At 63.8% G+C, this 57671-nt stretch carries 55 protein-coding genes and 3 tRNA genes (1 of these 58 running past the window's edge); 18 read left to right on the forward strand and 40 right to left on the reverse strand.

Translation table 11 applies throughout. The features are described 5' to 3' along the window. Positions 1–118: 118 nt before the first annotated feature. The 8 genes from J3481_RS08485 to dnaX form a co-directional block, all read right to left on the reverse strand. A complete protein-coding gene (locus J3481_RS08485) occupies positions 119–1009 on the reverse strand; it encodes an ABC transporter permease (RefSeq protein WP_206831677.1) in 891 nt (296 codons plus the stop codon). Beyond that, positions 1006–1962: an ABC transporter permease gene (locus J3481_RS08490; protein WP_206831676.1), complete on the reverse strand. Its 957-nt coding sequence runs from the start codon at positions 1960–1962 to the stop codon at positions 1006–1008. Before J3481_RS08490 ends, J3481_RS08485 begins: the two co-directional genes overlap by 4 nt. 63 nt (positions 1963–2025) lie before the next feature. Next, positions 2026–3579, reverse strand: a complete 1554-nt coding sequence (locus J3481_RS08495) for an ABC transporter substrate-binding protein (protein WP_206831675.1) — start codon at positions 3577–3579, stop codon at positions 2026–2028. 15 nt (positions 3580–3594) lie between these two features. Continuing rightward, positions 3595–4290 (reverse strand): GntR family transcriptional regulator, encoded by a 696-nt coding sequence (locus tag J3481_RS08500; RefSeq protein ID WP_206831674.1) that lies wholly within the window; start codon positions 4288–4290, stop codon positions 3595–3597. Positions 4291–4463: 173 nt separating this feature from the next. Continuing rightward, on the reverse strand, positions 4464–4922 hold the full coding sequence (mscL, locus tag J3481_RS08505) for a large conductance mechanosensitive channel protein MscL (protein ID WP_206831673.1): 459 nt from the start codon (positions 4920–4922) through the stop codon (positions 4464–4466). A 58-nt stretch (positions 4923–4980) separates the two neighbouring features. Continuing rightward, entirely contained in the window at positions 4981–5580 is a 600-nt protein-coding gene (gene recR, locus J3481_RS08510) for a recombination mediator RecR (protein ID WP_206831672.1), read from the reverse strand. A 2-nt stretch (positions 5581–5582) separates the two neighbouring features. After that, complete coding sequence (locus J3481_RS08515; RefSeq protein WP_206831671.1) at positions 5583–5894, reverse strand: YbaB/EbfC family nucleoid-associated protein; 312 nt, start codon at positions 5892–5894, stop codon at positions 5583–5585. Further along, on the reverse strand, positions 5891–7633 hold the full coding sequence (gene dnaX, locus J3481_RS08520; protein WP_206831670.1) for a DNA polymerase III subunit gamma/tau: 1743 nt from the start codon (positions 7631–7633) through the stop codon (positions 5891–5893). The genes J3481_RS08515 and dnaX overlap by 4 nt, the downstream gene beginning before the upstream one ends. Positions 7634–7814: 181 nt before the next feature. Between dnaX and J3481_RS08525 the strand changes: the two genes are divergently transcribed. Further along, entirely contained in the window at positions 7815–8150 is a 336-nt protein-coding gene (locus tag J3481_RS08525; protein ID WP_236011437.1) for a hypothetical protein, read from the forward strand. 78 nt (positions 8151–8228) lie between these two features. Here the strand turns inward: J3481_RS08525 and J3481_RS08530 are convergent, their stop codons facing one another. The 4 genes from J3481_RS08530 to J3481_RS08545 form a co-directional block, all read right to left on the reverse strand. Then, positions 8229–9326 (reverse strand): two-component system sensor histidine kinase NtrB, encoded by a 1098-nt coding sequence (locus J3481_RS08530; protein WP_328702082.1) that lies wholly within the window; start codon positions 9324–9326, stop codon positions 8229–8231. 335 nt (positions 9327–9661) lie between these two features. Further along, positions 9662–9751 (reverse strand) — tRNA-Ser (locus J3481_RS08535). A gap of 9 nt (positions 9752–9760) precedes the next feature. Beyond that, on the reverse strand, positions 9761–10249 hold the full coding sequence (tadA, locus tag J3481_RS08540; protein WP_206831669.1) for a tRNA adenosine(34) deaminase TadA: 489 nt from the start codon (positions 10247–10249) through the stop codon (positions 9761–9763). Then, on the reverse strand, positions 10246–10623 hold the full coding sequence (locus J3481_RS08545) for a late competence development ComFB family protein (protein ID WP_236011438.1): 378 nt from the start codon (positions 10621–10623) through the stop codon (positions 10246–10248). Before J3481_RS08545 ends, tadA begins: the two co-directional genes overlap by 4 nt. Before the next feature lie 109 nt (positions 10624–10732). Here J3481_RS08545 and asnB point away from each other — a divergent pair, with 109 nt between their 5' ends. Further along, positions 10733–12580, forward strand: coding sequence for an asparagine synthase (glutamine-hydrolyzing) (gene asnB, locus J3481_RS08550; RefSeq protein WP_206831668.1), 1848 nt, complete (start codon positions 10733–10735; stop codon positions 12578–12580). 281 nt (positions 12581–12861) lie between these two features. Here the strand turns inward: asnB and J3481_RS08555 are convergent, their stop codons facing one another. The 5 genes from J3481_RS08555 to J3481_RS08575 all read right to left on the reverse strand — a co-directional run bounded on the left by J3481_RS08555 (position 12862) and on the right by J3481_RS08575 (position 17394). Beyond that, positions 12862–13812, reverse strand: a complete 951-nt coding sequence (locus J3481_RS08555; protein ID WP_206831667.1) for a hypothetical protein — start codon at positions 13810–13812, stop codon at positions 12862–12864. An 839-nt stretch (positions 13813–14651) separates the two neighbouring features. Then, positions 14652–14828 carry a hypothetical protein gene (locus J3481_RS08560; protein WP_206831666.1) on the reverse strand — a complete coding sequence of 59 codons (177 nt, stop codon included), beginning with the start codon at positions 14826–14828 and terminating at the stop codon, positions 14652–14654. A 49-nt stretch (positions 14829–14877) separates the two neighbouring features. Then, positions 14878–15504, reverse strand: a complete 627-nt coding sequence (gene mtnB, locus J3481_RS08565; RefSeq protein WP_206831665.1) for a methylthioribulose 1-phosphate dehydratase — start codon at positions 15502–15504, stop codon at positions 14878–14880. Then, complete coding sequence (locus J3481_RS08570; protein WP_206831664.1) at positions 15488–16162, reverse strand: MtnX-like HAD-IB family phosphatase; 675 nt, start codon at positions 16160–16162, stop codon at positions 15488–15490. Before J3481_RS08570 ends, mtnB begins: the two co-directional genes overlap by 17 nt. Beyond that, positions 16159–17394 carry a 2,3-diketo-5-methylthiopentyl-1-phosphate enolase gene (locus J3481_RS08575; RefSeq protein WP_206831663.1) on the reverse strand — a complete coding sequence of 412 codons (1236 nt, stop codon included), beginning with the start codon at positions 17392–17394 and terminating at the stop codon, positions 16159–16161. The genes J3481_RS08570 and J3481_RS08575 overlap by 4 nt, the downstream gene beginning before the upstream one ends. A 283-nt stretch (positions 17395–17677) precedes the next feature. On the opposite strand from J3481_RS08575, the gene J3481_RS08580 reads away from it, so the two are divergent. Continuing rightward, entirely contained in the window at positions 17678–18730 is a 1053-nt protein-coding gene (locus J3481_RS08580) for a YjgB family protein (protein WP_206831662.1), read from the forward strand. 111 nt (positions 18731–18841) lie between these two features. Further along, complete coding sequence (locus tag J3481_RS08585) at positions 18842–19384, forward strand: 1,2-dihydroxy-3-keto-5-methylthiopentene dioxygenase (RefSeq protein WP_206831661.1); 543 nt, start codon at positions 18842–18844, stop codon at positions 19382–19384. A 365-nt stretch (positions 19385–19749) separates the two neighbouring features. Here J3481_RS08585 and J3481_RS08590 read toward each other — a convergent pair whose 3' ends face one another. From J3481_RS08590 to J3481_RS08615, 6 genes are all read right to left on the reverse strand, one after another. Beyond that, complete coding sequence (locus tag J3481_RS08590; protein ID WP_206831660.1) at positions 19750–20373, reverse strand: TetR/AcrR family transcriptional regulator; 624 nt, start codon at positions 20371–20373, stop codon at positions 19750–19752. Between the two features lie 117 nt (positions 20374–20490). Beyond that, a tRNA-Asp gene (locus tag J3481_RS08595) sits at positions 20491–20567 on the reverse strand. Between the two features lie 3 nt (positions 20568–20570). Further along, positions 20571–20646 (reverse strand) — tRNA-Met (locus J3481_RS08600). Between the two features lie 64 nt (positions 20647–20710). Beyond that, positions 20711–20932, reverse strand: coding sequence for a hypothetical protein (locus tag J3481_RS08605; protein WP_328702081.1), 222 nt, complete (start codon positions 20930–20932; stop codon positions 20711–20713). A 63-nt stretch (positions 20933–20995) separates the two neighbouring features. Further along, positions 20996–21310 (reverse strand): hypothetical protein, encoded by a 315-nt coding sequence (locus J3481_RS08610; RefSeq protein WP_206831659.1) that lies wholly within the window; start codon positions 21308–21310, stop codon positions 20996–20998. A 134-nt stretch (positions 21311–21444) separates the two neighbouring features. Next, positions 21445–21774, reverse strand: coding sequence for a hypothetical protein (locus tag J3481_RS08615; protein ID WP_206831658.1), 330 nt, complete (start codon positions 21772–21774; stop codon positions 21445–21447). 96 nt (positions 21775–21870) lie between these two features. Here J3481_RS08615 and J3481_RS08620 point away from each other — a divergent pair, with 96 nt between their 5' ends. Further along, positions 21871–22110 (forward strand): YkuS family protein, encoded by a 240-nt coding sequence (locus J3481_RS08620; RefSeq protein ID WP_206831657.1) that lies wholly within the window; start codon positions 21871–21873, stop codon positions 22108–22110. A 42-nt stretch (positions 22111–22152) separates the two neighbouring features. On the opposite strand, the gene J3481_RS08625 is transcribed toward J3481_RS08620, so the two are convergent. The 6 genes from J3481_RS08625 to J3481_RS08650 form a co-directional block, all read right to left on the reverse strand. After that, complete coding sequence (locus J3481_RS08625) at positions 22153–23094, reverse strand: ROK family protein (RefSeq protein ID WP_206831656.1); 942 nt, start codon at positions 23092–23094, stop codon at positions 22153–22155. A gap of 23 nt (positions 23095–23117) precedes the next feature. Beyond that, positions 23118–24392: a glucose-6-phosphate isomerase gene (locus tag J3481_RS08630; protein ID WP_206831655.1), complete on the reverse strand. Its 1275-nt coding sequence runs from the start codon at positions 24390–24392 to the stop codon at positions 23118–23120. Positions 24393–24466: 74 nt separating this feature from the next. After that, positions 24467–25090: a histidine phosphatase family protein gene (locus J3481_RS08635; protein ID WP_206831654.1), complete on the reverse strand. Its 624-nt coding sequence runs from the start codon at positions 25088–25090 to the stop codon at positions 24467–24469. Then, positions 25087–27444: an RNA polymerase recycling motor HelD gene (gene helD, locus J3481_RS08640; RefSeq protein ID WP_206831653.1), complete on the reverse strand. Its 2358-nt coding sequence runs from the start codon at positions 27442–27444 to the stop codon at positions 25087–25089. The genes J3481_RS08635 and helD overlap by 4 nt, the downstream gene beginning before the upstream one ends. A 140-nt stretch (positions 27445–27584) precedes the next feature. After that, positions 27585–29942: a YhgE/Pip domain-containing protein gene (locus J3481_RS08645; RefSeq protein WP_206831652.1), complete on the reverse strand. Its 2358-nt coding sequence runs from the start codon at positions 29940–29942 to the stop codon at positions 27585–27587. A 5-nt stretch (positions 29943–29947) separates the two neighbouring features. Continuing rightward, the gene (locus J3481_RS08650) at positions 29948–30556 is read right to left on the reverse strand and encodes a TetR/AcrR family transcriptional regulator (protein ID WP_236011439.1); all 609 of its coding nucleotides are present in this window, start codon (positions 30554–30556) and stop codon (positions 29948–29950) included. A 164-nt stretch (positions 30557–30720) separates the two neighbouring features. Here J3481_RS08650 and pcp point away from each other — a divergent pair, with 164 nt between their 5' ends. Beyond that, on the forward strand, positions 30721–31359 hold the full coding sequence (gene pcp, locus J3481_RS08655; protein WP_206831650.1) for a pyroglutamyl-peptidase I: 639 nt from the start codon (positions 30721–30723) through the stop codon (positions 31357–31359). Between the two features lie 46 nt (positions 31360–31405). On the opposite strand, the gene J3481_RS08660 is transcribed toward pcp, so the two are convergent. Together J3481_RS08660 and J3481_RS08665 are read right to left on the reverse strand one after the other, a co-directional pair. Next, the gene (locus J3481_RS08660; RefSeq protein WP_206831649.1) at positions 31406–33022 is read right to left on the reverse strand and encodes a gamma-glutamyltransferase family protein; all 1617 of its coding nucleotides are present in this window, start codon (positions 33020–33022) and stop codon (positions 31406–31408) included. Positions 33023–33055: 33 nt separating this feature from the next. Further along, positions 33056–34297 (reverse strand): aminopeptidase, encoded by a 1242-nt coding sequence (locus tag J3481_RS08665; RefSeq protein ID WP_206831648.1) that lies wholly within the window; start codon positions 34295–34297, stop codon positions 33056–33058. Between the two features lie 192 nt (positions 34298–34489). On the opposite strand from J3481_RS08665, the gene J3481_RS08670 reads away from it, so the two are divergent. From J3481_RS08670 to J3481_RS08690, 5 genes are read left to right on the forward strand one after another with little or no spacing between them, the layout of a single operon-like run. Then, positions 34490–35425: a carbohydrate ABC transporter permease gene (locus J3481_RS08670; RefSeq protein WP_206831647.1), complete on the forward strand. Its 936-nt coding sequence runs from the start codon at positions 34490–34492 to the stop codon at positions 35423–35425. Further along, the gene (locus J3481_RS08675) at positions 35422–36249 is read left to right on the forward strand and encodes a carbohydrate ABC transporter permease (protein ID WP_206831646.1); all 828 of its coding nucleotides are present in this window, start codon (positions 35422–35424) and stop codon (positions 36247–36249) included. Before J3481_RS08670 ends, J3481_RS08675 begins: the two co-directional genes overlap by 4 nt. Positions 36250–36292: 43 nt before the next feature. Continuing rightward, the gene (locus J3481_RS08680; RefSeq protein WP_236011441.1) at positions 36293–37624 is read left to right on the forward strand and encodes an ABC transporter substrate-binding protein; all 1332 of its coding nucleotides are present in this window, start codon (positions 36293–36295) and stop codon (positions 37622–37624) included. 31 nt (positions 37625–37655) lie between these two features. Beyond that, positions 37656–38429, forward strand: a complete 774-nt coding sequence (locus tag J3481_RS08685; protein WP_206831645.1) for a glycerophosphodiester phosphodiesterase — start codon at positions 37656–37658, stop codon at positions 38427–38429. Positions 38430–38489: 60 nt separating this feature from the next. Continuing rightward, positions 38490–39755 carry a phospholipase D-like domain-containing protein gene (locus J3481_RS08690; protein WP_236011442.1) on the forward strand — a complete coding sequence of 422 codons (1266 nt, stop codon included), beginning with the start codon at positions 38490–38492 and terminating at the stop codon, positions 39753–39755. Between the two features lie 87 nt (positions 39756–39842). On the opposite strand, the gene J3481_RS08695 is transcribed toward J3481_RS08690, so the two are convergent. Continuing rightward, a complete protein-coding gene (locus J3481_RS08695; protein ID WP_206831643.1) occupies positions 39843–41270 on the reverse strand; it encodes an NAD(P)/FAD-dependent oxidoreductase in 1428 nt (475 codons plus the stop codon). Between the two features lie 178 nt (positions 41271–41448). Between J3481_RS08695 and J3481_RS08700 the strand changes: the two genes are divergently transcribed. Continuing rightward, entirely contained in the window at positions 41449–41802 is a 354-nt protein-coding gene (locus J3481_RS08700; RefSeq protein ID WP_206831642.1) for a DUF4406 domain-containing protein, read from the forward strand. A 35-nt stretch (positions 41803–41837) separates the two neighbouring features. Here the strand turns inward: J3481_RS08700 and J3481_RS08705 are convergent, their stop codons facing one another. Beyond that, complete coding sequence (locus J3481_RS08705) at positions 41838–42434, reverse strand: thymidine kinase (protein WP_206831641.1); 597 nt, start codon at positions 42432–42434, stop codon at positions 41838–41840. A gap of 46 nt (positions 42435–42480) precedes the next feature. Beyond that, a complete protein-coding gene (locus tag J3481_RS08710; RefSeq protein WP_206831640.1) occupies positions 42481–43413 on the reverse strand; it encodes an oxidoreductase in 933 nt (310 codons plus the stop codon). Between the two features lie 86 nt (positions 43414–43499). Here J3481_RS08710 and J3481_RS08715 point away from each other — a divergent pair, with 86 nt between their 5' ends. Continuing rightward, positions 43500–44621, forward strand: a complete 1122-nt coding sequence (locus tag J3481_RS08715; RefSeq protein ID WP_206831639.1) for a transglutaminase domain-containing protein — start codon at positions 43500–43502, stop codon at positions 44619–44621. Here J3481_RS08715 and J3481_RS08720 read toward each other — a convergent pair. Both J3481_RS08720 and gmk read right to left on the reverse strand, forming a co-directional pair. Beyond that, positions 44606–46561, reverse strand: a complete 1956-nt coding sequence (locus tag J3481_RS08720) for a sensor histidine kinase (RefSeq protein ID WP_206831638.1) — start codon at positions 46559–46561, stop codon at positions 44606–44608. The two genes, J3481_RS08715 and J3481_RS08720, sit on opposite strands and share 16 nt — an antisense overlap. A gap of 12 nt (positions 46562–46573) precedes the next feature. Then, entirely contained in the window at positions 46574–47368 is a 795-nt protein-coding gene (gene gmk / locus J3481_RS08725; protein WP_236011444.1) for a guanylate kinase, read from the reverse strand. Between the two features lie 117 nt (positions 47369–47485). Here gmk and J3481_RS08730 point away from each other — a divergent pair, with 117 nt between their 5' ends. The 5 genes from J3481_RS08730 to mctP all read left to right on the forward strand — a co-directional run bounded on the left by J3481_RS08730 (position 47486) and on the right by mctP (position 53812). Continuing rightward, complete coding sequence (locus J3481_RS08730; protein WP_206831636.1) at positions 47486–48676, forward strand: glycosyltransferase; 1191 nt, start codon at positions 47486–47488, stop codon at positions 48674–48676. A gap of 181 nt (positions 48677–48857) precedes the next feature. Beyond that, a complete protein-coding gene (locus tag J3481_RS08735) occupies positions 48858–49958 on the forward strand; it encodes an FUSC family protein (protein ID WP_206831635.1) in 1101 nt (366 codons plus the stop codon). 249 nt (positions 49959–50207) lie between these two features. Then, positions 50208–51902 (forward strand): ATP-binding protein, encoded by a 1695-nt coding sequence (locus J3481_RS08740; RefSeq protein ID WP_206831634.1) that lies wholly within the window; start codon positions 50208–50210, stop codon positions 51900–51902. A gap of 167 nt (positions 51903–52069) precedes the next feature. After that, positions 52070–52282, forward strand: coding sequence for a DUF3311 domain-containing protein (locus J3481_RS08745; protein WP_206831633.1), 213 nt, complete (start codon positions 52070–52072; stop codon positions 52280–52282). Between the two features lie 18 nt (positions 52283–52300). Next, positions 52301–53812: a monocarboxylate uptake permease MctP gene (gene mctP, locus J3481_RS08750; RefSeq protein ID WP_206831632.1), complete on the forward strand. Its 1512-nt coding sequence runs from the start codon at positions 52301–52303 to the stop codon at positions 53810–53812. 88 nt (positions 53813–53900) lie between these two features. On the opposite strand, the gene J3481_RS08755 is transcribed toward mctP, so the two are convergent. From J3481_RS08755 to J3481_RS08770, 4 genes are all read right to left on the reverse strand, one after another. Continuing rightward, entirely contained in the window at positions 53901–54563 is a 663-nt protein-coding gene (locus tag J3481_RS08755) for a DUF2306 domain-containing protein (protein WP_206831631.1), read from the reverse strand. 65 nt (positions 54564–54628) lie between these two features. Then, entirely contained in the window at positions 54629–56704 is a 2076-nt protein-coding gene (locus J3481_RS08760; protein ID WP_206831630.1) for an alpha-glucuronidase, read from the reverse strand. Positions 56705–56715: 11 nt separating this feature from the next. Next, positions 56716–57483, reverse strand: coding sequence for an SDR family NAD(P)-dependent oxidoreductase (locus J3481_RS08765; protein ID WP_206831629.1), 768 nt, complete (start codon positions 57481–57483; stop codon positions 56716–56718). Positions 57484–57510: 27 nt separating this feature from the next. Then, positions 57511–57671: the final stretch of a GntR family transcriptional regulator gene (locus tag J3481_RS08770; protein WP_206831628.1), read on the reverse strand. 544 nt of this gene lie beyond the right edge of the window; only the last 161 of its 705 coding nucleotides appear in the window; its start codon lies beyond the right edge, outside the window; the stop codon is at positions 57511–57513.

Genomic DNA, 57671 nt, shown 5'->3' on the forward strand with positions numbered 1-57671 from the left:
TGGTGGATACCATTTTCTTTCTCTCAAGTTGGGGTGAAGTCCTTCTTTGTGCTCGAAAAACCCTTGCCGCACAAGGGCTCTTGATTCTGCAAAAGGCTCGCCATGAAAAGTGGATGGATCAGGAGATCTTTCGATTGAGCCACCGCTGGACGCCATCTCCGAGGAGATTGAAGGACACGACGCTGAAAACAAGCGCAAGGCCAGGAAACAGTACGAGCCACGGCGCCAATTGGAGATAACCTTGGGCTGACTGCAACATCGAGCCCCAGCTCGCGGTAGGAGGTTGTACTCCAAGGCCCAAATATTCCAAGCTCGCCTCGGCCACAATGCTCGATGCCATAGCGAGCGTGGCCTGCACAATGATCGGGGTTAAAGCATTTGGGAGAATGTGGCGAAAAATAATCCGCACATGCGTACATCCAACAACCTTAGCGGCATCAATGTAGTCCTTGACCAGCTCTTGAAGCATTTGCGCTCGTGCCGTCCGGGCGAAAGTAGGTATGAGGCCAATTCCGATTGCGATCATGGCATTCCGAGAACCTGGGCCGAGCATGGCAGCGAGCACAAGAGCAAGAATGAGAAAGGGAAAAGCCTGAATCGCGTCGATAATCCGCATGATCAACCACGTGTCAAGGATTCCCCGATAATACCCCGCAATCAGGCCGACAGGAACTCCTATTCCCACTCCAACAACGAGCGCTCCGAGACTTACTTCCATAGATGTCCGTGTGCCAAACAAAATCCTGGACAATTGATCTCGTCCCAGTTGATCTGTACCAAACCAATGATGTGCCGATGGCCCCTGCAGCACCGCGTTGTAGTCGACTTGATTAGGTCCATATGGCGCAATGTAAGGAGCGAATACTGCGACCACCAGAATCAAGAAAACCAAGATGGAACCAGCTAAGAGCGACGGATTGGCAGTACGAGCCCACCTTGAGAACCGAAAGCGTCCCATCGTGGACGACTGTTCCATGGGAAGGAAGTTGGGATCCGGCGCAAGACTCATCCGTCCATCCCCCCGTCTGTGCGGATGCGCGGGTCAATCCAGCTATACGTCATGTCAATGAGGAGATTTACAAGAATTACAATCAGTGCAGCAACTAACGCCGTTCCCTGCACGGTTGTGTAGTCCCGGCTAAAGACGCTCTGAACGAGAAGTTGACCAAATCCCGGCAAAGAGAACACCTGTTCCGTGATCACAAGTCCGCCCAACAACCCGGCTATCTGAAGTCCACCGGCCGTGAGGACTGGTACAAGCGCGTTCGGCAGCGCGTGCCTTAAGGTGACACCTGCACCCTTGAGACCTTTGGCCCAGGCTGTTCGCACAAAATCTTCTCCAAGCGCGTCTACTAGGCTTGAGCGCAACATGCGCAAGAGAACCGCCGCCTCTCTTACACCTGTTGCAAGACAGGGAAGTAACATGCACTCCAAATTTCTCAATGGATCTTGCCAGATTGGAACGTAGAGTGAGTTCGATACGATATGGAATTTTACGGTGAACAACAACAAGAACAGAATACCCAGCCAGAAAGGCGGCACCGAGATGCCCACTGTCGCTGCGAACATTGCGACGAAATCTGCCATGCGCCCTTTCTTGACAGCAGCCACAATCCCGAGGGGAAACGCGATGAGAATCGCGACAATCATGGTGCCAAGCGCGAGTTCCACGGTAACGGGAAGCCGCTGCAAAATAAGTTGTGATACGGATTCGTGGTCGACTAATGAAGTTCCAAGGTTCCCTCGCAAAACGTTTAACAGCCATGTGACGTACTGGATGAATATAGGTTTGTCGAGGCCCATCTGCGCATCCAATGCACGGATTGCTTGTGGAGTGGCATCTTGGCCCAGCAGAATCTCTGCTGGGTTGCCCGGGATGAGATGGATGAAGCTAAAAACCATGATGCTGAGAAAAAACAGGACTGGTATCGTTGTGATCAGTCGTTCGACCACATAGCGCACACGACTCACCTTCTAACTGGGCCTCTGTACCGAAGCACAGAGGCCCTTTACGATAATGACGGCTTACGAAAGCCACATGGAGTAAAGGCGGAAGACTCCGTCTGGATACGACTGAAACCCGTGCAGTTGCCTTGCATAAGCGTAGGTGTTATTAGGAAAGTACAGGAAGATATACGGATCTTGACGGTGCAGTTCTTGAACAAACGCATCGTAATAAGCTTTTCTCTGCGGCATCGACAACGTCTGGCGAGCTTCGTCGAGCAACTTATCTGCTGTCGGATCGCTAAAGTTTGATCCATTTTGCGCTCCGCCCGTATGCCAGAACTGATACGCGTTATTGTCTGGGTCGATGCGCCCTGACCATCCTAGAGCTGACGCCTGAAAATCGTGATTGGTGTTGTTTGCAAGCAGCGTACCAAATTCAAGTTGCTGAATGTTCATTTGAATGTGATACGGTTGGAGCATGCTCTGCACGATCTGAGCAATTTCAGTTGAAACAGGATTGTTAGCAGTTTGGAGTGTAAAGGTGAATCCGTTTGGATCTCCGGCTTCCCTCAAGTATTTCACTACAAGTTGTGAGTTGGGCGCAGGAGGTAGATCCAAGGAACGATTAAAGACGGGTGATTCAGGACTGAAGGGCCCCCACGCAGGAGTCGCTTCGCCCTTCAGCGCGACGTTCACCAACAATGAACGATTGATCGCAGCGTCCACGGCCAGTCTCAGGTATTTGTTATTAAAGGGAGGTTGAGTCACATTCAAATAAATCCCTTGATACCCGAGGCCGGGTTGATTCGACACAACAAAATTTTTATCTTTTTCTAATAATGAAAGTTGTTGAGCAGGAACCTGATCAGCCAACTGAATGCTTCCGTTCTCCAGGTTGGTAATTTCCACGTTTGGGTCTGTAAAAATCTTGAATGTTACCTCATTCAGTTTCGGCTTACCTTTCCAATAGTGCGGGTTGGCAACAAGTGTAATATGATCGCCTTTTACACGGCTAGAAAACGCGAATGGTCCCGTTCCGACTGGATGCTCGGGATAATTGGCGCCTTCCTTTTTGACCGCTGTCGGGGAAACCATCATGCCGGCGCGATCCGTAAGAACAGCGAGAAGCGGACTGTAGGGGTGGGATAACCGAATGACAACCGTGTACGGCCCCGGGGTCTCGATACTCTCGATAGACGAAAGCTCGCTCTTCCTCGCCGATGTTGGGGCCATATCACGTGTCAGGTTGAACTTAACAGCTTCTGCGTTGAACGGTGTGCCATCTTGAAACTTGATGCCCCTGCGCAGCTGGAACGTGTAAACAAGTCCATCCTTTGATATCGAGTACGATTGAACGAGGTTGGGAACGATTTTCCCACTCGGCGTGAGCGCGAAGAGCGTGTCGTAGATATTGGCCATCACCTGCCGGTCGACAAGCGCACTCGAGAGCGCTGGGTCGAGTGTGGCCGGATCCGCTTGTAGACCCACTGTAAGAGTCGTCACGCGAGTATCGGCTGCGGCAGGAGTAGGTTGTTTCATTGAGCCTGGCGAAGCATGTACGTCGCCACACCCAGCCACAACCCCTATTAACGAGATTGCGGTCAATGCACCGAACCATCGATTGCGTGCCATGTCGAATGAACCCCCTTAGGCTTTCTTATCGGACGCTAACGTGTCTAGAAATGTGTCGTCTGCATCCTTGAAGCGAGCCGATATGACCCGAAGATCTTTGGCAACGTGGTGCTTCATCGCTGAATGCGCACCGGCGCTATCCCCCCTTTCAATGCACTGCACAATCTCCTGATGGTCACTTACGATCTGAATGTCTAGATTAGGAACAAAAAGAACTGCCCTCCAATAGAATTGGATTAAATCGGTGATTTCTTGCATCGCTCTTATAATTCTTCGATTTCCAGACATCTGCCATATCTGCTCGTGGAATTCTTTGTTGAGCACTACAATGGCGTCCCAATCTTCCGCCACGAGTGCCTGTTCTGTATTGACAACATTCTCATGCAGCACAGCAATCGAACGCGGATCGACCTTTTCAGCAGCACGCGCAGCTGCAGTCGGTTCAAGCGCAAGCCTCATCTCGTACAATTCCGCAAAGTCACGATACGTGGGCTGAAATACTCGAACTCCGTCTACATCCTCTACGAGCAATTCTCTTTGAATGAGAAGTCTTATCGCCTCACGAACAGGGCTTCGGCTGACGTGGAGTTTCTCTGCAATGTGCGTTTCCACTACCTTATCGTTGGGATGAAATTCACCCGACAAGATGGCGTGATATAAGTACCTGTACACCTGCTTAACCAACGGCTCGCTCCGTTGAATGGCCGCCACGAATCGCCTCTCCATCCCGTCGACTGTCGACCGTCGACCAATTGTCTATTGTGAACTTCATTATAAGCGCAACATATCAACGAAATCAATTCATTCTGAAATCATACCCGCTACATATCTACGATTCTACGAAGGGAGCCCGGCTTCCAGGCTCCCATAGCTTTGCGACGACCTTAAGTCCCAAGTTCGCCTTCCACGAACGACGTGCAATACGCGCAGCGCACGGCCTCAAGCGGAATCTCGGATCGGCAAAAGCGACAGGTTTTCGTGGTGGGTGCCTTTGCGGGCTCTGCCTTCTTGAAACGGCTGAGTTGCCGAATGGCGATAAAAATCACAAGCGAAATGATGAGAAAATTCACGACCGTATTGAGGAACGAGCCGTACTGGATGATGGGGGCACCTGCGGCCTTGGCCGCGGCCAGCGAGGCATAATGCTTGCCAGACAAGTTGATATACAGGTTGCTGAAGTCGACTTTGCCGAGCAGCAAACCGATCGGCGGCATGATCACGTCGTTGACGAGCGCCGTGATCATCTGCCCAAACGCTCCGCCGATGATGACCGCGACAGCCAGGTCCATCACGTTGCCGCGGCGAATGAACGCTCGAAAATCCTTGAAAAACTCTCGAAACACTCCCGTACCTCCTGCACTTGATCAGAACCGCACCGAGCGGGCCCGGTTGCGCAGCCCTTTACAGCGCCCGCCTGCCCTCGAGCGCTTTGGCGAGCGTGACCTCGTCTGCGTACTCGAGATCCCCACCCACCGGCAGCCCGTGCGCGATGCGCGTCAGCTTGATCTGAAACGGCTTCAGCAGTCGCGAGATGTACATCGCCGTCGCCTCGCCCTCGACGTTGGGGTTCGTCGCGAGAATCACCTCGTCGATCTCGTTCTCCCCCACGCGCGTCACCAATTCCCGAATGCGGATGTCCTGCGGCCCCACGCCTTCCATCGGGGAGATGGCGCCGTGAAGCACGTGGTACAACCCTTGATACTCCCGCGTACGCTCCATCGCGATCACGTCCCTCGGCTCCTGCACGACGCAGATGACGCGGCGATCCCGGCGAGGATCGCGGCAGATGGCGCAGGGAGACGCCTCGGTGATGTTGCAGCAGACGGCGCATTCCGTCAGCCCGGTCTTGAGATCGATCAGCGCCTTGGCAAAGGCCCGAACGTCTTCCTCGGTCATCTCCAGGACGTGAAACGCCAGGCGCGCGGCCGTCTTCGGTCCCACGCCAGGCAGCTTCATAAAGTGTTCGATGGCCCGCGCCACCGGCTCCGGATAGCCGTACATCGTCAGAACATCCCCGGCAGGTTGAGGCCGCGGGTGTACTTGCCCATGACCTCTTCCGCGAGATGGTTCGCCTTTTCAGCGGCGTCCTGAATCGCCACCAGGATCAAATCCTGCAGCATGTCCACATCATCCGGCGACACGACGCTTTTGTCGATCTCGACCGCGACCACGTCCTTGTGTCCGTTCATCCGCACCTTGACAGCGCCGCCACCCGCCGTGCCTTCCACCACCTGCTCTCCGAGCGACGCCTGCGCCTTCAGGATTTCCTCCTGCATCTTCTTCGCCTGACGCATCAACTGGTTCATATTTTTCATCGGTCGTCTCCCTCGTCTTCCACCGTCACTTTGTCGGATCCGAACAAATCGATGGCCAACTGCACCACATCCGGCGCTTGAGCTTCATCTTCCTCGCGCGATCCGGCCTCCTCCGCGAGGGCCGGAGCCAACGAGGCGGCAAACTCCTCCCAGTCGGCCTGCAAGATGGCAAACAACTGCACCTGCCGGCCAAGCACCCCGGCCAAAGCAGCCTCAATGGCCGCGCGATCCGCCTGTTTCATGACGGCCTCGCGGTGAATGCGGCTCTTGAACGAAAGCACCACGGCATGCGGCGTGACGAGCGCCACCTCGCCGTGCAAAAGCCACGCGTGCGTCTGCACGCGTTGCGATTTGACCGACGCGAGCACGTCCTGCCAGCCGTCGCGAAGCTTGCGCTCGAGCGCCTCGTCGCGATCGCGATACAGCCGCGCGAGGGTCTCCCGCTTTCGGTGCGCGGAGGTGCGGGCCGGCGCGGCGCGGGCACTGGGCTTAGGCGCGTCAGAAGCCGATCGGGCGGCATCGGCCGACACAGGGGTCTCCACAACAGGCGCTTCCACGGCTTCCACAGCGGTCCGCGCCAGCGGCGCGGGGCGGCCTCCTTCGCCGCGGTGGGCGTCACCCTCGGGGACAGGCTGAGCCGGTTCAAGCGTTCTTCTTTCGGCCGCAAGTCCCATCAGCACCGCTTCCAGCGCGAGCCGGGGTTCCTCGACGTACCGCAGCTGCGTGTACAGCTCGCCCAGCCGCCGCATCGCGGCGAGCAGCCAATCAACGGTGACGTCGTCCCGAGATGCGACCGGAAGATACGGATTGAGCGGCTTGCCACTCAGCGCGTCCGGTTTGCGCGACAGCTTGACGATAAACAAATCGCGCACCACTTGCAACAAGTCGTGCACGATGCGGCTCGCGTCCTTGCCGGATGCGTACCACTGCCCGAGCCGTTCCATGACCGTAAGAAACGAACGTCCGGCGAGATCGCCGACGAGCGCGACCAGCGATCCGATGTCGACACTGCCGACGACATCCGCGACGGTGGCGTCGTCGATCCGCCCGTTCCCGAAAGCGGCCGCCTGCTCGAAGAGCGCGAGCGCGTCGCGCAACCCGCCGTCGGCGGCTTCGGCCAGGCGCCAGAGCGCGGAGTCCGCGGCTTCGATTCCTTGACGCTGCGCCACGAGCCGGAGCCTGTCCACGATGGCCTCCGGCGCGATACGGCGAAAGTCGAAGCGCTGACAGCGCGAGATGATGGTGGCAGGGAGGCGGTGGGGCTCGGTGGTGGCAAGCACGAACAAGACATGAGCCGGCGGCTCCTCCAATGTCTTGAGGAGCGCGTTGAACGCCTCCTGAGTCAGCATGTGGACCTCGTCCACAATGTAGACCTTTTTCTTGGCCATCGTGGGGAGGTAGTGGACGTGATCGCGCAGATCACGGATCTCGTCGACGCCGCGGTTGGACGCCGCGTCGATCTCCTGAACATCCACGTTCGATCCGCGCTGGATGCTCGTGCAGGCCTCGCAGGCGTTACAGGGCTCGACGCCGTCTATCGGATCGAGGCAGTTGACCGCCTTGGCCAACAGCTTCGCCGTGCTCGTCTTTCCCGTACCGCGCGGCCCGCAAAAGAGGTATGCATGCGCCAACTGCCCGCTCTTCAGCGCGTTGGTCAGCGTCTGACGCACGTGCGGCTGTCCGACCAAGTCCTCGAACGTCTGCGGGCGGTATGCGCGGTAGAGTGCCTGGTACGCCATGCTGGGCCTCCTTCCACCGATACTCTACCACAGGGAGGGGGCCCGTTTCACGGCGAGGCAGACGTGGAACGCCCGCCCAGAACGGAGGCAGGTGCGGTCCGAGAGGAGATTGTCCGCCATCATCGAATCTTCCCGTTGATCCAATCAACATCCCGCTGGACACTTGCAGGGAGGCGATTTTGTGGCGCCTGTCTTCGTCCTCCTCGCGCCTATCTTGGGCGCGCTGCTTTCGAACCTTGTCCCCGCGACAGCCGCGCCGCTCGCCGCCACTTGGTGGGGCCCCGTGCGATGGCGGGACCTCCTGCTGACGAGTGCAGGCGCACGCCGATCCTTCGCGCTAGGCATCATCTACAGCCTCGTCTACCTGCTGCTCCTTGTCGCCGCCCGCACCCATCGTGGCCTGGACTTGTACTTGGCGGTGCTTGGTTCGGCGCACTTCATTCGGCCGTCCAGGTGTTGGCCTACCACGTGCCCTGGGCCCGCGCGTGGCCCGATCTGGCAATTGGCGTCTTGTTGATCATCACCCAGTCCATCACCAAGTTCTCCCGCAATGCGTGGGGCGCCGCCCTGTTTTGGACCGTGAGCAACTTCTAAATCACGACGACCGACGCTCGTGAATCACCTGCGGCGACGACGATCTCGTCTTCGGCAGCGACACCGTGAACGTCGTGCCGAACCCTTTCGAACTCACGCGAATTTGGCCGCCGTGATCGGCCACAATGCGCTGACAGATGGCGAGCCCGAGGCCGGTGCCCTTTTCCTTGGTGGTATAGAACACGTCGAAAATGCGGTCGAACAAATAATACGGGATGCCAGGCCCCGTGTCGGAGAAGTCGATCTCCACGCGCCCTTCTTCCGCGCGAGCGCGAATCGTGAGCCGTCCGCCTTTCTCCATCGCCTCAATGGCGTTTCTCGCGAGATGGGCGAACAGTTGTTCCATCATGCCGCGATCCGCCTGCAGTTCGAGCTCCGCCGGAACCTCGTACACCGTCTCGACGCCCCGCTTGTGAGCCTCCTCGTCGAGCCAAGCGCGCAAATGGCCGAGCACCTCAGATACAGACACCATGGTCCACGTCATATCCTGCGGCTTCGACAGCAGCAAAAGTTCCGTCACGAGTGCGTTGACCCGCTCAATTTCCTGCATCATCACGCGGATGTACGCGATCTCGTCCGGCATGTCCAAGCGCTCGAGGCGCTGCTCGAGCAACTGGAGGAATCCCTTGACGGTCGTCAACGGGTTGCGAATTTCGTGCGCCACGCCGGCAGCCAAGCGCCCGATGGTGGCAATGCGCTCAATTTTCTCCGTGTGTTGGTTGAGCATCGCGAAGTTGCCCATGTCCCGCATCACGATGTACACGCCCGCTTCGCCCGTCTCCGCTTGACGCGCGACGAACGAGTCCATGAGGACGTGGCGAACCGTGCCGCCCGCCTCCCACTTGACGACCGCGTCCCGATACTCACAATCCTCGGCCACGATCCGGCATAGCAATTGGTATTCCTCGGAATCTATCGGCAAGACCTCGTAAAGAGGCGCGATGCATCGTTCTTCCGTCCAGGCGAACAAATCCTTGGCGAGCCGGTTTTCCATGCGAAGGAGCAGATCTTTTGAGAGAAACACCACGCCCGCGTGAATCAGGTTCATTTGCTCAGGGAGCGATTCGCGAACCGCACTCGACTTGCGTGCGCCGCGCACAAGCACCACCCACTCTGTGTCGCAGTCGTTGTCTTGGGTGTATTCGCAGCTCCTTGTGCAAATCCTGCCCCATCGACGAAAGATCCCGGAATTCGACGACGTTCGACACCGGCGGCGAAGCCGCCCACTCCGCTCCCAACAAAACGCGGCCTTGAACCAAACCCCGATCAGGCACCCCCGCGTCGCCCGAAAGGTCTCCCTTAGTGCTGCTTCCGTCAGGACCTGACACGGTTCGGGAGTTTTCGCCGCGCGGGACCCAATCAGGATTTGGTCCAAAGCCGCGTTTAGAGCCCATTTGGCACAATCGGTGTCCGGCACGCCGGACACCGATCTTCTGGCGGAGAGAGTGGGATTCGAACCCACGAGGCCCTTGCGGACCTACCCGCTTTCGAGGCGGGCTCTTTCGACCACTCAGACATCTCTCCGCGAGGGTCTCACGACACCTCTCCCTTGGCACCGCCTTTGGCGCGGCGCTTCCGGAAGAAGTCCGTTAATAGTTTAGCACAATCGTCCGCCAAAATGCCAGAGGTAATTTGCGGCGCATGGTTCCAAAGCCCCGGCTCCAAAAGCCGAACCCTGGATTCCACCGCTCCGCCCTTCGCATCCGACGCCCCGTACACCAAGCGCCGCACCCGCGAAAGGACAATCGCTCCGGCACACATCGGACAAGGCTCGAGTGTAACGTACAGCACACAATTTGTCAAGCGCCATCCGCCCAGCCGCCGGCTTGCCTCCGCAATCGCGAGCATCTCCGCGTGCGCCGTGCCGTCTCGCCACGTCTCGCGGCGATTGAAGCCCTCTCCGACGATGCGCCCGTCCTCGACCACCACCGCGCCCACGGGCACCTCGCCCCAGCGCGCGGCCTCCTCGGCGAGTTCGAGCGCGCGCCTCATGAACCGCTCATCGGCCGCGTTCTCCATCATGTTCGCGATCCGCCCTCGCCTTCCTCGGACGCCGGATCCGAAGCCGACTGACCTGGTCCGCGAGGCGGATGGTGCGGTTGCCGGGAGACGCGAAGGGCCGCCTGCGTCAACTCCCGCAACACGTCGGACCGGAGTTGAGGCCGCAGATACTCCACCTGAACGTACACCTGGCCCTCATCCGTCGCAGCGTAGCGCGGAGGCAAATGGTTCAGCGCCATCGCCAGGACGTCGTCGAGGCATTGGTCGCAATGGCACGGCAACAGCCTTTGAAGTTCCGGATCCTTCAGCATCTGCCTCGCCAGCACCTCGGTCATGTTGACGATGGGCACCTCGATCTCCTCCTCGCGCAGCGCCTCCTCGACCCAGTATAGCAAAAGGGAGTGGAACCTCGCTCGCAGTCTGGGCACCTATCCCGCACCGACGGCATAAGGTATGTCGATTCGGTTGCCCGCAAGTTGGCGTCATGCGAAGGAGGAACTGCCCATGTGCGGAATTGCTGGCTGGGTCGACTGGACGCGCGATCTGCGGCCCGAGATCGACATCGTGAAACAGATGGGGCAGGCGCTCGTGTCGCGCGGCCCAGATGCCGCCGGCTGGTTTGCGGCATCGCACGCGCTCTTCGCCCACCGCCGGCTGATTGTGGTCGATCCGGAAGGCGGCAAGCAGCCCATGACCCGCAACGTGAACGGCCGCAGCTATACCATCGTCTACAACGGCGAACTGTACAACACGGAGGACCTGCGGCGCGATCTCGCCGCGCGCGGCTATGGCTTCGACGGCTATTCGGATACCGAAGTGCTGCTCGTCGCCTACATCGCCTGGGGCGAGTCCTGCGTCGAACGGCTGAACGGCATCTTCGCCTTCGCCATCTGGGATCAGGCCGAAGAAAAGCTCGTGCTCGGGCGGGATCGGCTGGGCGTCAAGCCGCTGTTCTTCGCGCGCCTGGGCCCCGGGCTGATCTTCGGATCCGAGCTAAAGGCGCTGCTCGCGCACCCGAATCTCGAGGCCGTGATCGACGAGACAGGGTTGGCGGAGATCTTTGCGATGGGCCCCGCGCGCACGCCCGGACTCGGCGTGTACAAGGGCATTGAAGAGGTGAAACCCGGCCATATGCTCATCGCGCGGCCCGAGGGCATCTCCGTTCGGCGGTACTGGAAGCTGGAGAGCCGCGAACACACCGATTCGCTCGAACAGACGGTGGAAACTGTTCGCCATCTCTTCATCGACACCGTCGAGCGGCAACTGGTGTCGGATGTGCCGCTTGGGACCTTTTTGTCCGGCGGCCTCGACTCGAGCGCCGTATCCGCCATCGCGGCGCGCTATTACCGGCGCATGGGACGCGAACCGCTTCACACGTACGCCATCGAGTTCGTCGACATGGAGAAGTACTTCCAGGCAAACGCGTTTCAGAAGAGCCTCGACGGGCCCTGGGCGAAGCGGATTGCGGAACACATCGGCAGCATCCACCATCCCATCGCCTTCGATACGCCGGATTTGGAGCGCCATTTGGCCGATCCGCTCTACGCGCGCGATCTCCCTGGCATGGCGGACATCGACACGTCGCTTTATCTGTTCTGCAAGCGCGTGAAGGAAGACGTCACCGTGGCCCTGTCCGGCGAGGCGGCGGACGAAGTGTTCGGCGGTTATCCGTGGTTTCACCGCGAGGACGCGCTCGCCGCGGACACGTTCCCGTGGTCGCTCAGGCTGTACGAGCGCATGGCCATCATGTCCGACGAGCTCAAACATCGAATTCGCCCCGAGATCTACGTCAAGGAGCGGTACCACGAGGCGCTCGACGAGGTGCCGCGCCTGCCTGGTGAGGATGGACGCGCCGCGCGCGTGCGGGAGATTGGCTATCTGTCCATCACGCGCTTCATGCCGACTCTTCTCGATCGCAAAGACCGCATGAGCATGGCGTCCGGGCTCGAGGTGCGCGTGCCGTTCTGCGATCACCGGCTGGTAGAATACGTGTTCAACATCCCGTGGGAGCTGAAGACGGCGGGCGGCGAGGTCAAGGGCATCCTGCGGCTCGCCATGGAGGATTTTCTGCCGCACGACGCCCTGTACCGAAAAAAGAGCCCTTATCCGTCGACGCCCCACCCGGCCTACCTGGCGCTCGTGCGCGAAAAAGCGCTTGCGATGCTCGACGATCCGTCCTCGCCCATCCTGCCCTTTGTCGACGCGAACGCGATTCGGGCACTTGCGGAAATGAGCAAGCGACCCATGGAGCATCGGCCGTGGTTCGGGCAGATCATGGGCACGGCGCAGATGTTTCACTACCTATGGGAAGTGAACGAATGGATGAAGGCGTACCGCGTGCGGGTGGTGTGATACAGCGCGCGCCGAAGCGAAGGCCGGGCCGAGGCGCCTAGACGCGGTTCGCGCATGTGTGTCGCGCATAGCGGCCCCACCCTTCGCGCACGCTAGCGGGAGACCGAAGGAGGCTGGTCACCGTGGTACCCGACTGGCTGTGGGGACTCGCGTTTGTCGTTGGCATCGCCGCGGCGTGGGCCGTGGTGGACATCCGCGTGCGCCGGCACGACGTGAAGACGGGTCGAGGCGAGTAGCTCGGCCCGTCTTGATCTGCGACGAAGACGCCGAAGGTCTGCCCGTCACACGTTGGGCGTAAACGTGTACGTGTTGTGCATCGTGTTGACGATCCCGACGCCGTTCGAGAAGACGATGCCAACGGGCTTCACGCTCGACGGAAAGCGCAGCCGCGCTCCCGTCATCACATTCTCTCCCCCGTACGCGCTTGAATTGATGGCGTGCCACCACACCTCGTTGCCGCCCACCGCCACGTAGGACGGCGTCGAGGAGATGTGAAGAAGTTGACCGCTCGCCGAGTCGTAAGCCATCACGCCCGACGCGTTCGAGGACCAGGCGTAGATGCCGTTTGCCGCCTGCAGGGTCGTAGGGTTCTCGTTCTCCCCATGCGCCACTGTGACCGCGCGGTGGTGGGCGAGATCGTCGAGTTCGAGCGTGAACGGGATTTTCACCGCACTGCGCAGAACGTCCTGCGCGCGTTCCTCCACCACGGCGACGGTCGAGCCATCGACCGCGAAGTCCGTGATGACCTCGCTCTGCCCCTGCGCCGCGCGACTCAAGACCACGCGATCCGCGCCCGTCCCAAGGTGGTCATCGTGCAGCGCGGTCACAACCGTCGCCGCCTTTCCCGAACCCTGCACCTTTTGCGTGAGATACCAAAGCTGATTGCCCACCAGTTGCATCTTCAAAAGCACGCCGTTCGCCGCCGACGCGCGCCACACTTCAAACGCCCGTTTCGTCTTCACATCATACGCATCGACGCGCGTCTGGCCGTCCGACATGTCCATCGTGACGTACTGCCAGGCAATCCAGTCCCCGCTCGCCTGCTCATCGTACGTCTCGCGATAGCGCTCAGCGCCCGGCTGCGGCAGATACGCGTGCAGATTCGTCGCCCAAATGCGCCCGTACGCGTACGATCCCGCCTTGGGGCCGCCCGGAACCTGCACGCCCGGCGTCGGACACAGGAAGCCTGCCGTCGGGCTGTAGGCGTCGGCTGGAAATTGTGGATATGTCATCGTAACGGGGGCAACATTGACTTCCTTCAACGGAGAAAGTCTGCCTGTGCTTGCTTGCATGGACGTCTTGCTTTCGTGGGTCACCTGACCACAGCCGCTTATCATCAACAAAGCGGCTGCTACACAAACGGGAACAGAGAGTTTATTTGCAACGGGGCTCAATATGACACCTCCTCAAGTCCATTCAACCCCAAGCCAATGGATACTTGGCCGACCTTGTCCAACCATTGATTGAAGAGTGCATATTTATAGGAAATATAGTGGCCATTGAGATTCTCATTGGATCCTCACATGTAGTGTCGTCGGACGGCTCAGACATCGTCCCTGTGCTGACTGAAGCGGAGGACGGAAGACTTCCTCCACCGGTGAAGAGTATTTCCAAGAAGTGTTTGATTTTATTTCTGATTCATTTGACTTTGGTAGGACTGCTGGCTCCTATTTCTTGCGTCGTATGCGACCTGCGAATTCGGTAAACTGCCTGCGCCTTGCCGCCTCTGCTGCATAGACGCTTGGCGCGCCTGTTGCACACAAAACACAAACGGCAACACCTACTAGCAGCGCTGAACGACGGACCAAGCAAAAGATTTACCATTCCTCCTAATTGAGCGATAGTTTTACTCTCATATAACAAAATAGAACGAAAACATCTTAGTTGTCAACAAAAGATATATTTTAGACAAGTAAACAATTTATGTGATATTGACTTATAAAATTATTGGTGATATCGATCGTATTTTACCTGGAAATTCTTTAGACAGCAAGACTGCGTATTCGAATTGATTTAAACCCTTACAAAGAGTCTCCCGACAAAAAAGCGGCGCCGATGGCCTCGTTGGGCCTCAGCGCCGCTCTCCAGGGGAATCGAGCGGATGCACGGGTTCGTCGTGTCTGCGCATCACGTGATCCCAATACAACAGTCCGCCGCCGACGAGCATGAGCATGACCGAGAGGATGATCATCCACATGATGGTTTCGGAATCAAGGTCTTGAAACCACGACGCAAATTCAGGGCCCACGGCGCTCCACCCCGCTTTCAGCGGCTAGTGTGCGCCGAATGCCTCTCGCTCATACGGCGCCGCGGCCCCGGGCGAAATCGAGCTTGTACACGTATTCGCACAAAAACTCCACGGCTTCTAGGTGCCGGCGCGCATCGTCCGGCGTGTCGCCCCACGCGTAGACGCCGTGCGCGCGCACCAAGACAGCGGGGACATCGGCGCGCGCCGCCTCGGCCACCGCCGAGCCGAGCCGATGAAGATCCGCCCAGTTCGGCACAATCGGGATGCGCACCACGGCGTCTTCCTCCCAGTGGCCGAGCGCCTTCACCAGCTCGTGCCCGCGAATCTCGACGAAGCCCTGATCCGCGTACAGCTCGCTCACCAGGTTGTTGTAGACCGTGTGGACGTGGAGAATGCTGCCGCACCCGAACTTCTGGTACAGCGCCACATGGACCGTCGTCTCGGCCGACGGTTTGTAAGGCGTCTCCCCCTGCACGCGCATGTCCGCGTCAAGCAGCAGCACGTCCTCGGGCTGAAGCCGGGACTTGTCCGCGCCGCTGCGCGTGATGGCAAACGTGAGCGGCTCCTCCGACACCCGCACCGACAGGTTTCCGCTCGTCGCGGGCAGCCAGCCGCGGTCCGCCGCGAAACGAGCGAGCTCGATCACGCTCGTTTGCGCCTCATGAAAGGTGGGCATACAATTCGCTCCTCTTGTCCAAAATGGCCGCCGTGATGTCGTCGAACGTCTCGAACGGAAGATGGGGCAGGCCCAACTCCTGCGCCAGGCGCAGCAGGTCGCTTCTCGCAAAGACGAAGTCGGCCATCTTCGCCGCTTTCACGTCCGTGACCCCGTCTCCGATGGCGATGACGCGATCGCCGGGACGGGTCATCTCGCGGATGACGCGGGGCTTGCAGAGGCCGCAGCCGCCGTCGCACGCCTCGTCGCAGGGCTTCGACCAGACGACCTTGAGCCGAGGCCCGCTCGCGTCGATCCGATTGCAGTAGATATCCACAGATGTTGTGGATAAACTGTGGATAACCGGCTCCACGAAAAAGTCGAATCCGCCGCTGACGATCGCGACTTTCCACCCGAGTTGTTCACAGGTGTGGATGAATTGTGGAAAACCTCGGCGCACGGCGGTTGCCTCCCGGGCGTACGCCACGACCGCCTCATAGATATGCGACGGGAGCAGAGCGAACATGGCCTCGACGCCGTCCTTGACGGATCGCTCGCCCGCGCGCACGGCCCGGATGATGGGCTCGCTCGCCTCCGGCGCGAAGTGGCGCATGATGCTCACAATCATGTCCCGCTCGGAGATGGTGCCATCGAAGTCACAGACCACGCGCACCGTCACGTCGGCATCCCCCACTTCTCCAGCGCCTGTCGGAGCGCCGGGCGATCCTTCGCGGCCTCCTGAAGCGGCACGCCGTGCTCGACGGCCCAGATGGCGTCGAAAAATGCGCGACCGCCCATGCGCGCGCCGCCCGGGTGGCCGTGAATGCCGCCGCCGGCGTTCAGGACGAGATCGACGCCGAAATCGTGGTACAAGCGCGGGACAAGGCCTGGGTAAATGCCCGCGGACGGAGCGGGTAGAACGGGCTTGTGCGGCCCATCGGCGCGCAGATGCTCCACGAGGCGGCGCGTGGGCTCGGCTCCGAGTGTCACGCTTCCGTACATGGACGGGAAGATGCCGATGTCCGCCCCCGCCAGCCGCATGAGCTGCCCGAGCACGATGTCTGCCGCAATACCGTAGTTGGGCGATCCGTACAGCGCACCCGACACGGCCGGATGAGCCAGGATGGGCACGTGGACCTCGGGATCGCGGGCGAGATCGGCCACCACGTCGTAGCCGTACGCGACGACGTTCACAAGCAGCGCGCCGGCACCGAGCTCCGCGAGGCGACGGGCGCGATCGCGCAAGGCGTGCACGGGCCCCGTGAGATTGACCGCATAGGCGGTCTGCCGCCCGGTGCGCTGCGCCACCTGGCGCGCCTTTTCGGCGTAGGCCTGCACGCGCTCCTCGGGCGTCGCGTACGCCTCGGTGAAGAAAATCTCGTCGTCCTTGACGAGATCGACGCCGCCCTCCGCCTGTTCGCCGAACGCCTCGACGAGTTCGTCCAGACGGAGCCCTGCGCAAGCCTTGAAGATGCTCATGACGAGCGGACGGCCGTGCGCGCCAAGCCTCTGCCTGACGCCCTCCACGCCGAACTTGGGCCCGGGGAACTGTCGAACGAGGACTTCCGGCAGCTGCAGGCGTTCGAGCCGGATCTCGCCGTCCATGGACAGCTTGCCAAACACCGTGACGAGGAGCGATGCGAACGTGCCATTCAAATTCGCCACAGGATAGGCGATGTCGATCTCGGCGATGACCTCGCCCTCCGGCATCTCGTCCAAGACGCGAATGTCCTCGACGCGGCCGCAGTGCCTCGCCACCTCGGCCCGGCGCGCCGCGGGAAGGTCCGTCCACGAGCCGATGGTCAGGCCCACGGCGATGCCCTCGGCTCTCGCCTGAAGCTTCTCATTGCGATCCCGCAACCGGTAGGTGGCGACCACCGCGTCGCCCGGCAGGGAATCCTGATTCAACATCTCGTCGCACCTCATTTCTCCAACGTGGAAGTCCGCCCGAGCGTCATCCACAGACCTGTGGGCAATCCAACCGCCATTATACACAAGCCGGATCGCGCATCACACGTGGTTTTCCACAGCGACCTGTGGATATTGGGGATAATATTGTGGATTGTCCTGTGGACAGCAGGCCAGCTCGGACCGGCAGCGGATGCACCGCTTCCCGCGGCGCGAGATGTCACGCTCGCTCCCTTCGACACGTCTTATGGGCAGCAAGATCACAAAACCTAAGGGGGTCCATCCCATGCGCACCGGATGGCAATCGACGAAGCGTGTACGAAAGGCGGCTCCGCTCGTCGCCGCCGCAGTCATGGCAACCTCTCTCGCAGGATGCGGGGCGCCCGCTGCTCCGCAAAACCAGGCGTCAGGAGCAGGAGCGCCCGCACAGAGCTCGGCCCAAACAGCCAACCTGACACCCACCAACGAGCCGTCGACGTCGACAAATCGCGCAACATCGGGCGCCCGCGTGCCTCAGAATGCCGTTTCGTCTGACGTCGCGCAGCCATCCCCATCTGCCATGGAGTCCCTCATTCTCGACACGATGAGCGCGGCGCGGCAAGGGAAGCTGCCCGGCATCCCGTTTCGCGATCAGATGAACATCGAACAGGTATCGAGTGCATGGGGCAAGCCGTCCCAGATGAGCGGCGCCGGCGCGGGCGTCTACGCCACCTACGCAAGCCGCGGCGTCGCCTTTGGACTCAACCAGGGCGATCAGATCTTTGACGTCCGCTCCTACGCGAGCTCATTCCGCCAGCTCACGTACGGCGAAATCGTGGGCGCGCTCGGCGCTCCGGGGACAGTGCGATACACGCAGACGTCCTACATCTACCTGTACCCTGCGGGGCCTGAGTATCAGCTCCTCTGGGTGTTCCCGCGCATGAAAGACGGAAGCCGCGGTCCCACGGTCGATCACGTCTCCGTCTTTTGGCCCCGCGGAACCATCGATATGATGGCGGCGACGCAACCCGCGCCCTCGGTGGCGATTGACCGAAAGCCGGTCGCGGGAAGCAACAGCTTCACGTTTCACATCGTGCAGGCGCCGAAAGGGTATCAGTTGGAAGAACTGATTTGGCTTCCGTCTCATGGGGACGCCGTCGTGAACACGTGGACACAGGCCGTGGCGCGCGCAGCCGCCGGGGCCACCAATCCAGGCTTCCTTGTCTCTCCGTCTCACTCGACCTTCACGTTCCGGTACTCACCGGAGATGCGCGGCCAAACCGGCCAGGTGGAAGTGATTTACCAAGCGACGTCCGGCGCGGCCATGATCGGCAACAGCCCGTCCTTCCGGCTCGAATGACGTCGAAATCCACACGCGCGGCCTATAGACAAATGCCGGGCGGAATTCTACGATATACAGCAAGCCCGACGTTTTGGATCGGCGCATCTGGAGAAAAGGAGGTCGGCGCGGTTGGCCTACGTGCGCATTCGCAACACCGGTGAGGAAATTCGCGGAGAAGATCGGGTTCGGGAGTTTCTGAACCAGAACGAAGTCTATTACGATCACTGGGACGTCAACAGGAGACTTCCGGAGTCTTTGAAGGGCAAGTTCGATCTCTCGGACGCGGAGAAGGAAGAGATTCTGCAGGCCCTGCAGGAAGAGATCCAGGATTTGAGCCGCAAACGCGGCTACGTGAAGTGGGACGTCATTTCGCTGTCGGAGTCGACGCCGAACCTGGAGGAGTTGCTCAAGAAGTTCGAGCAAGTGCACACGCACACGGAGGACGAGGTCCGCGCCATCGTCTCGGGAAGCGGCATCTTCATCATCAAAGGGAAAGACGGCGGCTATTTTGACGTCGTCCTGAGCGCTGGCGACGTCATCTCCGTTCCGGAAGGCAACCCGCACTTCTTCACGCTGACGGAAGAGCGAAAGGTCGTGGCGGTGCGCCTGTTCATCGATCCAGCGGGCTGGGTGGCTCACCCGTACGAGGATCCGGCGTTTCAACAGGCGTGATCGCGCACATGACCGGGCGGCCGACAAGGCCGCCTTGTTTGTGTTCGCTCGAGAAGGTCCCTCGAAAGCGTCCTCCTGCTTGCGGCGAAGGAGCGGAAAGGGCGCACGGCGGCCCGGCCAAGCCGCCGGCGCCCCTCGCGCCTCAGCAGGAAGCCGTGGCAACCGGCCCAGCCGGAACGAAGAGGAAGAACAGCACGAAGATGATCAGGAACACGACCGCCCAACGGGTGTACCCGCCAAACACACCGTACATCGACACCAGCCTCCTTCTGTGCAAGCGTTCGCTATACGGTATGTGGCGGATTTCGCGCCGGCCTAGACGACCGCCCGGTTTCGGCAAGATGGGCCATGGCCCATGTGGCGCTTCACCGCGGTTCGATCCCGCTCCACAGCAGATCGACGACTTGGCTTGCCAGCCATTCGATCACGTCCTCGCCTCCGCCTCGCCGCTCGACCTCCAGTTTGGCCATGGCGAGCGTCGCCAGGTAGGCGCGCGCGGCAAACGGCGCGTCGATGGCGCGCAGGTGTCCGCGCTCCGCTTCCGCCTGGAATTCATCCGCAATCACCTGAATCAGGCGCTCCTCCGCTTCCCGCAAATCCTTCAATTGTTCCGCCTTGAGCACGGCCTGGCTTCCCCGCATGATGTGATTCATGTCGAGCGTGGCGTCGATGCCAAGCCGCGTCCGCGTCAATTGGAGAAGCCGATCGCGCAGAGGCCCCGGTCCCCGCAGAATGGAACGCGTGCGCTCGCGGGACATCTGCATGACAAAGAGCATCGCCTGATGGAACAGGCCGGTCTTCGAACGGTAGTAGTAGTACACCACGGCCTTCGTCACCCCGGCCCTCGCCGCAATCTGGTCCATGGACACGGCGGCGTATCCGTCCTCCATGAAGCAGTGGGCGGCGGCCCGGAGAATCTTCTGCGCCGTCGGCTCGTCCACCTCAACGAGCGGCGGCCGGCCGGGGCGGCGGGATTGCGCGTTGGACATCCATCTCACCTTCTCGTCCCACCAGGTCGCTTTCGATGGTAGCGAAGTTGGTGCAATCGCGCAAAGCGCGCCCCCAATGCGAAAGGGCCGCCCGATTGGGCGACCCTTCTCGTTCTTTGGCGGAGCCGACGGGATTCGAACCCGCGATCTCCTGCGTGACAGGCAGGCATGTTAGGCCTCTACACCACGGCTCCATGTGGTTGCGGGGGCAGGACTCGAACCTGCGACCTTCGGGTTATGAGCCCGACGAGCTGCCAACTGCTCCACCCCGCGATATTCATCGTCGCTCGCCTAACGCGGCGAACGCTTTAGACTATAACACAGCATTCCCTTCTCGTCAAGCGCCATTCGGCCCATCCAATTCAATTTCCAGCAGCGGTTCCGGTTCGAACGGCCGGTTCTCGGCCTGCCGTTCCGCGAGAAACCGCCGGATCTGCTGCTTCACGTCCTGCACCGCGTGTCCCTTGTTCTGCCGCAGCGCCCGGCACATCGGGATTTCCGCGCAGGTCGCCAGGTACATGCCGTCCGGCATCCGAAACGTCGAGATGTGAAGCTTCACGCCACTCACTCCCCATCCCGCATTGTACCGAAGCTCGCGCCGAATCGCCACCTCGCCGCCGGACTAGGCCAAATGAACGCGCACGATGTCCTCGCCGCGGATGTCGCAGAGCGCAAGCGTCCGATTGACGTCCTCGACGAGCTCCTGCAGAATCTCGCCGCGCTCGTCCTCTCCCAAGGCCGGATCCACTTCGATCACCTGGTTCACGAGCAGATGAATCGAATCCACTTTCGCCGGCCGAATGTGCACCGAGCGATCGCGCCGCCGCTGCAGATGATGCACGCAGATGCGTTGCACGAGACAGACGATGAGCTGCCGCTCTCGCTCGGTGAGCCCGTGTTCCGGGTGTCGAAGTTGCAACTGCAATAGGTCGGCCATGCGTCGAAGCCCCTTGTCGGCAAACCAATCTCCATTCTCTCTCGATTCTACAAGAAACCTGAACCGAATGTCTCGTGGTGATTGTTTCCGATCGCATGGCCGCCAAGCCCGTCGAACCGCCCGCCCATTTCGACTCAGTGATGGTAGATGGCCGCGCCGATGATGAAGAGGATGGTGGCAACCACCCATCCCGTCAACCGGCGCGATCGCTTCGAGGCGGGGGACGTCAAGACGTGCAGGAGGATCACCGCCACAACCATGATGATGGGGTGCAAAATGAACGACCAACCCGGCCTGCGCAGGATCCACGTGATGATGCCGAACAGAACCTGCAGGTCAAACAGTCCAATGACGATGCCGCGCAGCGCCCGCGGAAGTCCGCGCTGTGTCGCGAGCTCCCATCCCGTCGCGAGGATGGCGAGGATGATGAGGATCACGCCAAAGATCATGTGAATGTGGCCCATCTGGGTTTCACCTCCTCCATGGGCAAAACCGCGCCCGCATATTTTCGATTCGGCCTCAAACACTATGCCCTGAAGGAACTCAAGGAGGGATGCGTCATGAAAGCCGTGGCTGTGGAACCTGGTTTGACGCCCGTGAAAGAGTACCTTCAGAGCCAGGGGTGCCAGGTGGTCGACATGTCCTCCCACGTGGAGCCTTCGGTGGGCGCCGTCGTGATCACCGGACTCGACAAAAACCTCATGGGGATGCAGAGCGCCATCCAGCAGGTCCCCGTCATCTCGGCGGACGGCCTGTCGCCAGAGGCTGTGTACGATCGCGTCAAGGACTACCTCCAATAATGCGAAGCTCATTCGCCCGTGAGGCAGGGGATGTCCCCTGCCTCACAAGCTTTCAATGTCCTGCAACACCAGCCGGGCCGCCCCCAGGACGCCAGCCTGATCGCCCAACTTGGCCGGCACCAGTCTGCAGGCGCGCGCGACGCGGGCCAAAGCCTCGCGTTGAAACGCCGCGCGCAGCGGCTCCATGAGCTGATCTCCCGCATTGACGAGCCCGCCCGCGACGACGATCACGTCCGGATTCAGGATGTTGGCCACGACCGCGAGCCCGACCGCCAACCAGTGAATCATCTCGTCGACGACCGCCTGCGCCGCCGCATCGCCCTCGGCGGCCAGCGCGAACACCTCTTTCGCCGTGAGCTCGCCGCCGCTCGGGCTCTTCACGCCAGCCTGCACGGCGTGGCGCACGAGCGCAGTCGCCGAAGCGAGGGTTTCGAGGCAGCCGCGATGGCCGCAATTGCACAGCTCGCCGCCGTTCTTCACCATGATGTGACCGATTTCACCAGCCATCGTCGAAGCGCCGCGGTGAATGCGCCCGCCGATGACAATGCCGCCGCCGACACCCGTCCCAAGCGTCACGCAGAGCGCCGTGTGCGCATTCTTGCCCGCGCCGAGCCACACCTCGCCGAGCGCCGCGACGTTGGCGTCGTTGTCCACGCGAACAGGTTTGTCTAGCGAAGACGCAAGCAGATCGGCTAGCGGAACATCCCGCCAGTGCAAATTGACCGCTTCCTCCACCCAACCGCGCTCCACGTCCAGAAAGCCCGCCATGCCCACGCCCGCGCCCGCGACCGAGTCCCACGCCACGGACGCCTCGTCCGCCATGGAGCGGGCCTCTGCGCCGACCGTGCGGGAGAAGGCCTCCGGCCCCCGCTCGGGGGCCGTGGGGATGGACCTGTCCGCCCATACGCGGCCATCGCCGTCCACGATGGCCAATTTCACGTTGGTACCGCCGATGTCGATGCCAAGCGCAAGCTTCTGTTCCATCCGTTGCCCCTTCTCCTTGTCACTTACGCCTTCAAGCGCGATCGCATTTCGTTCTTGTAAGCCTCGACGCCCGGCTGATCGAACGGATTGGTTCCCATGAGATACCCGCCGACCGCGCAGGCCACCTCAAAGAAATACACCAGCTCGCCATAGAGCGACTCCGGATCGCCCTTCGCACGAATCAACAGGTTCGGCACACCGGCCTCGCTGTGCGCCACCATCACCGACTCGATGGCCACCTCCTGCAGCCGAGAGAACGGGACGCCGTCGAGATACGCGTTCTTCTCATCCAGGCCCGCTGGAACCACCAGATCCGGCGCGTCCGACAGGTGCACATCGAGGACCGTTTCCACGAGGATCTTGCGCGCGTCCTGCACGTACTGGCCCATGGAGTGAAGATCCGTCGTGTAGCGCAGCATGGTGGGGAACAGACCGGTGCCGTCCTTGCCCTGGCTCTCGCCAAACAGCTGTTGCCACCAGCCCGCGAAGTCCGCGACGCGCGGCTCATACGTGACGAGCGCTTCCGCCACGAACCCCTGTTGATACAGCACGTGGCGCGCGAGGGCGTACTTGACCGCCGGATGATTCTTCACCTCGAGCTTGGACAGTTCCTCGCGCATGCGCGCCGCGCCCTCCATCACGCGCTTGTAGTCGATCCCGGCGAGCGCCATCGGCAAAAGCCCGACAGCCGTCAGAACCGAGTACCTCCCGCCGATGTCGTCCGGGATGGGCAGCGTCACGTACTTCCGCTCGTCCGCGAACTGGCGCAGGCTCCCCTTTTCCGCGTCCGTAATGGCGCAGATGCGGCGATTCGCCTCCTCCACGCCGTACCGCTTCTCGAGGTACTCCCGGAACGTGTGGAACACGGCCGAAGGCTCGAGCGTCGTCCCGGATTTCGACACCACCACCAGCGTGACCTCGCGCTTGTCCAGGTACTTGAGCAAGTGCGCGTGGTAGGTCGGGCTCAGCTGTTGGCCCGCAAAAATCACCTCATGCTGACCTTCCGTGGTGAAGGCGGGCTTCGCCATGGACAGCGCCGACTGCGCGCCCAGGTACGACCCGCCGATGCCGATCACGACCGTCGCATTCGACTTGGCGCGAAAATCCGCCGCAATGGCGTCCACGTCGCGGTACAGCGCGCCGTGATCCGTCACCGGCCAATCGATCCACCCTTTGCCGAACGCGTCGCGATCGCGGTTATACAGCTCTCCAAACGCGAACTTGGCCAGAGGCTCGAGTCGCGCCTCGTGTTCTTCCGTGAACCATCTTCTCGCTTTCTCCAGGGACAGTTCGATCACGTCTTCCCCTCCTAGCGTCGCGAATCTCCGAAAGTATCTTACCACAACGCGCGGACAAACCATTCCGGCCCGATCTATTCGTCGATCTCCGGCACCCGGTTGAGCGCGTGCAGCCTTACGCCCTCCTCCTCGCTGTACTCCAGGATGTTGAGGCAGGCGTTCTCCTGTACAATGCGTCGGTAGTGGCGCGCGTCGAGCCCCATGAGCCCGAGGATGAGCAGCCGGTTGATGGTGTTGTGGGCGACGATGACGAGATCGCCGCCTGCATAGCGCGCCACGACGTCCAAAAACGCGTCGACGGCCTCCTGCTGGCGCTCGTATAGGCGGTCCCCGCCCGGGATCTCCGCCTTCTCGGGGCGGACGAGCCACTCCGCGTACAGATCGGGGTACAGGCGATTCACCTCGGCCCGCGTGAGGCCTTCCCAGACGCCAAATCCCACCTCGCGAAATCCCGCGTGCGCGACGAGCGGACATTCCGCCGCCCCGGCCAGCGACTCGCGGATGGCGGTCGCGGTCTCGAGCGATCTGCGCAGGCCCGAGTGGATCATCGCCACCGGCCGCACGCCCCGGATGAGCCGGGCGGCGCGCCGGGCCTGCTGCCACCCGAGCGCCGTCAGCCCCACGTCGGACGTCCCGCAGAACCGCTCGCCGTCCGCGTTGTATACCGTCTGCCCGTGCCGGAAGAGGTAAATCTTCACCGGGCGTTCACCTCCGCCGCGTCCACGCGCTCGTACGTGCCTTCGGGCTGCGCGAGAATCCACGGACTCGCCTCGCCCACGGACACCAGGCGCAGTTCGTGCATGGCGCGCGTGCAGGCCGTGTACAGCAACTGCCGATCGAACGCCGTGCAGTATCGCTCGCGGGACGCGTCGGCGATGATGACGCCATCGAACTCGACGCCCTTCGCCAGGTAAACCGGCGCCACCACGACGCCCGGCTCAAGGCTCACCGCGCGCTTGTCGAGGCGGCGGAGCTTCACGCCGAGCGGCTCCAGCGCCCGCGTCAACCGCTCCGCCTCCGCCTGCGTCTTGGTCAACACCGCCATCGTCTGGTACCCCAAATCCGCAAACTCAGCGAGCCACCGGGCGATCACGCCCGCCTGCCGGGCCTCATCCGCCACTTCCACCAGCTGTGGCCGCGCGCCGTCGCGATCGAACGGCTGAATCGCCTCGCCCTTCGGCACCATCCCGCGGGTGAACAACACAATTTGGCGCGTCGAGCGGTAGCTCTGGCCAAATTCCACCCGCACGAGCCCCGGGAACAGCCTCGCCATCTCGCCCTCCTCGAGAATGCCGGGCGACTGCGGCGACACGAGTTGGTGCGGATCGCCGAGCATCGTGATGCGGCTGTAGGGAAAGAGGCTGCGGATGAGGCGAAGTTGCAGCACGGAGTAGTCCTGCACCTCGTCCACCAACACGTGGCGGATGGGGGCGCTCACCGCGCGGCCGAGGATCTGCTCCTTCATGTAGAGATACGGAGTCGCGTCCTCGTACCAGAGCGTGCCCTCGTCCATTTCGCGCACGGTCTGGCGGCAGATCTGCGCCCAGTCGTCCGCGTCAAACCCGTCGGGCGGATTCGCCGCCGCCTCCTCGAACCAGGCGCGGTACAGACCCGCCGTGTCGACGAAGCGCAGCGCCTCCACGAAGCGGCGCACGGGCGATAGCATCCTGCGCAGCACCTCGCGGCCGAGCAGCCTGCGCGCCTCCTCCTGCTCGTCGAGATCCGGGCGCTCGCGCTTGCGCTTCGCGGCCGTCCGCTCGGCGCGCCGATACGCCTCGTCCGGCAATCCGTCCACCGCCTTCTGCACCCAGTCGGAGAGCGCCTCGTCGCGCTCGAACCGGCGAAGGCGGTTCAAAAGCTCCTCTTTGACGAGATCGACACGAAGAGGAAGGCGAAGGCCCGGATCCGTGGCGTCAAACGCGGCCTTGATGTCGGTGGCCGTCGCGATGACGCGCCCCTCCACGAGGATGGGGCGGAAGCGCATGCGAGGGCCCAACCCCGCGACGTACCGGTCGATCTCGTCCGCAAACGCCTTCGACGCCTTGTACCGCACCGCCCGCGCCATGCGGCTGTCCTCGCCCGCCTCGAGCAGGCGCTCCATTTGATCGAAGGGATCCTCCACGACGAACTCGTCCTCGAGCCGCGCGCAGAGGTAGTCGTAGAACGTCGCCTGTTCGATGTTGTCCTCACCGAGTTCCGGCAACACGTTCGAGATGTACGACATGAAGAGCGGGTTCGGCGAGAAAAAGAGCATCTGGCGCGCGTCGAGCTCGCCCCGGTGCTTGTACAACAGGTACGCCGCGCGCTGCAAGGCGGCCGACGTCTTGCCGCTGCCGGCAGCGCCGGTGACGAGAAGGGCCGGCGATTCGTCGTCGCGGATGACGATGTTCTGCTGGCGCTGAATCGTCGCGACGATGTTGTGCATCTGCGCGTCTGAGCGGCGCGAAAGGGCGTACATGAGAAGCTCGTCCCCGATGGTCAGCCCCGCGTCGAACATCGCCAGAATCCTGCCGCCGCGGATGACAAACTGGCGCTTCAGCGTCATCTCCCCGCGCACGATCCCGGCCGGCGCCTTGAACGAGGCCGGTCCAGGCAGCGCGTCGTAGTACACGCTCGAAATGGGCGCGCGCCAGTCGTGCACGAGGAACGCCTGCTCGCGTTCATCGCGAAACGAGGCAATCCCGATGTAGATGGGCTCCGCCTCGCGCTCGCCCTCGTAGCGAAAGTCGATCCGCGCAAAAAACGGCGACAACACCTGGCGTTCCAGCGTGCGCTTGGTCTTCGCCGCCTGCTGATAGCGCCGCTCCCGCTCGCCGAGGACCTCCGCCTGCTGGCGGATGGCGAAGTGGGTCTCGACGAGATCGTCCAACGTGCTCAGGTTGATGGTCACGTCGTCCCAGAAGTGCCGGCGAAACTCGACGATTTCGCTGCGCACGCCGCTCATGACACCATCGAGCTCCGCGAGCTTGGCGCGCATGGCGGCCACGACGCGATCGACGTACGCCTGTTCCGCCCCCCACTCGGGGTGTTGCGCTGAGGGTTGTCCTTCCATGCGACCGGTTCCTCCTTCAGCGTGGCTTTGCGCGAACCGCACGATGGCGCCAGGCGGGTGTGTGCGCGGCGCCATCTCAACAGACGGAGGCGCTCCCGTCGACTGCGGGGGAGCGCCTCGATGGAGTTCTCCGTATCAGTTTACACCGAATTGGGTTCCGAGCGCCCGATGCGCCGGAAGAAACCCACAAAAACGAGCGCGCCGAGGGCGATGAACGCAGCGGTGTAGGCGGCGAGTTGCGCGAGATCGCGCGCCATGAGGGCCGGATCGCCCCCGCCGACGAGGTAGCGGAAGCCGCTCACGGCGGCGTACATCGGCAGCCAGGGTCCGACCGCCTGGAAGAACGGCGGCGACAGGCTCACCGGATAGGTGCCCGACGTCGATGTGAGCTGCAGGATGAGCAGCACGACGCCGAGGAACCGCCCAGGATTGTCGAGCGCCGCCACGAAGGCGAGCAGGATGGACGCGAAGGTGGTGCTCACGAACAGCGAAAACAGCACGAAATCGAGCGGGTGCTCCGTATGCACGCCGATCACGCCGAGCACCACGGCGTCAGCGATAAGCGCCTGCACCCAGGCGATGGCGACGATGAGCAGCCACTTCGACAAGAACCACCGGACGCCGCTCTGTGGCTCGCCGTACGGCTCGCGGAAGGGCAGGATGACGCTCATCATCAGCACGCCGACGTACAGCCCGAGCGAAAGGAAGTAGGGCGCAAAGCCGTTGCCGTAGGTCAGAATGTCGCCGAGTTCCACCTGGTGGACGGAGACGGGGTGGGCCACGGCGCGCTGCACCGCTCCGCCGTGCAGCGCCTGCAGCTGAGACGCCCCACGCCCGAGGTTCGACGCGAGGGCGGCTGACCCGTTGGCGAGCTTGCCCACGCCCGCTTGATAAGCGCCAAGGCCTTCTGCGAGTTGGTTGGCGCCGCCTGCGAGCGACGCCGCGCCGCCCGCGAGCGCGCGGTTCCCGGCCGCCAGCCTGGCCGCGCCCGACTGCAGCTGCGCCAAGCCGCCGCCAAGAGACGACGAAGCCTGTTGCGCCGCGCCGACGCCCGCGGCCAGGCGGCCCGCACCTTGAGCGATTTGGCTCGCGCCTGCGGCGAGTTGTCCGGAGGCCGAAGCCAGCCGCTCGCCGCCTTGCGCCACGCCGTTCGCGCCCTGCGCGAGCTTCGAGAGACCCTGCTGCAGCGGTCTCGCGCCCTGCTCCGCTTCCTGCAGCCCCGAGGCCAGCGATTCGGCGCCTCCAGCCACCTGTGAAGCCCCCTGCGACAGTCCAGAAGCGCCTGCGGCCAGCTGTTCGTTGGCCGACGCGGTCTGCGCGGCGCCTTGCGCCACCTCGGCGCTCATCGCAAGGAGCTGCTGAAACGCCGGGGTCCCGGCGAGGGCCGGATTGGCCTGCGCCAACTGCCGAAGTCCGTCCGCCAACTGCTTCGCGCCGGACGCCAGGCGCTGCGATCCGGCTGAAGTCTGATTCGCGGCCTGCGCGAACTGGGACGCGTTCTGCGCAAGCGATCCGGCGCCTTGCGCCACCTGAGCCGCGCCCATGTGCAGCTTGTCCAGATTCGCCGCCAGCGTTCCCGCGCCTGCGGCCAGCTGCGATGCGCCCTGGCCGACCTGCCGGGCCGCTTGCCCCAGCGCGCGGCCGGCCTGCCCGAACGACTTCGCCCGATCCGCCCACGACGAAGCCCCCTGCGCGAGCGATTGTGCGCCCTGATTCAGCGCCGCAAGCCCTGCACTCAGGCGCTCGGCGCCCGACGCGGCCCGAGACGCCCCTTCCGCCCATGCCCCTGCGCCCTGAGACGCCTGCTCAAGGCCCGTCTGGAGCCGGTTCGCCCCTGCTGCCAATCGCGCCGCACCGCTTTGCAAGAGCCCACCCTTCGCCTGAAGCGTTCGGCCGCCGGATGCGAGTTGTCCCGCCGCCGCGGCCGCCTGATGCAGTCCGTCGCGGGCGTGCGCGAGCGCGTCGACGAGCGACGCCGTGTAGGACTGCGCCAGCCCGAGCGCCGTCTCCGACGCGAGCTTCACCGTGGCGTTCCGCCCGATCACGCCCGCGATGTAGTTGTATCGGTCGTTCGTGACGCTCGTGATCTCCGGCGCAGGCGCGCCCGTGTGCTCGGCGCGATCGACCGCTCGCCGCGAGAAGTCGCGCGGAATCACGATCTCCATGGCATACGCCCCGTCCGCCATCCCCGCGGAGGCCTGCGCGGGCGTCACGAAGCGCCAACCGAGGCTGTGATCGTCCCTCAGCTTCGCCACGAGGTCCCGCCCCGCGTTCAAGCGCTCGCCGTGAAACGACGCGCCCACATCCTCGTTCACCACCGCCACGGGCAGGCGATCAAGATGGCCGTAAGGGTTCCAAAACGCCCAGAGAAAGGCCCCCGCGTACAGCACCGGGATGAGCGCGATCCCGATGACTTGGACGGCCATCTTCGGCCTGCGAAGCCTTGCGAATTCCTGAAACACCGACCGGCGCCCGACACTTTCCGGAACCACCGCCATCCCGCTCACCCTCCTTCTCCCGTGGGACGGCCCTCCGCCGCCGTCTCGCGCTCTTTCAGGCGCAGGCCGTCGACGAACACGCTGATGAACAACTGATACAAATCCTCCTCCGACAAAGGCCCGCGCGCGGGCGAAAAGTCGCGCAGAACCGCGGTGTAGGCGCGAAGCAGCACGAACGCGACGAGATCGACGCGGCAACGCCGAACCACGCCGAGTTCCACGCCGCGCTGCAGGTGGCGCGCCAGATAGTCCACGACCGCGCCCTCGATCTCCTGAAGCCCGGCGCGCGCCTCTGCCGTGCCAAATTGCCGGACCTCCTGCACGAGCTTGGACAGCATGGCGTGATCGCCCCGAAACTGCATCAGCGCGCGAAGTCCCCGCTCGAGGTTGCGGAAGTAGTCGTCCCCTTCCACTTGCGCCGCCTCAAACGCTTCGCGCACTTTGGCGATCACGTCTCGCAACATGTGCTGAAACAGCGCTTCCTTGCTCGGAAAGTGAAGGTAGATGGCCCCTTTGCTGACGCCCGCGAGCCGGGCGATTTGGTCCATCGTCGTCCCTTTGTAGCCAAACTCGGAGAACGCGCGCTTGGCGGCCTCCTCAATCCGATCGCGCATGATCATCCCCCGCCTTCTGACCAAAATTCTAATTTGGTCACTCGGTCAATGCAAGCACGCCCGCTTGATGCGCCGACAGGATTTCCAAAGGGCGAACGCGAACAGATCAGGGCATACGCACCGCGGTTGCGCCGCGGAAATCGGTCGGCGATGGGGGAAGGCCCATGGACGCGATATTGGTGACAGGATTCGAGCCGTTTCAGGGGGAGGCGCTCAACCCGTCGTGGGAAGTGGCGAGATCGCTCGCGGGAGAGACCGTGGGCGTCCACTATCGAATTATCGCGAGGCGCCTGCCCACCGTATATGGCCGGGCTGGAGAGGAATTGATGAGCGCCATCCGGGAGGTGCAGCCGCGCGCCGTCGTCTGCCTGGGCGAAGCCGGAGGCCGCACCCACGTGACTCCGGAGCGCATCGCCATCAATATCATGGACGCGCGCATCCCGGACAATGCGGGCCAAAAGCCCATTGACGAACCCATCGCGCCGGACGGGCCCGCGGCCTACTTCTCCACGCTTCCCATCCGCGCCATGGTGGAGGCGATGCGCGGCGCTGGCGTCCCCGCGCACATCTCGAACACGGCGGGAACGTTCGTGTGCAACGACACATTTTACCGGCTGATGCATTTTATTGCCGAACAGGCGCCAGGGGTCATCGGGGGGTTCATCCACGTGCCGTATATGACGGAGCAGGTGCTGGACAAACAGGCGGCGTCGCTTCCGCTCAGCACATTGGTGGCGGGCATCCGCACGGCGCTCTCGGTGGTCGCTTCGGCGCTCGGGCCGGCTGGCGTGCCGAGGTGTTAAAGGCAGAGGGGCAGGCCATCGTCCTGCCCCGCTTCTTTACATCCGCTCACCACGCGGCAATCGATCCGTCCGCGCGCGGCTCCGTCGCGCCTGCGAGCGCGCCGTTCGGCAGGCGCCAGATGATCTGACCGCGGCCAAACGGCGTGCCGTCGTCCGTCACCTCGACCTCGTGCCCGCGCGCGCGAAGCTTGGCGATCACGTCCTCGCCGAGCGCCGCCTCGGCCGCCACCCGCTTCCCCTGCAGCCACTGCCAGCGGGGCGCGTCGAGCGCCGACTGCGGGTTGCGGGCGAGATCGAGCATGTGCACGAGCACCTGCACGTGTCCCTGCGGCTGCATGAAGCCGCCCATCACGCCAAACGGCCCCACGGGCTCGCCCGCCCGCGTCAAAAAGCCGGGGATGATGGTGTGATACGGGCGCTTGCGCGGGCCGAGGGCGTTCGGATGCGAGGGATCCGGCGAAAAGTTGTGCCCGCGATTCTGCAGCGAGACGCCCGTCCCCGGCACCACGATGCCGCTGCCGAAGCCCATGTAGTTGCTCTGGATATACGACACCATGTTGCCTTCGCCGTCCGCGGCGCACAGGTAGACCGTGCCGCCGTAGTACGGCCGTTCCACCGGAGGCACATGCGCCTCGCTGCCGATCTTGGCGCGAAGCTCAGCCAAGTGCTCCTTCGACAGGAGGGACGCCGGTTGCACGCGCATGAAGCGCGGATCGGCCACTTCGCGCAGCGCCACGCCGAACGCGAGCTTGATGGCCTCGATCATCGCGTGCGCGCGCTCCGCCTCGTCCATGGAGGCGAGGGCGATCCCGTCCAGGGCGCCGAGCGCCATCAGGGCCACGATGCCCTGGCCGTTCGGCGGCAACTCCCACACCTCAAAGTCCCGGTAGCGCACGGAGAGCGGCTCGACCCACTCGGGCTGGTAGGCGGCGAGATCGCGCTTCGCGAGGAGGCCGTCCGTCTCCCGCGAAAACGCGTCGATGGCGTCTGCGATCTCGCCCTCGTAAAACGCCCGCCCGTTGGAGGATGCAATCGCTTCCAACGTGCGCGCGCCATCCGGGTTGCGGAACCGGTCACCGGGGCCGGGGACCTCGCCCCCCGGCGCGAAGAGGGAGAAGAACGGGCGGTGGACAGGACCGGCGAGGCGCTCCCGGTAGGTCTCCATCGCGCGGCGCCAGTTGCGCGCCGTCACGGGTTGCACGGGGAACCCGTCGCGGGCGAGATCGACCGCGGGCGCGAGCACGTCCTTGAGCGGCAGTCGGCCGAACCGCTCGACGAGAGCCGCCCACGCCGCCGGCGCCCCGGGCACGTTCACGGGCAGCCAGCCGTGCGTCGGAAGCTCCCGCAGCCCTCGCCGGGACAGCTCCTCGAAGGTCAACCGCTCGGGCGAATGGCCGCTGGCGTTCAGACCGTAGAGCTTGCCGTCCTTGCACACGATGGCGAACGCGTCGCTGCCGATGCCGTTCGACGTCGGCTCCACAATGGCCAGGGCCGCCGCGGCCGCCACCACGGCGTCGATGGCGTTGCCGCCTCGCCGCATCACCTCAAGCCCAGCCTCGGAGGCGAGCGGCTGGGTCGTCGCCACCATGCCTCTGCTGGCGAACACCACCGTGCGCCGCGATTCAAATTCGTATGCCGTCGCGTCCCAGTGAGGCTTCACCATTCGTCGTCTCCCTCCTCGCTGCCAACAGGCGCCTTACGCCTCGCTCGCCCAGCGGCCCTTGCGGAAGATGGGCACCGTGCGGCCATCCTTCAGGACGGCGTCGATGTCGAGATCGGCCGAGCCAATCATGAAGTCCACGTGCACCAGGCTGTCGTTCAGCCCATGCGCCTCCCAGTCCTGAGGCGCGAGTTGATGCCCGCCCTCGATGAGCGGATAGGCGCGGCCGATGGCCAGGTGGCAGCTTGCGTTCTCGTCAAACAGGGTGTTGTAGAAGATCCGGTTCATCTGCGCGATGGGCGAATCCACCGGCACGAGCGCCACCTCGCCGAGGTAATGGCTGCCCTCGTCCGCCTCGATGATGGCCTTGAGCGCGTCCTCGCCCCTGTCTGCGCGGTATTCGACGATCCGCCCGTTTTCAAAGCGAAGCCGCATGCCTTCGATGAGCGATCCGCCGTGATTGAGCGGCATCGTGCTCGCCACGGTGCCATGCACGCCCGTCTTCTTCGGCGCCGTGAACACTTCCTCCGTGGGAATGTTGGCCACGAAGCGAAGTCCCTTGACGTCGGGATGGCCAGCCGCCTCGAAGTAGTGGCCCTCCGCGAGCTCCACCGTGAGATCCGTCCCCGGCGCCCGATAGTGGAGCGCGTGGATCTTCAGGCCGTTCAACCAGGCGGCGCGCCGCTTCAGGTTGGCGATGTGCTGTTCCCAGTCGGCGACGGGATCCGCGCCCGTCGCCCGCGACGCCTGCAGGATGTCCCGCCACAGGGCCTCGAACCGCTCTTCGCGCGGCAACTCCGGGTGCACCGCGTCGGCCCAGGCCTGCGTCGGCGCCGAGGCCAGCGTCCAGCGGTAGCGGTCGTTGGTGCGCTGGTTGTCAAACGGCCGGAATGCCTCGCGGACGGCCCGCTCGGCCTGCTGGACCCTATCGCGCGGGATGCCGGCGAAGAGCGCCGGATCACTCGCAGGCATGGCGATGTACGCCGCCCCCATCTCGGCGAGTCGCTCGACCCACTGCACCTGCCACTTGGCGCGATCGCGCAGGATGGCGAGATCCGCGCGCTTCACGGTCTCGCGCAGCCACCACTCGTCGCCCCAGTCGATATGCACGTAGCTCGCGCCCGCGTCGTACGCGGCCTGCGCGAGAAGCCTCGCAAACGGCACCTGATCCGGGTACACCTGGCGCGCGCCGAAGCCGATGACCAGCGGCTGCCCGGGCTGCAGATTCACCCCCACGCGCACGATCAGTTCCGCATACTTCTTCATTTGCTCGATCACGTCGTTCGCTCCCCTTGTAAGCCATCGATGCGATTCACCACGAACGCTCCTCCCCCACTATATCAAATTGCTCGAGTTCACGAGAGCTTCACACAAGGGTCACACTTCCTTCGCGGGCGGTTCACAGTCGACTCGTACACTCGCGTTGAAACCCATCCCTTGGTGAATCCCGCGTTCGAAAGGAGGGCGCTCGTGGCCAAGGCCGCAGAAGCCGTGATCGCACAGGTGGAAGCAAAGCGGAGCACCAGGCGGCGCCGCATGTCCTTGCAGATGACGGGCGTCGCGATGATGGCGCCCGCGCTCTTCTTCCTGATGGCTTTCGTGTTTGTGCCGATGGGCTGCGCGGTATACCTGAGCCTGTATCAATCCACCCTGTACACGCCGAAACCGGTGTTCGCCGGCCTCGCGAACTACGCACACCTGTTCTCCGCGCCGGACTTCTGGCAAGCGGCCGCCAACACGGTCTGGCTGGCCGTCGGGATGATGGCGTTGTCGCTTCCCGCCGCGCTGCTCTTGGCTGTGCTGTTGAATCAGCGCATCCGCGGCCGGGCGGTGTTTCGCGCGGCCATCTTCGGCCCGTACGTGATCCCGCTCGTGAGCTCAGGCCTCATCTTCTCCCTGCTCTTTGCCACCGACGGCGGGCCGGTGAATCTCGCCCTGCAACACCTCGGCCTGTCGCCGGTCAACTGGCTCGGCCAGGCTCGCACGGCCCTTTTGTCGGTCCTGATCCTCACCGCATGGCAGTTCACCGGATATTACGCCATCATCTTCCTCGCAGGGCTGCAGAGCGTGCCGTCCTCCCTCGTGGAGGCGTGCCAGGTGGATGGCGGCGGGCGCTGGCAGGTGTTCCGGCACGTCACGCTGCGGGCGCTCGGGCCGAGCCTGTTCTTCGCCGTCGTCATCTGCCTCATCCAGACCTTCCAGACCTTCGATCAGGTCTACGTGATGACCGGCGGTGGGCCGGACGGCGCGACCACCACGTTCGCGTACTACATCTTTGAAAAGGGATTCCAGGCGTTCAACATCGGCGAATCCTCCGCGGCGAGCGTCGTCCTGATCCTCGTGCTCGCGTGCCTGTCGTACCTGCAGATGCGCGCGAGCCGCCGATGGGTGGTGGAGGAGTCATGAAGGTCCAGCACATCCTCAAGGCGGCGACCTACGCCGCGCTGTCCGTGGCGGCCGCCGCCTGTCTGGCGCCCGTGTACTGGATGATCCGCACGTCGCTCATGCCCACGAATGGCCTGCTTTCGCCCGCGCTGTGGCCCGCGCACCCCGCGTGGAGCAATTTCGTGGCCGCGTGGCGCGCCCAGCCGTTTCTCCTCTACCTGTGGAACAGCGTGTTCACAAATGGCGCCATCGTCGTGCTTCAGGTGATCACGTCCTCGCTCGCCGCGTACGCGCTCGTCTTTATCCCGCTGCGCGGCAAGCGCTGGCTGTTTTTCGCCGTGCTCGTGGCCATGATGGTGCCCATGCAGGCGACATTCGTCCCTGTCTACACCATGCTGTCCGCGGTGCATCTCATCAACACGTACGGCGCGCTCATCCTGCCGTACGCCGGATCCGCCTTCGGCATCTTTCTCATGCGCCAGGGCTTCCTCACGCTGCCGCGCGACATCGTCGACGCCGCCAGGGTGGACGGGGCGAGCGAATGGTGGATCCTGACGCGCATCGTGCTGCCGAACAACAAGCCGACCATCGTGACGCTCGTGCTGCTCAACTTTGTCTATCACTACAACAGCCTGTTCTGGCCGCTCGTAGCCACCAACACCACCAACATGCGCGTCGTGCCGGTCGCCCTCTCCTATTTCCTGACGCAGGACGCCGGCCAGACGCTGCAGTGGAACGACGCGATGGCATTTGACATCTTCGCCGTCGCGCCAGTCGTGATCCTGTTCCTCATCGGCCAGCGCTACTTCATCCAGGGCGTGGCCCAGACGGCCGTGAAGGGATAAACACACCGCGCTCCCCTGGGGCGCATACGTTGGAGGCGAAACGATGATGAAGCGAGATCGACTGTGGAAAACGGGCGCTCTGCTGGCCCTCGGCCTTGTGGCCACGGGATGCGGTACCGCCGCGGCACCGTCCGGCGGACAGACCCAGACGGCGGGCGCGAGCCGCGCGGCGGCGTCGAGCCAGCCCGTGACCATCACCTTCTGGTACGGCGTCGGCACGACGCTCAGCCAGGACATTCAGCAGATGGTGCAGGCGTTCAATCAGACCCACCCAGGCATCAAGGTCGTGGCGACCTACCAGGGCAGCTACTCGGGCGGCGGTGAAGAGCAACAGAAGCTGCTCGCAGCCATCAAAGCGGGCGATCCGCCCACCATTGCGCAGATTGAGGTGCACGCGATGCCGGTCTTTGCGGCGAGCGGCCAGCTCCTCGATCTGACCAGCCTCATGCAGTCGTCGAGTGTCGACAAGCCCTCGAACTTCCTGCCGGGCATTCTCGTGTCGACGCAGTACCAAGGCCGCTATTACGCGGTGCCGTTTAACCGCAGCGTGCCCGTGCTTTACTACAACAAGACGCTCTTTGCGAAGGCCCACATCGCTTCGCCGCCCGCCACCTGGGCGCAGCTCGCGGCCGACGCGAAGAAGCTCACGCAGGGCTCCGGCTCGAACAAGATCTACGGCTTCGAGCCGCTCGTCGACTGGTGGCCCTGGGAGTACGCGGTGGAGTCGGGTGGCGGCTCCATCCTGTCTCCCGATTTGAAACGAGCCACCTTCGACGAACCGCCCGCCCTGTCGATCCTCGAGACCGAACAGTCGCTGGTGAAGCAGGGGTACGCCAAGGTGGAGACGGGACCAAACTATTGGGATCTGATGACCCAGGATTTTATCAGCGGCAAGGTCGCCATGGACATTGACTCCATCGGCAGCGCCGGCAAAGTGACCAAGGGCGTCGGCAATCAGTTCCAATGGGGCACCGCGCTTCTGCCTCGGGGCAAGTCGCTCGCGGTCCCACCGGGCGGCGGCGATCTCGCCATCTTCAAGGACGCCACGCCTGCGCAGCAGAAGGCCGCCTGGACGTTCATCCAGTGGTGGACTGCTCCCAAGCAGTCGGTGCAATGGTCGACGGAAACCGGATATCTACCCGTGCAGAAGGCGGACCTGAACGATCCCACCTATCAGGCGTACCTGCAGAAGCACCCGCAGTACCGGACCGCCATTGAAGAGCTTCGGTATGAGCACCCGTCGCCGGAATCGCCCGCGTATCTCGCCGTGCTGCAGCCGGTGCAGCAGGCCCTCCAGGGCATCTTTGACGAAGGCAAGCCCGTCGCAGCCACGATGCAGCAGGCCGCGCAGGCCGCCGATCAAAACCTCGGTTGAGAGTTGCGTCATACGACAGGGAGGCATCCCCATGATCCGAGAACTGCTGATGCGCGACGACACGCTCTTCATCGCTCACCGCGGCGCGTCCGCGGAATGCCCGGAAAACACGCTGCCCGCCTTCGCGCGGGCGGCGGAGCTCGGCGCCGACATGATCGAGCTGGACGTGCGCCTGACGGGCGACGGAAGCCTCGTCGTCCTGCACGATCCGACCGTCGATCGGACGACGAACGGCAGCGGCCTTGCCGCCGACATGCGGCTCGCCGATCTGCGCAAGCTGGACGCCGGATCGTGGTTCGACGCCCGCTTCCGCGGCACGCTCATCCCCACGCTCGACGAGGTGTTTGCCACCGTTCCTCACATGTGCCTGAACATCGAGCTCAAGACCAGCCCCGTGGCGCACACCCGTCAGCTGATTCGCCGCGTGCTTGGCGCCATCTACCGCCACGGCGCGCGCGATCGCGTCCTCGTCTCTTCGTTCGATCACGCCGCGCTGGCCGAGGTCCGCCGCTTCGATCGCGACATCGCCATCGGCGTCCTCTTCACAGGCCGCCCGCTCGAGCCCATTCAACTCGCCGAGCGGCTCGGGGCGCAGAGCCTGCACCCCGACATCGAGCATCTGGATCCGCTGTTTGTGGCCGAGGCCAAGGCGCATCACCTTGCGGTCTACGCTTGGACCGCGAAAGACGAACGGGCGGTGGCCCACGCCCTCGCCTGCCAGGTGTCGGGCATCATCCTGGACGATCTCCATCTCAAAGAAGCCGTCGCCAAGGAGCTCTCCTCCCCCACGTCGCCGTCCGCGTGATGGCCCTGGAGCGGATCTGATACAATCGGATCACCCATGTTCACAGGAGGAGCGATACCGTTGAAGAACCGTCGGCTTCGTCTGAGGCTCGCAGCTCTCATGGCGCCCGCCCTGTTGGCGTTGACCGCGTGCGGCCAGGCGAACACGGCCTCTCGGGGCCTCGCAACCGGCGCGGCGCCATCCCCGGCGAACGGGGCCGCGTCCGTCGCGGCAGAGGCCAGCCGCTTCACGTGGATCGCGGAGCCCGGCGCCGGATCGGCCCCTTGGGTGAACGCGATTCAGCAGGCGCATCAGAGCGTCGATTACAACGTCTACCTGCTCACGGACGAAAACATCGCTGCCGCACTCAAGCAGGCTGCCGCGCGCGGCGTGACCGTCCGTCTGATCCTGGACAGCCACCCGTACGACTTCCCCGACGCGGTGGCGAAGGAACTCGCCCTGTTCCGCGGCTCCAAGGTCCAGGTGAAGACCTGGTCGCCATCCTCCACCAGCTACGATCACGCCAAGTACCTGGTGGTCGACGGCCGCCTGGCCATCGTCGGATCGGCCAACGCCACCTACTCCGCCATGGACGGCAGCGCCAACCTGGAGGACAACGTCGAGGTTCAGGGCGGCGCCATCCCGGCCGATCTCGACGCGCTGTTTCAGGCGGACTGGTCGGGGCGCCCGCGCCCGAGTCTGCCTGCCGCGCTGATCGTCTCGCCGGGATCGGCCAAGGCGCTGGCCGACCAGATTCGCCAGCCCGGTCCCGTCATGATGGCCGAGGAGGAGCTGTACGACGCGCCCGACGTCATGGCGGCGATGGAAGCGAAGGGGCGCCAGCTCGAGCTTTTGCTGCCGGCCTCCATCGACAGCGAAGAAATGGCGAACGCCCGCATGTTGCAGAGTCACGGCGTGCAGGTCCGCCTCCTGTCTTCGCCGTACGTTCACGCAAAGTTGATTGTGGGCACGGAGGCCGCGTTCATCGGCAGCGAGAACCTCTCGGCTGGCTCGCTCGACGACAACCGCGAGGTCGGCCTCGTCGTCACGGAGCCCTTCGTGCGCGCGCAGGCCCAGGCGTGGTTCGCCCAGTATTGGCAGAAGGCGAAGCCCTTGTCGGGTGCGGCCGGATCGTCCAGTGCAGGCAACACGAGCCGTTCCGCGAGCGGATCGTATCCGTACCTGCCGCTCGGGATCTCGCAAGCGGAGGCGCGGGCCAAGTGGGGCGCTCCGTCGTCCGTCTCGACCACCACGTATCGCGGCAGGCCGGAGACGGTGTGGACCTATCCGAACGGCGCGCGCCTGTATTTCGACCAGAGCGGCAGGCTGGTGCACGTCTCGCGCTGAGACCGGCGCACCGGCGCACGGAAAAAAGGCCCAAGGCCATCCGAGGCCCTGGGCCTTTCTCATGCGCGCGACGGATACGCTCGACGATCACGCGTCCCGCTTCGCGATCTGCCGGGCGACGTGCACCCCGCACGACGCCGCCTGTGAAATGCCGCGCGAGATGCCTGGGCCGTCCCCCGCGCAGTACAGGCCGTCGATCTTCGTCTGCAGATCCGGGCCCACGTCCGCCCGCGCCGCGTAGAACTTCGCCTCCACGCCGTAAAACAGCGTGTGATCGCTCGCAATGCCAGGCGTCACCTTGTCGAGCGCCTCGATCATCTCCATCAGGGCCACCATCGTCTTGTACGGAAGCACGAGGCCGAGATCGCCCGGAACCGCCTCTTTGAGCGTCGGCTCGACAAAACCCTCGCGGATGCGCTGCGGGGTGGATCGCCGGCCTTTGCGCAGGTCCCCGTATTTCTGGACGATAATCGACCCGTTCGACAGCTCGTTCGCGTGCCGGCAGATGCTTTTGGCGAACTCGTTCGGCTTGTCGAACGGCTCGGTGAACCGGTGGCTGACGAGCAGCGCAAAGTTCGTGTTCTGCGAGCCGAGCGCCGGATCGTGATACGCGTGGCCGTTCGCCGCCATGACGCCCGTGTGGTTCTCGATCACGACGTGCCCGGACGGATTGGCGCAGAACGTCCTCACCATGAGGCCCGTGGCCGGCGACTGGAACAAGAACTTCGCCTCGTACAGGTGCTCGTTCAGCTCCTGCATCACCACGTTCGACGTCTCCACCCGCACGCCGATGTCCACCTGGTTGTTGGTCATCTTGAGCTTGTGCCGCCGGAAGAGATCCGACAGCCACGTCGCGCCGTCGCGGCCTGGCGCAAGCAGCACATAGCGGCTTTTGACGATCTCGCCGCCCCGCAGGACGACGCCGCCGACGCGATTTTCCTCGACCACGATGTCCTCGACGAAGGTGCGGAAACGGAGATCGATGTGGCGCTCCAGATGCTCAAACAGCGACTGGATGAGCTCCAGGTTCTTGTCGGTGCCGATGTGGCGCACGCGGGCGCGCAGGAGCTTGAGCCCGGCCGCCATCGCCCGCCGCTCGATGGCCGCCACCGCGGGCGTGGACGGATCGGTCACGACATCCGGCGCCCCGTGTCGGAGGTTGATGCCGTCCACGTACTCGATGAGCGACAGCACCTCAGACGCCGGCAGGTACTCCGTCAGATAGCCGCCGTATTCGGCCGTGATGTTGAACTTGCCGTCCGAAAAGCTGCCCGCCCCGCCCGCGCCGTTGATGACTCCGCAGGCCGGCCAGCAGCTCGCATACGTCTTGATCTTGTTCGGCGGAGGGCACTTGTCGATCCGCCCCTCCATGATGGGGCAGTGGCGAAACCGCGCCTCGACGCCCTTGTCGATGAGGAGCACCTTCAGCTTCGGCGCCTTCTCCACCAACTCGTAGGCGGCGTAGAGCCCGGCCGGCCCCGCGCCCACGATGATCACGTCATAATGCTCTGCCATAAGGGTCCTCCTCGCGATCGCGGCCGTCAGCACGCGCGGCACTTCCGCGCGCCGCGATCCGAACGTTCATTTTACTCAAGAAGCGAACGTTCGCCAAGGAGCGCGCCTCACCGCCTCGCTTGACTGCGAACATATGTTCGTCTACAATGCTTCTAAACGTTCGAGGAGGCGAGACCGCGTGAAATGCGTCTATTTGTCCGGACCGATGACCGGTTTGCCCCACGGAAACCGCCCCGCGTTCATGGAGGCGGCCCAAGCGCTCCGCGCCCGGGGCTTGACCGTCGTGAACCCGGCGGAATACGGATCGCCCGAAGACGATTGGTATGCCGCCATGCGGCGAGACATCCGCATGCTCATGGACGCGGACGCTGTGGTGACGCTGCCTGGATGGGAGCGCTCGAGAGGCGCCCGGCTGGAAGTCTACGTGGCGAGTCAGCTGAACATGCCGGTGTACACGCTCGCCGCATGCCTCCGCGCAGCGGATGAGGACCTGGCCCGGGCGCCCGCGGTGCAGCTGTTGCTCGAGATCTGAAACGACATCGCGCGCCAGCCCTGCCCGTACGCGCTTCAAGGCCCCGTGGCGCGCATCAGCCCCTCCACGTCGGGATGGAAGTAATGCTTGCGGCAGACCGACTTGTAGAGATCGTTGCCGCCCACTTCGATTTGCTCGCCCTCGTACACGGGCCGCCCATCCTTCACCTTCAGGATCATCGTCGCCTTCCGGTCGCAGCCGGGGTGCGCGCAGATGGTCTTGATCTCTTCGATGCGGTCGGCCCACAGGATGGCGGCTTCGCTGCCCTCGAACAGGCGATTGCGGTAATCCTTCAGGAGGCCGTACATGATGACGGGGATGTCGAGATCGTCCGCCACGCGCGCCAGCTGTTGCACGTGGTAGGCGCGCAGAAACTGCACCTCGTCCACCAGCACGCAGTCGGGCATCTGCTCCTTGACACACTCGAACAGATCGGTGTCTTCGTCGACGACCACGGCCCGCTTGGCGATGCCCACCCGGGACGCGATGACGCCGCGGCCGTACCTGTCATCGATGGCCGGCGTGAACAGGGCCACCTTTTTACCCTGTTCCTCATAGCTGTGCGCGACGGTCAGCAGTTGAATGGACTTGCTGGCGTTCATCTGTCCAAATCGGTAGTACAACTTGGCCACGTCTATCCCTCTTTCTGGATCCCGAAAGCGCGGGACGGCGCGCGGTTCATTCGTCCTCGAGCGCGTACCAGGCGTCGCGGGGGATGCCCGCCATCTCGAGCGAGGCGGTCCAGAGTTCGCGCGCCGCGGCGAGATCGCGCGAAGCCGGCGAAGAGGAGACCACCACCGGGTAACCTCGGCTTCCCCGGTCCGGGCCGATGTATTCGCCTCCGGCGAGATCGGGATGGGTGGCGGCGTACAGCGTGGGGAGCGCGCCCATTTCGCTCGGCTGTGCGAAGCGGTTGACCAGTCTGGCGACGGGCTTGGCCCAAGCGCTTTTCAGCATGCCGTTTTCCACGAGGGATGTCGCGGCAAATCCGGGATGGCAGGCGATGCTCTTCAAGGGAAGCCCTCTCTGTTTCAGCCGGCGGTCGAGCTCATACGCGAACAGGAGGTTGGCGAGCTTGCTCTGCGCGTAACTCTCGAATCGACGATAGCGCCCGCGGCCTCGGACATAGGCGAGATCCAGGTGTTTTGCCATCTGGTGCGCCATGCTGCTCACCGTCACGACGCGCGCCCCGGTCGTACCCGCGAGCACGGGGAGGAGTTGCAAGGTCAAGGCGAAATGGCCGAGGTGATTGGTGCCGAACTGAAGTTCGTAGCCTTGCCGCGTGGTGCCGTACGTCGTCGCCATGACGCCCGCGTTGTTGATGAGCAGATCCAGCGGATGGCCCGCCGACACCACCGCCTCCGCAAACGCGCGGACGCTGTCGAGATCGGCCAGATCGAGCAAGCGGACCTCGATGTCCGCGTTCGGCGCCTCCGCCAAGATGCGCGCCTTGGCATCTTCGCCGCGCTCGCGGTTGCGAACCGCGAGCGTCACTCGGGCGCCTCGCCCCGCAAGCGCGCGAGCCGCCTGCCATCCAATGCCGCTGTTCGCGCCGGTGATGATCGCCCACTTTCCCTTGAGACTCGCCATCTGATCCGCCGTCCACGCCACGCGCATCCCTCCGCCCAACGATGTCTACTCTTCATACTACTCCATCGGCGGGAATCGGGATAGACTGAAGACCTGGAGGTGTTCCGGTGAACGACTGGGTGGAGTGGATGCTTTGGGCGATTGTGGCGGCATCGGCGGCGGCAGGCTTTGGCCGCGGCTTTGAGCGAGAATCGAGGAAGTTGTTGCTGACCGCCGCGTGGGTCGCCGAGATCGCCGTTTCGTCCGCGGCCGCATTTGCCATCAGCCGAGCCCTTCGCAACCTCATCCTGAAGGATGGGCGAAGCCCCGACATGCCCGGCTGGCTTGCTCATCTGGCGGCCTTTTGGCAGCAGTCGCCGCGGCTTTGCAACTGGATTGCCTTCCTCGCGGTGTATTGGGTCGTCTCCTCCCTGGTGGGCGCGCTCGTCAGGCCGCTCGGCACGATTTGGATCCGGCCGCGCGGGCGGGTTGGCATCCTGAGCCGCACCGGCGGCTTGGCCATCGGCGCCGCGCTCGGCGCCTTGCGCGCTGCGGCGGTGGGAGCTTGTCTGTTCGTCGTCCTCCAGTACGTCTCGGCGCCGGCGCTCGCCCGCGCCGCAGCGTCTTCGCCCGCGTATCGTTGGCTGTCGACCCGGATGTACACGCCGTGGCTTCGGCCCCTCGCGGAGCGGGAAATGCCCGTTTTGGCCAAGGGCGCCGCGCAGACCGTCGCCGCCGACATCTCGCTGTTCGTCGTGCCGACCGGCCCGGGCGAAGAAACCGGGATCCTCGTCGTGCCAAAGCCGGTGGCGGAAAAGGCCCTGGCCATCACGCGCGGTTTGACGTCCCCATACGCCAAGGCGCGCGCCTTATACGAATGGGAAATCCATCACGTCCACTACGACTGGAAGAAATACGACGATTACGTCGACGACGGCCGATGGGACGCGCAATCGCCGCTCACGACGCTCGAGACGGGCAAGGGCGTTTGCGCGGACTACGCGCTCCTCTACGCTGACATGGCGCACGCCGTTGGCCTCACGGCCCGCATTGACGAGGGCCTGGCCATCGCCGGCGGCGTGGAAGGCTCCCACGCGTGGAACGAGGTGTGGATCCCAGATCAGCGCCGCTTCATCCTGGTCGACACCACATGGGGCTCCGCGCAGGACGAGTGGTTCGACGTGCCGCCCGCCTCCTTCGATCAGACGCACAAGCTGACGACGCGCATCACCATCTACGCGTCCACCTGAATCGGCGCGTGCTTCAGCGGCAGCCGCATGCGAATGTGCGTGCCCTGCGGGCTCGACTGCACCACGCCGACCGTGCCGCCGTGCGCAATGGCGATGAGCCCGCAGAACGTGAGCCCAAGTCCAAGCCCGCCCTTTTTCGTGGAACTGTACGGCATGAAGATCCGATCCCAGTGTTCGCGCGGAATGCCGACGCCTGTGTCGATCACGTCGATGTGAAGCTCCTCATTCTCGATTCGCACGGTCACGTCGACTTCGCGGCGGACGCGATCGTCCGGAATGGAGTCGATGGCGTTCTTGACGAGGTTCACGACGGCGCCGAACAGCTTGTCTCCGTCCACGTCGAGGTGAACATGCCGCTGGCCGGTCTCGTTATGGAACGCCAGCCTCACGCCCCGGGCCTGGGCCATGGATGAACACAGCCCCACCGCGTCCGAGACGAGCCGAACGACGTCGCGCCGCCGGACGGTCAGCATGCCGTTGCGCAAGAACGCCGTGAAGTCGCGCGCAATGCGGTTGGCGTATTCCGACGCAGACCGCATCCGCTCGAGGATCTCGCGCGACTTGTCGCCGAGATTCGGCTCGAGCCTTGACAAGAGCTCCGACATCTGCCGAATCGCCGCGAGCGGCGTGCCCAGCTCGTGCACCAGCGCCTGCGCGGCCATCACCAGGTAATCCACGCCTCTCCCCCGCTCGCGGCGGGTGAGCTCGCGGAGATAGTCCACCAGCTTCTCGGACATCTCGTTGACGTGGGCGGCGAGCACCCCGATTTCGTCCGATCGCGCCACATCGACATGGGCGGCGAAGTTCCGATCGGCGATCTCGTCCACGGTCTCCGTGATGCGCTTCAGCGGCCGCGTGATGAGTTCCGCGCCGACGAACGACAGCACGGCCGTCAGGACGAGAAGCGCGCCGCCCAAAAGGGCCATGTCGTGCAGGAGGTCGGCCAGCTGGGCCGTGATGAGGCGGTAGTTCATGACGATCTCGACGACGTAGCGGGCGCCCTGCTCGGATTCGGGCACAAACGCCTTCAGGACCGTCGTGCCGCCGACGCGATCGAGGGCGGTCTGCATGTGCCCCGTGGAGAGCGCGCGGTTCTTGAGGCGCACGTCGAGATCATGGTCGGCGTAGCGATAGCTCCCGTACATGACGGGCTGATTGGCGATGTCGATCCAGGAGACGCCCTTGTACGAATAGCGGACAGGCTTCTCGTCAAACGTCCTGTTGAGCACCGCGATGGACAGGATGTCGGGCTCGGTCGCCAAAATGTGGCGAATGGTGCTGTTGACGCTGACCACCTGTTCATATCCAGGAATGGAGGTCTGCACGTAGAACGGATCGATGATGTAGTCCGTGGAGCCGTCGTAGTAGTACCCCCACTTGTCGACCTTGGACGGATCCGAGGCGGCGTTGGCAAACGGCCCGGACCAGTAGTCTTTCCCGGCCGTACCGTACGTGGAAGCCTGCGGCCGCCCCGCGAGGAGATCGCGGAAGGCGATGTACCACTTGCCCATTCCGCGGGTGGAGAGGCCGACTTCCCGCGGATCCGACGAGCGGACGCCGACGATGTCGTCCGCCGTGGGGGCGAGCAGCGTGATGCCGCTCACGCCGAGTTGGGCGGAGAGCTGCCGCAGTTGCTCGTTCGTCACGTCCCGCCAGTGCGGGGGCAGCTGCTTTTCAATCGCGATGGAGGCGATGCGCAGTTCGTTGCCGAGCAGATTGTCGATATAGGCCTGGCCGGATTCGCTCGACTCGACCTCGAGGTCGATCTGCTGCGCGAGGAGTTGGGCCTGATTGTCCGCACTCTTCAGCATCTGCTGCCGCGCGGCGGTGTAAAACAGCGCTCCGCCGAGGGAGAGCACGACAAGCATGGCGCCGAACAGGATGAAGATGATCTTGTAGCGCAGCGAGAAGCGCACGCGGGGATGAGCGTTCACGCGCATGGTGTCCCGCCTTTACGCGTGCTTTCTCGTACACGTGCGAATGATGTGGGCGAGTTCCGCCGCGGCGGTCGCCACGTCGTCGTTGAAGATGAGGAAGTCGAACCGATCGGAGAGCGATTCCTCGTATTTGAGGCGCTGCATGCGAATACGGATGTCCTCCTCTTTATCCCCTCGGTGATGCAGCCGGCCTTCGAGATCGTCGAGACAGGTCGGCCGGACGTAGATCAGGATGACGCGATCGCCAAACACTCGTTTCATGTTCAGCGCGCCGTTGACGTCGATATCCTTAATGATGATCCGGCCTTCGTTCAGCGCGCGCTCGTAGCTCAGCAGGTGCGTGCCATAGAGATTGCCGTGAATCGTCTCGTATTCGAGGAACTCGCCCCGCTCGGCCATGCGCATGAACTCCTCGCGGGACACGAAGTAGTACGGGTTCCCGTTCGTCTCGCCGGGGCGCATCGGCCTCGTGGAGAACGAAGGGATGAACGTCAAGCCGAGATCGTAGCGATCCCGGAGCGCGTTGATCAGCGTGTTTTTTCCTGCCCCGGACGGCCCGGAGAGGATGAAGAGCAGGCCCTTCGTATGCGTCTCCCCCTCTGGTTCGTAGGTCATGAGATCGGATAATCTGCACGAGAGCGCGTCGCAGATCCTCTGCAACACCCGCAGGTCCACGCGGGTGATGGCGTTCTTTTTCATGGCGTACAGTGTGTTTTTGTTCACGCCGGAGCGTTTCACCAGATCGGGAATTTTCCAGTTCCGTTCAGAGAGGAGCCGATCGAGGTGAAAGCGAATTTCACGCACGGGCATCCATCCCCGCAGGCAAGTTTCTAATCAGTATACTGAGTTCGGATGCAATTGTACAGGCATCGTTGGACAAGAGGGAGACGCGCATGCGTCTGCACAAGAAGAAGGGAGTGTTGCGGGGTGATCGCGTTCGCGTGGGTGGCGGCCGTGAGCCTTGCGGCGTGGTTGTTCCTGCTCGTGGCGCGCGGCTTTTACTGGCGCACGGCGCGTTCGATGAACACGGCGGAGGCCGCTGACAGGACGGAGCGCACGTGGCCGGCGGTCTGCGCGGTGGTGCCAGCGCGCAACGAGGCGGACGTCCTCCCGAGGACGCTGCCGACGCTCATCGGGCAGTCTTACGGCGGCCGATTCCAGGTGGTGCTCGTGGACGATCACAGCACGGACGGCACGGCCGAAGTGGCGGCGCGGATCGCGTCCGAGATGGGGCGGACGGATCGCCTTCGCATCGTGCGCGCCAAGCCGCTTCCGCCCGGTTGGGCGGGCAAGGTCTGGGCCATGCAGAACGGGCTTTTGCACCTGCCCGAAGACGTGGACTATGTGCTCTTCACGGACGCGGATATCGCGCACCCTCCGACGACAGCACAGGCTCTGGTGGCGCGCGCAGAGCGGGATCATCTCGATCTCGTCTCGCTCATGGTGCGGCTCAGGGCCGAGAGCGCGTGGGAAAAACTGCTCATCCCCGCATTCGTGTACTTCTTCGCCAAGCTCTATCCGTTTGCGTGGGTGGCGCATCCGAAGCGAAAAACCGCAGCGGCGGCCGGCGGTTGTGTGCTCGTCAAGCGCAGCCTGCTGCCCGTGCCTCCGGGACTGGAGCCGATTCGCGATGCCGTGATCGACGACTGTGCCCTCGCGCGCCTCATCGCCAACCGGGGCGGGCGCCTGTGGCTCGGGCTCGGCGAGGACGTCGTGAGCGTGCGCGCGTACGGAACGCTCGGGGAGATCTGGCGGATGATCGCGCGGACGGCCTTCGTCCAGCTTCGCTTCTCCGCCTGGCTCCTGGCCGGGACGGCGGCCGGGATGCTCGTGCTGTACGCCGTTCCGCCAGCGGCCGTGATCGCCGGTGTGGCCGGGATGCTCGCGGGCGTCCACGGCAGCGCCGCGGCGCTGTGCCTAGGCGGGCTGGCGTACGCCGTCCTCGCCGCGACGTTCGTGCCGATGCTGCGCTGGTACGGCCTGTCTCCGGCGCGATCCGTCCTGCTCCCCTTGGCCGGCGTGCTGTACACCCTCATGACCCTGGACTCGGCCAGGCGGTTTTGGCTCAAGAAGGGCGACCACTGGAAGGGGCGGCCGTACGAGATGCGCCGCCCCTGACGGGGATGTCATCGAAATGTCAAGCTCCAACCGCTTTCATCATCCGCCGGTCTTCCCCGCTTCGGGCGACAATAGAGAAGGTGAGTTTCGCCCGTCCATACGCTTGTTCCCCGGTCTGACAACCGACTTCATAAGAGACGAAACAGAAGGCATTGCGCGACGCTGGAAGGAGGCGAACGGCATGAACGCTCGTCAGCGCGTCCATCGCGGTCTGCGCGCCCCCTTTTTGCCGCCCGAGCGCACAGGCGAGGCGCGCGTGTACCACGCTTTCTTGCTTCGCAAGGCGCCCTGGCCATGGCGCCGCGCGCTGTCCGCCGGCCTCAGTTTGTTTGCCGTTGTCGCGCTTGGCGCCCTGTTTCATCGGCCCGCGGATGGACTGCTGGCGTCCATCGGCGCCTTCACCGGCATCTACGCCACGGATCTCCCGTTGAAGCAGCTGGCCGCCAAGCTGGCCGCGGTCGGCCTCGGCCTCACCGCGTCATTTGCGCTCGGCGCAGCCACGAGCGCCCATCTGGCCGCGGCCGCGATCGCGCTGGCGTTGGTCGGCGGTATCGCCACATACGTCGCCGCCGCGCTCTCCATGGCGCCACCGGGGCCCTTCTTCTTCGTGATGGCCGCCGCTATCGCGAGCGGACAACCGCCGGGACGGGGCTTCGCGGTCTCCGTCGCGTGGGTCCTGGCCGGGGCCGCCGTGGCCTGGACGCTGTCGGTCTTCCTCGCAATGGCCTGGCGCGGCGCCTTGCCCGCTCAAGCAAGCCGACTCCGACGGATCACGCGGAAGCGGCTCGCCCGCACCCTGAAGGCGCGGCTCCGCCTGGGCGATCCGGCCTTCATGGGCGCCCTGCGCATGGCGGTCGGCCTGTTCGCGTCGGCGATGATCGCGCACGCCCTTGGCAGCCCGCGCGGCTATTGGACGGCCGTGGGGTGCGCGGCGACGCTCGTCGGCATGACGGTGGTGGGCACGCTTCAGCGCGCGATTCAGCGGGCGCTGGGTACGGCCTTGGGGGTGGTTCTCGCGAGCGCCGTCCTGTCCGTCCATCCGGCGCCCTTGGAACTCGCGCTCCTGCTCTTCGCGCTGCAGACCGTCGCGGAATTGCTCATTCCGCGAAACTACGGCCTGGCCGTCATCTTCATCACGCCGCTCGCCATGCTCATTGCGGAAACAGGTCAAGCCGATCTCAGTGCACCCGCCATCGCCGAGGCGCGCCTGCTCAATACGCTCGTGGGCTGTGGCATCGGACTCGCGCTTCGGCTCCTGTGGCGCGTTCCCTTTCGCACCTGAGCGGCCCACCCCGCTCGCCCGAACTTTGCCGCCCCATTTCGACGCCTCGCCGCCATCTTCGACAAGATTCGCTTTCCAACGCGGCTCCCATGCGTTAGACTTCGACGTGCAAGGGACATGGGCAGCGTTCGACATCGTAAACCGCGCGAAAGAATCGGGCTTCGTCCCGGTTCTTTCTCTGCTTTTTGAACCCTTGTCGACAACCCGGTGCCCGCCGACCACCCGTCTTCCAAAGGAGCGCATGCTGCTTTGAACCGTCACTTTCGCCGCGTTTCTTCCCACGCCCTGCTCGCGGCCGGGCTCACGGTGCCTCTTTGCGCCGCGTGGGCGTTATACGGACGCGCGCATGAACTGCTGTGGGTGATCATCGCCGTCGCGTGCGGCGTTGAATGCTTGCCCCTTCACCTGCCCGGCGGACGCCGGTGGTCCATGGGGGTCGTTTGTTACGTGTGGGCCGCCGCGCAATGCGGCTTCGCGGCGGCGAGCACCACCATTCTGTTCGGCGCGATCGCGGCCTTCGTTCGTTCCATCGACAGCAAGGTCTCGCGCCTCCACCTGAGGCGCCTGCTGGTGTCGCTTGGCACCCATCAAGTCGCCCTGATTCCGGCGTCCTTCGCGCTTCAGGGTGCGGCGATGCTCCCCGCGTTTCTCCGCGCGGGCCTTGCCGCCGTCGTGTTCGAGCTGGTTCGCCTCGCCGCGCTGGCCTGCCTCGAGGGCTCCATCAGCCAGATTCGGACCATGGCCGCGGCCTGGCACAGCTTCGTACCGGCCATCTTGCTCATTCCGGCGTCGCTCGCGGCCCTGCTCGCCGGAAGCCCAGACTGGAGGGTCGCCCTTCCCGCCGCGGCGCTGCTCCTGGGCCTGCTGTGGGTCTCCCGCGCCTACTCGCGGCTCGCGCGAGAGTCCGAGGCCGCGCGGGAACCGTCGCCTGCGCTGGCGCACAACACCGCCGATCTCGTCCTGATGGCGGAGCCAAGCGGCGAGATCACGTTCGCCTCCCCGGGATTCCTGGCATCCATCGGGATCGGCGAGGATGCCCTGCTCGGCCGGTCGATCTTCGACCTCGTCGCACCCGAAGACTTCGCGCGTTTCGACGAGCTGTTCACGCCCGCTGGCGCCGATGGGCAAGGACACGACCTCGCGCTTGAAATCGAAGGCACTCGTGTGGAGGTGGAAATGCGGGTGACCCCCGTGCACCAGGGTGCACAGGCGCCCGAGCGCTACATCCTCCAGGCGCGCGATCTCACCCCGCGCCTTCGCCAAGAGTCCCTGCGCCGGCGAGCCGAGCGGCTCGCGGCCGTCGGCGATCTCGCCGCGAGCATCGCGCACGAGTTTCGCAACCCTTTGACGACCGTCATGGGTTTTGCACAATTGCTTCGATCCCAACTGGATGAACTCGCGCCGGGGACGTACGAGGCCGTCTGGGCCGAGCTCGAGCGCATGAAGGACGTGACCGATTCCCTGATGGTCCTCGCCAAACCGGAGGCCGCAGAGCGCGGCCCATGCGATCTCGCCGAGATCGCGCAGGCGGCCGTTCGCGTCTGCGAACCCATGGCGCTGGAACAAGGCGTCCCGCTCGACGTCGGCCCCCTCCCGTCCGCGCGCGTGCTCGGCCACCCCGGCCAACTGCGGCAAATGACGGTTCATCTTTTGCGGAACGCCATCGAGGCGGCCGCGGAAACGCGCGGGCGAGTGAGTCTGTGGATTCAGGTCACCGATGCCGAGGCCATCCTACAACTTCGCGACACGGGCCCGGGCATCCCGGAGGGGTGGCTGGACCACCTCGGGGAGCCGCAGTATCGCACGCGGGAAAAAGGGACGGGGCTGGGGCTGATGGTGGTTCACCGCGTGGTGCAGTTGCACGGAGGCCACATTCGCATCTGGCGCACGGACGATCCCCGGGGCACAGCCATCGAAGTGCGACTGCCCAGGCTCCGGAAGTAGTCCGCGCCTCGCCCCCGCCTTTCCAAAGGCTCTCTTTGACAGACAAGCCCGTCATGTCTTATAAATGATGACGAGCTGCCTTTCTGTAAGCGTTGACAGCCGGAGAGACTAAACAATCGGTTGTTTACAGGGGCAAGCGCCAGCCAAGCGGAAAGGAGGTGCACACGGTGAACGAGACACAGAAGCCGTCCACGAAGGCGAAGCGGTGGTGGTACCTGCTCATTCTCGCGCCCGTCATCGGATCGCTCTTCCCCGGTCTGTATGGCTCCCTCAAACCGGAACTCTGGGGCATCCCGTACTTTTACTGGTATCAGATGCTCTGGATCATCATCGCGGCCATCATCACAGCGTTCCTCTACAACATTCTCAAAGACGACTGAGGGTAAGGGGGTGAACTCATGCAGATCAACTGGACTGCGTTCTCTATTTTTATTATTTTCTTTCTCTTCGTCGCCGTCCTCGGTTTCGTCGCGGCGAGATGGCGCCGAGGCGATTTGTCCCAATTGGAAGAGTGGGGGCTCGCGGGACGCCGCTTTGGCACGCTCATCACCTGGTTCCTCGTCGGCGGCGATCTCTACACCGCCTACACCTTCATCGCCGTGCCGGGACTCATGTACGGGAAAGGCGCGCTCGGCTTTTACGCCGTGCCGTACACGACCGTGGTCTATCCCATCTTCCTGCTGATCCTTCCGCGGTTCTGGTCGGTGGCTCGAGCCAAGGGCTACGTCACCGCCTCCGACTTCGTGCAGGGGCGTTACGGCGATCGCCTGCTGTCCTTCGCCGTGGCGCTGACGGGGATTGTCGCGACCATTCCGTACATTGCCCTTCAGCTCACGGGCATGCAGGCCGTGATCACGGCCATGGGCATTCCGGGCAGCTGGCCTCTCATCATCGCTTTCATCATCCTGGCCCTGTTCGCGTACACGAGCGGCCTTCGCGCGCCGGCCATGATCGCGATTGTCAAAGACCTGATGATCTACATCACCATCATCGTGGCCGTCATTCTCATCCCCATCAAGCTGGGCGGATTCGGCCCCATCTTCCACGCGTCCGCGGCGGCGCTCGCCAAGCATCATCCGCCGGGATCCATCGCGCTGTCGCCGAAGCTGTACGCGACGTACGGCACCCTGGCGCTCGGCTCCGCGCTCGCGCTCTTCCTGTACCCGCACGCCGTGACGGGCGTGTTCAGCGCGTCGAGCCGCCGCGTCGTGAAGCGGAACATGGCGCTTCTTCCGGCCTATTCGTTCGCACTGGGCATCATCGCACTCCTCGGTTACATGGCGCTCGCGGCCGGCGTCCACACCAAGTCGACGAGCGAAGCCGTCCCGCTTCTGTTCCTGAAGGAGTTCCCGACGTGGTTCGCAGGCTTCGGCTTCGCCGCCATCGGCATTGGCGCCCTGGTGCCCGCGGCCATCATGTCCATCGCGTCGGCCAACCTGTTCACGCGCAACATCTACAAGGCGTTCTTCGTGCAAAACGCCTCGCCTGAACACGAGGCGCGCGTCGCCAAAATCGTGTCGCTCATCATCATCCTGCTGGCGCTGGTGTTCATCCTCGGATTTCCGCAGCAGTACGCCATCAGCATGCAGCAGGTGGGCGGCATCCTCATCCTGCAGACCCTGCCCACGGTCGTGTTCGGCCTGTTCACGCGCTGGTTCCACCGCAGAGGGCTCTTCCTCGGCTGGCTCGTGGGCATTGTGCTCGGCGTCCTCATGTGGGCGAGCACAGGCTATCAATCCACGAGCTACACGGTCGGCGGCGTGACGGCGTACGCCGGCATCTGGGCGCTCATCGTCAACATCGTGATCGCGCTCGTCTTCAGCGCCATCTTCCGGGCCATGGGCCTGTCGAACGGCGAAGACGAGACGAGCCCGTCCGACTATCGGATCGACGTGGAGACAACCGCCTGATTCCTTGCAACTGATTCCTATCAAATGCGCGATCGCGGCGCACAACCGCACGGGAGCCCCGCTGGGCCCCCGTTTCTGTGCATCCACCTCATGCGCGGCGCGCCGAGGTGCATGGATACAGCGTTCGCGCGAGGATCTCGCCCAAGGCGACGTTCACCGCGATGCTCAGCCAGACGGCGACGGCGTAGGCCGTGGCGAACGGAAGCCCGGCGGCGTGCACGCCGAACCAGGTGAAGCCGCGGTTCAGCGCGTTCGTGTCGAGGAACATGTAGCTCCGCACCGCCCAGCGCCTGTGTCCATCCGGGCGGAGCTTTCGGGCCATCCAGTACACGAGAAACGCGGCCACCAGCCAGTACACGTTCAGCAGGTTGAACGCCACCGTGACCATCTCGCCGCCTGTCGCCTCCGGCGCGAGGTAGCCGCTTGTCCCGTCCACCCCGAGAACGCTCAAAAGGTACGCGTATCCCACCGCCCGATGCAGAGCCGGGCGAGATGGCGCCCGCGTGAGGACGAAGTTCATGGCGCCCGCCAGAATCGCGACCAATGCCGAAGCCACGTGAATGTGAAGCGCAACGAGCCATGCGCCGCGCGTGATGTGGTGCACGGCACCCACTTTGTGCGACAGGAACGACACATCGCCGGGATCGACCACGAAACTTTGCACAATCATGCAGGCGATGTAGAGCGCTGCCGCAAACAGGAAGGCCCAGGCAAAACCGCCGGGCCTCTTGTCCGGGTTTCGAAACAACATGCAGGGAATCCCTCCATCGGCCAGACTCCGGCGTTCCCTTCTCGGCCGACCCCTGGGATTCCTGCTCACGGATAGATGTGACGCCCCCGTTCGTCCGCAATGCCACACTTTCGATAAAAATACGTGTTGATCACGTCCCGCCATTCCGTCGCGCGGAGCAACTGATCCTCCAGCCGCGCGAGCACGCGCTCGTACCGGACGGGATCGATCCACCCCGACAGTCGCCGCCACGCCTCGATCATCCACGCCACCGCCTCCACGCCGTCGTAGTGCGTATCGTAAATGTGCTGGATGACCGTCTTCCCCGAGTGAAGGACGTGCGTGTACGGCACGTGGTGGAAGAACAGAAGCAACTCGTCGGGGCACGTCTCCAAGCTTTCGTACAGGCTCCGCACGGGCTCGTGGTACTGGCCGGTGTAACCCGTCCCCGTGGCCATGGTCCGATCCACGCCGATGCCCTGCCAATCCGCATAGTGATACGTGCCCCACTTCGAGTACTCGTACCCCTCCGGGTTCGGCCCGTCATGATGGCCGGGATTCACCATCCATCCCACGCCCAGCGGCGCGGTGTACGCCTCATACGCGGGCCACGAGGCCATCAGGATGCCCGTGAGCGTGCGGACGACGTCCACATGGTCCCCGTACGTGAGCCGCGCCCACTCCCGCGCGATCTCGGCCGGATCGAGCGACGGATCCCAGGCGAGGCGGCCAAACGCGTACAGGTTGGCCTGCGCCAGCGAGTGCCCGGTCCAGTTGGGATCATCGCCCACGTTGGCCACGCCTGCCACGCCCCCGTGCGGCCGCCCGAACAAGCTGCCGCTCGCGATCTCGGCGACCGTCGATCCCGGCCCGCGTGCGTGCGTGTCGAAGTCGAGCACCTCTTTCCACATCGGCGCGAGATAACAGACGTGGCGTTGCTGCCCCGTGTACTCCTGTGTGATCTGAAACTCGAGCATCACATTTGTCGAGGAAAGTCCGCCGAAGAGCGGCGAGACGGGCTCGCGCACCTGGAAGTCCATGGGCCCATTTTTGATTTGGATGAGGACGTTGTCCAAAAAGCGCCCGTCGAGCGGCACGAAGTGGTCGTATGCCGCGCGGGCGCGATCGGCCCGCCTGTCGCGCCAGTCCATCAGGCAGTTGTACACGAAGGCGCGCCAGATCACGACGCCGCCGTGCGGCGCAAGCGCGCGGGCGAGCATGTTCGCGCCGTCGGCATGATCGCGCCCGTACGTGAACGGTCCCGGGCGAAACTCGGAGTCCGCCTTCACGAGGAAGCCGCCGAAGTCCGGGATGTGCCGGTAGATGCGATCCGCAGCCGCTCGCCACCAAGCCTGCACGCGCTCATCGAGCGGATCGGCGGTGGGAAGATGGCCGAGATCGACCGGGCTCGCGAAGTTGACGCTCAAAAAGATCCGGATGCCGTAAGGCCGGAAGATGTCAGCCAGCCGAGCAATGTCTGGCAGATACTCGTCGGTCAAGAAACGGGTCTCCACTTCGTGCACGTTGACGTTGTTGATCGCGACGGCGTTCACGCCGACGGACGCGATCAGGCGAGCGTAGTCCGCCACCCGCCTCTCGTCAAAATCGATGTTTCCGCGCCGAAAGAACAACGACTTGCCCGCGTATCCGCGCTCAATGGTCCCGTCGGCGTTGTCCCAGTGATCCAACATGCGCCAGGCGTTCTTCGGCGACGAGGTGCAGGCTTCGTTCAGCGCTTCTCCGAGCCGCAGACGGCGGATCAAGTGGAACGTCCCGTAGAGCACGCCCGCGGCGCTCCGCGAGGCGACGGCGGCGCCCCCTTCGGGCACCGGCACGATGGCATACGCCTCGTCCGAGGGCGCATGCGCAAGTGCGATCTGCGCGGCTTCACGCAGTCCCTCCGGCAACGCCGACAGGAGCCCGAGCGCGATGCAAGCCCCTTCCGGCGCGTGTTCCTTGGAGTTGTCGGCGCGCGCCGGTTCTTCGCCGAACGCGGCGCGAACCGCCCGCCTCCACTCTGCCTCCGCAGTCGCGAGAACGGGATCCTCCGGCGGCCCGTAGACGGCGAGCCGGCGCACTGCGGGCGGCAACTCCCAAGACAGCGGGCTTTCCTGCAGCCACGCGTCGTAGTCGAGATCGCCCGATGTCGACATGTCTCTCATGGCCCTTCACCTCACACGTAGCCGTTGGCGAGAAAGCCGCCGTCGGCGATGAGGATGGTGCCGGTCACGTAGTCCGAATCGCTCGACGCAAGAAACACGGCGGGGCCGGCGATGTCCTCGACCTCGCCCATCCGGCCCGCGGGAATGCGCTGGACGAGCTTCTCGGGGTTGTGAATGCCGCGGCGGATGTAGTCGCGGACGATCTCCGTCATGATGAAGCCGGGACTGATGGCGTTCACCTGGATGTTGTACTTCGCCCACTCCACTGCGAGCGCCTGCGTCAACTGCCGCACGCCCCCCTTGCTCGCCGCATACGTCGCGCGCTCCGGGATCCCCGCGTGCGCCACGATGGACGTGATGTTGATGATCTTCCCGCCCTGTCCGCGCGCGATCATCCCCCGGCCCACGGCCTGGCAGAACAGAAACGTCCCGTCCAGGTTGATGTTCAAGCACGTCTTCCATCGTTCAAAGGAGAGATCGGTCGACGGAGCCGCGACGGAAATGCCCGCCGCGTTGACCAGGATGTCGATCCGGCCAAACCGCGCCTCAGCCTCCGCGACGACCCGCTCCACATCGGCCGGATTCGACACGTCGCCCACCAGCGGGAGAGCGGCGCGCCCCGTCTCCGACGCGATTCGCTCGGCCTGACGTTCCAGTTCCGCCTCCGTCCGGCTGACGAGGCATACATCCGCGCCTTCCAGCGCGAATCTTCGCGCGATCGCCGCGCCAATGCCCCGTCCCCCGCCCGTGACGAGCGCCACCTTGTGCTGCAACCGCATACTCCGCGCCTCCCCGTTTCGAAGCCATCAAGGGCCAAAGAACGCCGGATGGCGGGCTTTGATTCCCGGCAGATCCTCCATCAGCTTCGACAGGTGATGCTGCATCGCCTGAGCTGATCGGTCGGGATCGCCCGCCAAGACGGCCTGAGCCACGCGCTCATGTTCCCCGACGAGCCGTTTCATGCGCT

Source organism: Alicyclobacillus fructus (assembly GCF_017329605.1).
In the GTDB taxonomy this organism is placed as follows: Bacteria; Bacillota; Bacilli; order Alicyclobacillales; family Alicyclobacillaceae; genus Alicyclobacillus; species Alicyclobacillus fructus.

Coding starts and splice junctions, on each gene's coding strand:
- J3481_RS08485 (WP_206831677.1), bottom strand. CDS start 1,009: ATGAGTCTTGCGCCGGATCCCAACTTCCTTCCCATGGAACAGTCGTCC.
- J3481_RS08495 (WP_206831675.1), bottom strand. CDS start 3,579: ATGGCACGCAATCGATGGTTCGGTGCATTGACCGCAATCTCGTTAATA.
- recR (WP_206831672.1), bottom strand. CDS start 5,580: ATGTACGGCTATCCGGAGCCGGTGGCGCGGGCCATCGAACACTTTATG.
- J3481_RS08515 (WP_206831671.1), bottom strand. CDS start 5,894: ATGAAAAATATGAACCAGTTGATGCGTCAGGCGAAGAAGATGCAGGAG.
- dnaX (WP_206831670.1), bottom strand. CDS start 7,633: ATGGCGTACCAGGCACTCTACCGCGCATACCGCCCGCAGACGTTCGAG.
- tadA (WP_206831669.1), bottom strand. CDS start 10,249: ATGATGGAGAACGCGGCCGATGAGCGGTTCATGAGGCGCGCGCTCGAA.
- asnB (WP_206831668.1), top strand. CDS start 10,733: ATGTGCGGAATTGCTGGCTGGGTCGACTGGACGCGCGATCTGCGGCCC.
- J3481_RS08555 (WP_206831667.1), bottom strand. CDS start 13,812: ATGACATATCCACAATTTCCAGCCGACGCCTACAGCCCGACGGCAGGC.
- mtnB (WP_206831665.1), bottom strand. CDS start 15,504: ATGCCCACCTTTCATGAGGCGCAAACGAGCGTGATCGAGCTCGCTCGT.
- J3481_RS08575 (WP_206831663.1), bottom strand. CDS start 17,394: ATGTTGAATCAGGATTCCCTGCCGGGCGACGCGGTGGTCGCCACCTAC.
- J3481_RS08580 (WP_206831662.1), top strand. CDS start 17,678: ATGCGCACCGGATGGCAATCGACGAAGCGTGTACGAAAGGCGGCTCCG.
- J3481_RS08590 (WP_206831660.1), bottom strand. CDS start 20,373: ATGTCCAACGCGCAATCCCGCCGCCCCGGCCGGCCGCCGCTCGTTGAG.
- J3481_RS08610 (WP_206831659.1), bottom strand. CDS start 21,310: ATGGCCGACCTATTGCAGTTGCAACTTCGACACCCGGAACACGGGCTC.
- J3481_RS08615 (WP_206831658.1), bottom strand. CDS start 21,774: ATGGGCCACATTCACATGATCTTTGGCGTGATCCTCATCATCCTCGCC.
- J3481_RS08620 (WP_206831657.1), top strand. CDS start 21,871: ATGAAAGCCGTGGCTGTGGAACCTGGTTTGACGCCCGTGAAAGAGTAC.
- J3481_RS08625 (WP_206831656.1), bottom strand. CDS start 23,094: ATGGAACAGAAGCTTGCGCTTGGCATCGACATCGGCGGTACCAACGTG.
- helD (WP_206831653.1), bottom strand. CDS start 27,444: ATGGAAGGACAACCCTCAGCGCAACACCCCGAGTGGGGGGCGGAACAG.
- J3481_RS08645 (WP_206831652.1), bottom strand. CDS start 29,942: ATGGCGGTGGTTCCGGAAAGTGTCGGGCGCCGGTCGGTGTTTCAGGAA.
- J3481_RS08650 (WP_236011439.1), bottom strand. CDS start 30,556: ATGCGCGATCGGATTGAGGAGGCCGCCAAGCGCGCGTTCTCCGAGTTT.
- pcp (WP_206831650.1), top strand. CDS start 30,721: ATGGACGCGATATTGGTGACAGGATTCGAGCCGTTTCAGGGGGAGGCG.
- J3481_RS08660 (WP_206831649.1), bottom strand. CDS start 33,022: ATGGTGAAGCCTCACTGGGACGCGACGGCATACGAATTTGAATCGCGG.
- J3481_RS08675 (WP_206831646.1), top strand. CDS start 35,422: ATGAAGGTCCAGCACATCCTCAAGGCGGCGACCTACGCCGCGCTGTCC.
- J3481_RS08680 (WP_236011441.1), top strand. CDS start 36,293: ATGATGAAGCGAGATCGACTGTGGAAAACGGGCGCTCTGCTGGCCCTC.
- J3481_RS08685 (WP_206831645.1), top strand. CDS start 37,656: ATGATCCGAGAACTGCTGATGCGCGACGACACGCTCTTCATCGCTCAC.
- J3481_RS08695 (WP_206831643.1), bottom strand. CDS start 41,270: ATGGCAGAGCATTATGACGTGATCATCGTGGGCGCGGGGCCGGCCGGG.
- J3481_RS08720 (WP_206831638.1), bottom strand. CDS start 46,561: ATGCGCGTGAACGCTCATCCCCGCGTGCGCTTCTCGCTGCGCTACAAG.
- gmk (WP_236011444.1), bottom strand. CDS start 47,368: ATGCCCGTGCGTGAAATTCGCTTTCACCTCGATCGGCTCCTCTCTGAA.
- J3481_RS08735 (WP_206831635.1), top strand. CDS start 48,858: ATGAACGCTCGTCAGCGCGTCCATCGCGGTCTGCGCGCCCCCTTTTTG.
- mctP (WP_206831632.1), top strand. CDS start 52,301: ATGCAGATCAACTGGACTGCGTTCTCTATTTTTATTATTTTCTTTCTC.
- J3481_RS08755 (WP_206831631.1), bottom strand. CDS start 54,563: ATGTTGTTTCGAAACCCGGACAAGAGGCCCGGCGGTTTTGCCTGGGCC.
- J3481_RS08760 (WP_206831630.1), bottom strand. CDS start 56,704: ATGAGAGACATGTCGACATCGGGCGATCTCGACTACGACGCGTGGCTG.
- J3481_RS08765 (WP_206831629.1), bottom strand. CDS start 57,483: ATGCGGTTGCAGCACAAGGTGGCGCTCGTCACGGGCGGGGGACGGGGC.